This window comes from Opitutaceae bacterium, assembly GCA_041395105.1.
GTDB lineage: Bacteria > Verrucomicrobiota > Verrucomicrobiia > Opitutales > Opitutaceae > B12-G4.
On record JAWLBB010000005.1, the window covers coordinates 55578 to 113248 of the forward strand.

Annotated in this window: 49 protein-coding genes and 1 tRNA gene (2 of these 50 cut by a window edge); 21 read left to right on the forward strand and 29 right to left on the reverse strand. The window is 61.7% G+C overall.

Annotated elements, in window-relative coordinates; genetic code table 11:
* Positions 1-1323 carry the 5' portion of an ASKHA domain-containing protein gene (locus R3F07_15460; GenBank protein ID MEZ5277778.1) on the reverse strand. The gene continues 378 nt to the left of window position 1, outside the view, so only the first 1323 of its 1701 coding nucleotides appear in the window; it begins with the start codon at positions 1321-1323; its stop codon lies beyond the left edge, outside the window.
* Between the two features lie 266 nt (positions 1324-1589).
* Here R3F07_15460 and R3F07_15465 point away from each other — a divergent pair, with 266 nt between their 5' ends.
* The gene (locus tag R3F07_15465; GenBank protein ID MEZ5277779.1) at positions 1590-2369 is read left to right on the forward strand and encodes an SIS domain-containing protein; all 780 of its coding nucleotides are present in this window, start codon (positions 1590-1592) and stop codon (positions 2367-2369) included.
* A 7-nt stretch (positions 2370-2376) separates the two neighbouring features.
* Here R3F07_15465 and R3F07_15470 read toward each other — a convergent pair whose 3' ends face one another.
* From R3F07_15470 to R3F07_15485, 4 genes are read right to left on the reverse strand one after another with little or no spacing between them, the layout of a single operon-like run.
* The gene (locus R3F07_15470) at positions 2377-3096 is read right to left on the reverse strand and encodes a sulfotransferase (protein ID MEZ5277780.1); all 720 of its coding nucleotides are present in this window, start codon (positions 3094-3096) and stop codon (positions 2377-2379) included.
* Positions 3097-4494 (reverse strand): sulfatase, encoded by a 1398-nt coding sequence (locus R3F07_15475; GenBank protein ID MEZ5277781.1) that lies wholly within the window; start codon positions 4492-4494, stop codon positions 3097-3099.
* A gap of 14 nt (positions 4495-4508) precedes the next feature.
* Positions 4509-5582: a Gfo/Idh/MocA family oxidoreductase gene (locus tag R3F07_15480; protein ID MEZ5277782.1), complete on the reverse strand. Its 1074-nt coding sequence runs from the start codon at positions 5580-5582 to the stop codon at positions 4509-4511.
* A 27-nt stretch (positions 5583-5609) separates the two neighbouring features.
* Entirely contained in the window at positions 5610-6407 is a 798-nt protein-coding gene (locus R3F07_15485; protein ID MEZ5277783.1) for a sugar phosphate isomerase/epimerase, read from the reverse strand.
* A 184-nt stretch (positions 6408-6591) separates the two neighbouring features.
* Between R3F07_15485 and R3F07_15490 the strand changes: the two genes are divergently transcribed.
* A complete protein-coding gene (locus tag R3F07_15490; protein ID MEZ5277784.1) occupies positions 6592-7473 on the forward strand; it encodes a helix-turn-helix domain-containing protein in 882 nt (293 codons plus the stop codon).
* 6 nt (positions 7474-7479) lie between these two features.
* On the opposite strand, the gene R3F07_15495 is transcribed toward R3F07_15490, so the two are convergent.
* The 5 genes from R3F07_15495 to R3F07_15515 all read right to left on the reverse strand — a co-directional run bounded on the left by R3F07_15495 (position 7480) and on the right by R3F07_15515 (position 14686).
* The gene (locus tag R3F07_15495; protein ID MEZ5277785.1) at positions 7480-7878 is read right to left on the reverse strand and encodes a hypothetical protein; all 399 of its coding nucleotides are present in this window, start codon (positions 7876-7878) and stop codon (positions 7480-7482) included.
* 52 nt (positions 7879-7930) lie between these two features.
* Positions 7931-8182 (reverse strand): hypothetical protein, encoded by a 252-nt coding sequence (locus tag R3F07_15500; GenBank protein ID MEZ5277786.1) that lies wholly within the window; start codon positions 8180-8182, stop codon positions 7931-7933.
* Positions 8183-8266: 84 nt separating this feature from the next.
* Entirely contained in the window at positions 8267-9373 is a 1107-nt protein-coding gene (locus tag R3F07_15505) for a hypothetical protein (protein ID MEZ5277787.1), read from the reverse strand.
* A 141-nt stretch (positions 9374-9514) separates the two neighbouring features.
* Positions 9515-14059, reverse strand: a complete 4545-nt coding sequence (locus tag R3F07_15510) for an FG-GAP-like repeat-containing protein (protein ID MEZ5277788.1) — start codon at positions 14057-14059, stop codon at positions 9515-9517.
* A gap of 3 nt (positions 14060-14062) precedes the next feature.
* A complete protein-coding gene (locus R3F07_15515; GenBank protein ID MEZ5277789.1) occupies positions 14063-14686 on the reverse strand; it encodes an ECF-type sigma factor in 624 nt (207 codons plus the stop codon).
* Positions 14687-14958: 272 nt separating this feature from the next.
* On the opposite strand from R3F07_15515, the gene R3F07_15520 reads away from it, so the two are divergent.
* Entirely contained in the window at positions 14959-16272 is a 1314-nt protein-coding gene (locus tag R3F07_15520; protein ID MEZ5277790.1) for an outer membrane protein transport protein, read from the forward strand.
* A 63-nt stretch (positions 16273-16335) separates the two neighbouring features.
* Here the strand turns inward: R3F07_15520 and R3F07_15525 are convergent, their stop codons facing one another.
* The gene (locus tag R3F07_15525; GenBank protein ID MEZ5277791.1) at positions 16336-17112 is read right to left on the reverse strand and encodes a 3-ketoacyl-ACP reductase; all 777 of its coding nucleotides are present in this window, start codon (positions 17110-17112) and stop codon (positions 16336-16338) included.
* Between the two features lie 89 nt (positions 17113-17201).
* On the opposite strand from R3F07_15525, the gene R3F07_15530 reads away from it, so the two are divergent.
* The 3 genes from R3F07_15530 (at position 17202) to R3F07_15540 (ending at position 21946) form a co-directional block, all read left to right on the forward strand.
* Positions 17202-18827, forward strand: coding sequence for a fucose isomerase (locus R3F07_15530; protein MEZ5277792.1), 1626 nt, complete (start codon positions 17202-17204; stop codon positions 18825-18827).
* 183 nt (positions 18828-19010) lie between these two features.
* Positions 19011-20306, forward strand: coding sequence for a sulfatase (locus R3F07_15535; protein ID MEZ5277793.1), 1296 nt, complete (start codon positions 19011-19013; stop codon positions 20304-20306).
* Positions 20307-20338: 32 nt separating this feature from the next.
* On the forward strand, positions 20339-21946 hold the full coding sequence (locus tag R3F07_15540) for a hypothetical protein (GenBank protein ID MEZ5277794.1): 1608 nt from the start codon (positions 20339-20341) through the stop codon (positions 21944-21946).
* Between the two features lies 1 nt (position 21947).
* On the opposite strand, the gene R3F07_15545 is transcribed toward R3F07_15540, so the two are convergent.
* Positions 21948-22616, reverse strand: coding sequence for a GDSL-type esterase/lipase family protein (locus R3F07_15545; protein ID MEZ5277795.1), 669 nt, complete (start codon positions 22614-22616; stop codon positions 21948-21950).
* 145 nt (positions 22617-22761) lie between these two features.
* Here R3F07_15545 and R3F07_15550 point away from each other — a divergent pair, with 145 nt between their 5' ends.
* Entirely contained in the window at positions 22762-23514 is a 753-nt protein-coding gene (locus R3F07_15550) for a sugar phosphate isomerase/epimerase (GenBank protein ID MEZ5277796.1), read from the forward strand.
* A gap of 193 nt (positions 23515-23707) precedes the next feature.
* On the opposite strand, the gene R3F07_15555 is transcribed toward R3F07_15550, so the two are convergent.
* Positions 23708-23968 carry a hypothetical protein gene (locus R3F07_15555; protein ID MEZ5277797.1) on the reverse strand — a complete coding sequence of 87 codons (261 nt, stop codon included), beginning with the start codon at positions 23966-23968 and terminating at the stop codon, positions 23708-23710.
* 183 nt (positions 23969-24151) lie between these two features.
* On the opposite strand from R3F07_15555, the gene R3F07_15560 reads away from it, so the two are divergent.
* Positions 24152-25051: a TlpA disulfide reductase family protein gene (locus R3F07_15560; protein MEZ5277798.1), complete on the forward strand. Its 900-nt coding sequence runs from the start codon at positions 24152-24154 to the stop codon at positions 25049-25051.
* Positions 25052-25438: 387 nt separating this feature from the next.
* Here the strand turns inward: R3F07_15560 and R3F07_15565 are convergent, their stop codons facing one another.
* From R3F07_15565 to aroC, 5 genes are all read right to left on the reverse strand, one after another.
* On the reverse strand, positions 25439-26362 hold the full coding sequence (locus R3F07_15565) for a hypothetical protein (GenBank protein MEZ5277799.1): 924 nt from the start codon (positions 26360-26362) through the stop codon (positions 25439-25441).
* 54 nt (positions 26363-26416) lie between these two features.
* Positions 26417-29254 carry a leucine-rich repeat domain-containing protein gene (locus R3F07_15570; protein ID MEZ5277800.1) on the reverse strand — a complete coding sequence of 946 codons (2838 nt, stop codon included), beginning with the start codon at positions 29252-29254 and terminating at the stop codon, positions 26417-26419.
* 777 nt (positions 29255-30031) lie between these two features.
* Positions 30032-30118, reverse strand: a tRNA-Leu gene (locus R3F07_15575).
* A 71-nt stretch (positions 30119-30189) separates the two neighbouring features.
* Positions 30190-30933, reverse strand: a complete 744-nt coding sequence (locus R3F07_15580; GenBank protein ID MEZ5277801.1) for a hypothetical protein — start codon at positions 30931-30933, stop codon at positions 30190-30192.
* A gap of 52 nt (positions 30934-30985) precedes the next feature.
* Complete coding sequence (gene aroC, locus R3F07_15585) at positions 30986-32083, reverse strand: chorismate synthase (GenBank protein MEZ5277802.1); 1098 nt, start codon at positions 32081-32083, stop codon at positions 30986-30988.
* 108 nt (positions 32084-32191) lie between these two features.
* Between aroC and R3F07_15590 the strand changes: the two genes are divergently transcribed.
* Complete coding sequence (locus R3F07_15590; protein ID MEZ5277803.1) at positions 32192-32797, forward strand: NAD(P)H-dependent oxidoreductase; 606 nt, start codon at positions 32192-32194, stop codon at positions 32795-32797.
* 104 nt (positions 32798-32901) lie between these two features.
* Positions 32902-33420, forward strand: a complete 519-nt coding sequence (locus R3F07_15595) for a hypothetical protein (protein ID MEZ5277804.1) — start codon at positions 32902-32904, stop codon at positions 33418-33420.
* Positions 33421-33577: 157 nt separating this feature from the next.
* On the opposite strand, the gene R3F07_15600 is transcribed toward R3F07_15595, so the two are convergent.
* Complete coding sequence (locus R3F07_15600) at positions 33578-34879, reverse strand: IS1380 family transposase (protein ID MEZ5277805.1); 1302 nt, start codon at positions 34877-34879, stop codon at positions 33578-33580.
* Positions 34880-34989: 110 nt separating this feature from the next.
* Between R3F07_15600 and R3F07_15605 the strand changes: the two genes are divergently transcribed.
* Together R3F07_15605 and R3F07_15610 are read left to right on the forward strand one after the other, a co-directional pair.
* On the forward strand, positions 34990-36921 hold the full coding sequence (locus R3F07_15605; protein ID MEZ5277806.1) for an ATP-binding protein: 1932 nt from the start codon (positions 34990-34992) through the stop codon (positions 36919-36921).
* Entirely contained in the window at positions 36908-38053 is a 1146-nt protein-coding gene (locus R3F07_15610) for a hybrid sensor histidine kinase/response regulator (GenBank protein MEZ5277807.1), read from the forward strand. The genes R3F07_15605 and R3F07_15610 overlap by 14 nt, the downstream gene beginning before the upstream one ends.
* A 322-nt stretch (positions 38054-38375) precedes the next feature.
* On the opposite strand, the gene R3F07_15615 is transcribed toward R3F07_15610, so the two are convergent.
* Positions 38376-38567 carry a hypothetical protein gene (locus R3F07_15615; protein MEZ5277808.1) on the reverse strand — a complete coding sequence of 64 codons (192 nt, stop codon included), beginning with the start codon at positions 38565-38567 and terminating at the stop codon, positions 38376-38378.
* Between the two features lie 183 nt (positions 38568-38750).
* On the opposite strand from R3F07_15615, the gene R3F07_15620 reads away from it, so the two are divergent.
* The 7 genes from R3F07_15620 to R3F07_15650 all read left to right on the forward strand — a co-directional run bounded on the left by R3F07_15620 (position 38751) and on the right by R3F07_15650 (position 45002).
* Positions 38751-40118, forward strand: coding sequence for an MFS transporter (locus R3F07_15620; GenBank protein MEZ5277809.1), 1368 nt, complete (start codon positions 38751-38753; stop codon positions 40116-40118).
* Positions 40119-40197: 79 nt separating this feature from the next.
* Positions 40198-40503 carry an antibiotic biosynthesis monooxygenase gene (locus R3F07_15625; GenBank protein MEZ5277810.1) on the forward strand — a complete coding sequence of 102 codons (306 nt, stop codon included), beginning with the start codon at positions 40198-40200 and terminating at the stop codon, positions 40501-40503.
* Positions 40497-41663, forward strand: a complete 1167-nt coding sequence (locus R3F07_15630) for an iron-containing alcohol dehydrogenase (protein MEZ5277811.1) — start codon at positions 40497-40499, stop codon at positions 41661-41663. Before R3F07_15625 ends, R3F07_15630 begins: the two co-directional genes overlap by 7 nt.
* Before the next feature lie 83 nt (positions 41664-41746).
* Positions 41747-42724: a C-terminal binding protein gene (locus R3F07_15635; GenBank protein ID MEZ5277812.1), complete on the forward strand. Its 978-nt coding sequence runs from the start codon at positions 41747-41749 to the stop codon at positions 42722-42724.
* Positions 42725-42797: 73 nt separating this feature from the next.
* The gene (locus R3F07_15640; protein MEZ5277813.1) at positions 42798-43154 is read left to right on the forward strand and encodes a YkvA family protein; all 357 of its coding nucleotides are present in this window, start codon (positions 42798-42800) and stop codon (positions 43152-43154) included.
* A 406-nt stretch (positions 43155-43560) separates the two neighbouring features.
* Positions 43561-44094, forward strand: a complete 534-nt coding sequence (locus R3F07_15645) for a hypothetical protein (protein MEZ5277814.1) — start codon at positions 43561-43563, stop codon at positions 44092-44094.
* A 152-nt stretch (positions 44095-44246) separates the two neighbouring features.
* Positions 44247-45002: a methyltransferase domain-containing protein gene (locus R3F07_15650; GenBank protein ID MEZ5277815.1), complete on the forward strand. Its 756-nt coding sequence runs from the start codon at positions 44247-44249 to the stop codon at positions 45000-45002.
* A gap of 24 nt (positions 45003-45026) precedes the next feature.
* On the opposite strand, the gene R3F07_15655 is transcribed toward R3F07_15650, so the two are convergent.
* The 4 genes from R3F07_15655 to R3F07_15670 all read right to left on the reverse strand — a co-directional run bounded on the left by R3F07_15655 (position 45027) and on the right by R3F07_15670 (position 49318).
* Entirely contained in the window at positions 45027-46172 is a 1146-nt protein-coding gene (locus tag R3F07_15655; protein MEZ5277816.1) for a lactonase family protein, read from the reverse strand.
* 6 nt (positions 46173-46178) lie between these two features.
* Positions 46179-47291: an alanine--glyoxylate aminotransferase family protein gene (locus R3F07_15660; protein ID MEZ5277817.1), complete on the reverse strand. Its 1113-nt coding sequence runs from the start codon at positions 47289-47291 to the stop codon at positions 46179-46181.
* A 75-nt stretch (positions 47292-47366) separates the two neighbouring features.
* The gene (locus R3F07_15665; GenBank protein MEZ5277818.1) at positions 47367-48050 is read right to left on the reverse strand and encodes a class I SAM-dependent methyltransferase; all 684 of its coding nucleotides are present in this window, start codon (positions 48048-48050) and stop codon (positions 47367-47369) included.
* Between the two features lie 89 nt (positions 48051-48139).
* Complete coding sequence (locus R3F07_15670) at positions 48140-49318, reverse strand: MFS transporter (GenBank protein ID MEZ5277819.1); 1179 nt, start codon at positions 49316-49318, stop codon at positions 48140-48142.
* A 134-nt stretch (positions 49319-49452) separates the two neighbouring features.
* On the opposite strand from R3F07_15670, the gene R3F07_15675 reads away from it, so the two are divergent.
* Entirely contained in the window at positions 49453-49977 is a 525-nt protein-coding gene (locus R3F07_15675; GenBank protein MEZ5277820.1) for a hypothetical protein, read from the forward strand.
* 102 nt (positions 49978-50079) lie between these two features.
* Here R3F07_15675 and R3F07_15680 read toward each other — a convergent pair whose 3' ends face one another.
* The 5 genes from R3F07_15680 to R3F07_15700 form a co-directional block, all read right to left on the reverse strand.
* Positions 50080-52212, reverse strand: coding sequence for a TonB-dependent receptor (locus R3F07_15680; GenBank protein MEZ5277821.1), 2133 nt, complete (start codon positions 52210-52212; stop codon positions 50080-50082).
* Positions 52209-53135: an EamA family transporter gene (locus R3F07_15685; GenBank protein MEZ5277822.1), complete on the reverse strand. Its 927-nt coding sequence runs from the start codon at positions 53133-53135 to the stop codon at positions 52209-52211. The genes R3F07_15680 and R3F07_15685 overlap by 4 nt, the downstream gene beginning before the upstream one ends.
* 64 nt (positions 53136-53199) lie before the next feature.
* Positions 53200-54963 carry an NADH-dependent [FeFe] hydrogenase, group A6 gene (locus R3F07_15690; GenBank protein ID MEZ5277823.1) on the reverse strand — a complete coding sequence of 588 codons (1764 nt, stop codon included), beginning with the start codon at positions 54961-54963 and terminating at the stop codon, positions 53200-53202.
* A gap of 19 nt (positions 54964-54982) precedes the next feature.
* A complete protein-coding gene (locus tag R3F07_15695; GenBank protein ID MEZ5277824.1) occupies positions 54983-56944 on the reverse strand; it encodes an NADH-ubiquinone oxidoreductase-F iron-sulfur binding region domain-containing protein in 1962 nt (653 codons plus the stop codon).
* Entirely contained in the window at positions 56941-57453 is a 513-nt protein-coding gene (locus tag R3F07_15700) for an NAD(P)H-dependent oxidoreductase subunit E (GenBank protein ID MEZ5277825.1), read from the reverse strand. Before R3F07_15700 ends, R3F07_15695 begins: the two co-directional genes overlap by 4 nt.
* A 198-nt stretch (positions 57454-57651) precedes the next feature.
* On the opposite strand from R3F07_15700, the gene R3F07_15705 reads away from it, so the two are divergent.
* On the forward strand, positions 57652-57671 hold the 5' end (the start) of the coding sequence (locus tag R3F07_15705) for a sulfatase-like hydrolase/transferase (protein ID MEZ5277826.1). Its footprint extends 1480 nt past the window's final position; the window shows 20 of its 1500 coding nt (coding positions 1-20); it begins with the start codon at positions 57652-57654; its stop codon lies beyond the right edge, outside the window.

Consider the following 57671-nt stretch of genomic DNA (forward strand, 5'->3'; position numbering starts at 1 on the left):
GTTGGCATCCGACTCGTTCAGGGTGACCGGCGGGTCGGCATCACCATCGACCATGATCAGCTCCTCTTCCCACTCGAATCGCCCGAGACGGTTCATGCGGCCGATACGGATCAGTTCACTGAAGAGGTCCACCAGACCGGAACCACAAAGCCCCTCTGCCGGACCGCCTCCAATGACGGTAGTCCTGAAGGCACCCGCGCCCGCATCCCAGGTCACGCTCTCGATGGCGCCCGGGAGGCCGGGCATGCCGCAGGAAAGTTGACCGCCCTCGAAAGCGGGACCGGCGGGACAGGAAGCTGCCATGATCCGGTGTCGATTGCCCAGGATGAGCTCGGTATTCGTCCCGATGTCCATGATGGCGATGAGACGGTCTTCATTGGCGATGTCGGTGGCGAGCATGCAGGCGGCCGTGTCCGCGCCCACGTGTCCACTGATGATGGGCATCCCATAGACACGGGCCTTGGGATGAACCGGCAGGCCGAGGCGCCCGGCCGTCGACTCGACCACGGTGGAATTGCGCTGGCCCGCGGCCATCTCGTGTTCGGTGATGGACTGGTAGGGACTCTGGCCGATCGAATGGACGTTGAGTCGGAAAAAGAGGTCCCGCATGGTCGAATTGCCGGCGATCACGATCTCGTAGATCGACTGCGCATCAACCGGCAGTTCCTCAATGGCATGACCGAGGTAGCCGCAAAGGGTTCGCTGGAGCGAACGGGAGCCGTCCAGGGTGTCAAACTGGATGCGCGCCATCACGTCGGACCCGCCGAATCGCTGGGGATTCTCGAAGGACGAGGACGCGAGGAGTTGGCCGTTCTCCAGATTGAACAGGCGCAGGACAACCGTGGTCGTACCGATATCGATGGCCAGTCCATGCAGGGCACCTTGCCTTCGGTCAATCTCCACCCCGTCCAGGAGGACCCGTTCGCCGTCGCGGGTTATCGCCGGTTCGAGTCGAAAGTCCCGGTGGCCCACCGGCAGTTCATAGGCCTCCTGGGTGATGCGCAGGCTTCCGCGGCGCATGGTATGGCAATGGATCTCGCCCTCCTCCGCCTGGATGCGGCAGCGACAGGAAAGCCTGAACCCCTCCAGCAGGCGGGCCTCTTCAGGCGAACGCTGCGAGAGAAGGCTTTCACCCGAGGTGACCTCGACGATACATTCGCGGCACTTGCCCTGCTTGCGACAGGAGGTGGGCACCTTGACGCCAATCCGTTCCGCGCAGTCAAAGACCGTGGAGCCCGACTTGGCCTCGGTGACCTGGTGATTGATGTGAAGATGGACCGGCAAGGAAGCGATTGAGGCGTTCGAGTCATCAGCGACCGGCATGCAAGGTCGAAGCCGGGATGCCGGGGCCTGGGGAAGGGACCCGGGACATTCTACGCCTTCCCCCGGGAAGGCAAGCTCAGCCGACTGCGCCGGCCCCTCAGCGCTTCGGCACGCCGCCCGGAAACCCGGAATCGACAGACAGACGGGGCACTTCGGAGTCCTCCCGACACGCCTCCAACCCACCCGAATTGCCTCGCCCATCCGCCGCCCCGATCCTTTGATCGGGGAAGTCATTCCGAACTCGAGTCATTTCCGTTTCAGACACCATGAATGCCGCCATCGACTACTACGAGCGGGCCCTCGCCCTCCTGCAACGTCTTCGCGAGACCCAGATGGACTCGATCGACCGGGCCGCGGAAATCTGCGCTGAATCCATTGCCAACCAGGGCCTCGTCTTCATCTTCGGTTCCGGTCACTCGAGCATGCTGGCCGAGGAACTGACCCCGCGCCAGGGCTGCTTCGTCGGGTTCTTTTCGTGGAAGGAATCGGCCGTGACGAATCACAGCAACACCATCGGACGCGACGGACTTCGACCCACCCTCTTCCTCGAGAATGTCGAGGGTTACGCCGAGGAACTGCTCAAAGGCTTCAGGTTCGGACCCCACGACGCCCTCCTTCTTGTATCCACCAGCGGCCTACGTCCGCTCATCGTGGAAATGGCCCTGGGGGCCAAAGCCCGAGGGCTGCCCGTCATTGCGGTCAACTCGATCGAACATGCCTCGAGTTCACGGCCGGCTCACAAATCCGGCCGCAAGCTGATGGACATCGCCGACGTCGTCATCGACAACCTGACCCCTCCCGGCGATTGCGTGGTCGAGATCCCGGGTCTCGAATGGCGGACCGGTCCCACCTCCTCGGTAACCGGCACGATGATCGCCAACATGCTGCGATGTGCCACCGCGGAGAAACTGATCGCCCGGGGACACACCCCGGTCATGCTGCCAAGTCACCAGTTCATCGGGACGCCCACCGCCCATGCCGCCGAGGCGCAACTCGAACGCTACTACGAGGCCTACCGAAGGAGCCTCGCCCATCTTTACCAGTGAGATCGGCCTAGCGGTAACCGTTGGCTTCCAGTTCCGGCTTGAGGAAGGGGAAATCCGGCAGTGTCTCCTCCGATCGCTGCCAGCGGCCAACCGAATCCGGGCGCACCGGTATCTTCGCCATCGGGATACCCATGAATCCCTCCAGGCGGCGCAGGGTCTCGTCCTGTTTCAGGACAAAGTCCTCAAACCGGACGGATAGAAGCCGGCGCGGCGGCGGGGTCGCCCTGACGATCTCGACCTGGTACTTCCAGCTGGTGGCGCGCTGCAGGAGAATATCCTCCGTGCGGTCATAAGGAATCCCGAAACGGTCGAGATCATCAGTAACGTGCCCGCCGAGGATGCAATCGCGGGGATCCCGAATCCAGAAGATATAGCGGATGGCCGGAAAGAGCCGGACAATCCACGGATAAACCAGGGTCGTCTCCGGAATCTTCCAGCCTCGATACGGCTGGTCGCTGGCAAAGACCGACGTCAGGTAGCTTTCGATCAGCCGGGTAAAGGCGGGATCAATCGGCATGGTGTGCAGGCGGGAGAAATCCCACCGCAACCCGCCGAGATGGACAACGTGCCGGGCCATGACCCGGCACGCCTCATACATCGGCTCGGGAGGCAGCAGATCGCCCGAGACATTGAGCGGTTCCCCCATGAAGACGCCGCTCGCCGTCAGAGTATGCGAGGCCGCCCGGGTTCCGGAATGCCCCCGCCCGATGACCGTGACCAGGCCCATCTATTTCCGGCTCTGCGCCTGGAGACGTTTTGCGGTGGCCGCATCCCCGATGTGCAGGGTATCGTAGGCCTCCTGGCTGGATTCAAAGCGATCCTTGCTCATCGCCCCATGCCAGGCGCCCTGGGTCTCCATCGGATTGCGGATGCCCGTCTCCTTCTCCCTGCGGGCGATATGGGCCTCCATCCGCGCCCGCAGGCAGGCGACGACGTCGGGATGCTTTCCGGCCACGTTGCGGTTTTCGAGCGGATCCTCAACCAGGTTGTAGAGCTCGATCTCCGGCTTGAAATGGAAGTCAGGCTCGAGAGCCACGATGAGCTTCCATTCCGGTGTCCGCCACCCGTGTTTTCGCATCCAGGTGCATTCCGTGATGTAGATCTCGGACTCGAAGCTGGCGCGTTTGCCGTTGACCAGTTCCATCAGGCTCCGCCCATCGAACCGGACATCGGTCTTCAGTCCGGCCAGATCCAGCAGGGTCGGCACGAGGTCCTTGTGTTGGTTGAAGCCGCCCACCCGCTTTCCGGCCGGGAGCTTCTTCGGGTAACGCACGATCAGCGGCACCACCAGAGTCGGATCATACATTCCGTGATGGTCATACCAGCAATCGTGTTCGTAAAGGGTCTCACCGTGGTCTCCATTGATCACCACAATGGTATTGTCGAGGGAGCCGAGTCCCCGCAAACGCTCGATGATGACCGCTATGCACGCGTCCATGTAGGCGATGGCTCCGTCATACTGGGCATCAACATAGAGCCGGTCGGTGATTCCGGGAGGCAGCCAGGACATATGGAAATCGCGGAAGGGCTTGAAATTCCGCACCGGGTCCATCGACTTGTTGCCCTTCGCGCAGGGGTCGCCACCAAAGAACATTCGGTCATACGGCGCCGGCGGCAGGTAAGGCGCATGGGGGTCCATGTGACGCAGAAGAGCGAACCAAGGCTTCTTCCCGCCATCCAGTTTGTCCAGCTTGGGAAGAAAAACATCATTGAGCAGTTCGGCCTTGCGCAGGGGCCGCTCCGACCAGTCGCCCCAACTGGGAAATTCAACGTAATCGTCGAATCCCCGCGAGGCCGGATTCCCTTTGAATCCGACCGAAAGCGTGGCGTAGCCCTTCTTCTTGAGGATCTCCGGCAGCGTCCTGACCTTGGGGGTCAATCCGCCCTGGTGGCGAAGGGCCACCACTTCGGTCCCGAAACAGTCACGACCGGTCAGCATCGAGGCATACGCCGAGGTTGTCGGGATGTGGGCGCTGATGGTTTCCTCGAAGAGAGTCGCCTCCTGGGCGAATGCGTCGATGTGCGGAGTCGTCCGCTTCTCGTAGCCGTAGCAGCTCATATGGTCGCGCCTGAGAGAATCGACCGCGATCAGAAGGATATTGGGAGGTGTGGTTTTGCGTTTCATATGGGTGGAATGGTCTATGATTCTTCGATCAATACCCGCCTACCGGACTCAGCGGAGCGGTGGCAGGCCAAAGTCATTCTGAGAACATCGCGTCCCTCGCGGGCGGTGGCAATGGGCGGGCGTCGGCCCACGGCAAACTCCGCCAGGGGACCGGCCAGTCCGGCGATCCTCACGCCCTGCGACTCAGGTGGCTCGAATCCGGCAATCTGCCAGCGATTCTCCGCCTCCGTGAACCACTTCAGAGCGATCGCACCGGGTGGCTTGGGCGCCCCCGCACTGGGCTGGTCACCGAAATTCTGGATGATGACTCCGGTTTCTCCGATGACCTCCGTGGTGTTCTCACCCGCCACGCAGGTGAAGGACGAGACCACTTCAGCCATCAGACCATCATCGTAGCGGAATACCGCGATCCCGTGGTCATCCGGCACCCTGGGATTAAGCAGGGTGTCGATCTCGGCCATCACTGTCCGCGGGCTGCCAAACAGCCAGTAAAGGAAATCGATCGCGTGGGAGGCGTCATCCGCCCATATCCCGCGATTCAGCTCCGGCCGGACATGCCAGGACTCCTCGAATCCCTTCATCCGATGGGTCTTCAGGCCGTGTCGTCGACGCATCATCAGGACTCGCCCAACGACGCCCGCAGCGATCAGGCGCTTGATCTCAAGATTCTCCGGATCCACCCGCATCTGCCAGGCCAGGGTGAAGCGGACACCGTGGCGGTCGACCGCCGCCACGACCCGATCCGCCTCTTCCATGGTCAGGGCCAGGGGTTTCTGCAGGATGATCGTCTTGCCCGCCGCGGCCGCGGCTTCGACCAGATCGGCATGCATCGAGGTCTCCGCTGCAATGACCACCGCCGCGATCTCACCGCGGGCGAGCAGGGATTCAACCGAGGCTTCCGCCTCCAGGCCAAACCCGTCGCAGGACGCCTTCAGACGGTCCCGATCGTGATCCCAACCCGCAATCAGCCTGACCGGAGAGTCGACCGCACCTCTCCATTCGCGGCAATAGAGGCCCACGTGGCCATGGGCAAAACCCAGGATCCCGAGCCCCACCGGAACCGGAACCTCTGATCGCGCCACCGTCATTGAAGAATGGGCATCCTCCTTCCCGGCTCAACGGGCGCCGCACGCCTGCAGGGAGGCCTGCATATGACCACGCGTTTCCGCCGCGATGGCCACGCAGGAGGGGAGGTCATACTCCTTCGCCCCGATGACCTCGAGATCGACCGGACCGGCATAACCTTTGTCGTGCAGGACCTTCAGGTAGGCGACCAGATTGATGTCGCCACGGCCGTTGGCCTGCATCTCCGGCTTGCCCGGACCGTGCTGGCGCCCCTTGCAATCGCGGATATGGACATGTTTGATCCGGTGCACGACCGCCGCGATCGCCTCGACCGGATCTTCACCGGCCCGATGGATGTGGCTCGGGTCCATGTCCAGACCGAAGGCTGGAGACGAAACCGCTTCAAGGACCTTGAGCGAAGTCGGCGTATTGAAGACAGCCCGGCCGACGTGGGCCTTGACGCAGAGGGTGACACCGTAGTGCTCGGCCCGCCCGGCCAGTCTGCCCAGCGTGTCGATGACCGGCTGCAGGCTGTCCGGATCGTCATCCGATCCCCCGGGTCCGCAATTGATGATGGGGATCCCGATCTCCACCGCGGCCTGCATGGCCGCCTCCATCTTCTCGGCATCGGTCGATGGCTGCTCCATCGCGAGCAGCTCGAGATCAAAGTCCTTGGCCAGTTTCTTGATCACAGGCGCCACTTCGCGCCAACGATCGATGACCAGGTGCTCACTCATGCCGTCGATGGCCGAGAGCTCGATCCCGTCATACCCGCACGCAGCCGTCCAGCGGAAAGCGGTCTCCATATCGTATCCACCGAACAATACCGAATTGATTCCTAGTTTCATCTGAGCGTCTCCAGTGTTTCGCCGCCGTGCATTCGCCCGACCCAACCCGGACAAGCGATGGCCCCACCTGCCGGGGTGCCGTTAATCGGGGATTGAAGAGGGGTCCTGATGAGCGCGCATCATAGTCGAAATCGCGGATCGATTCCTTGATTAAATCGCCAAAAACAAGCATTATCTGGTCAATATGGTGGACAGAAAGATCCCCGTTCTCCCGTGCTCGACCTTCATTCCCGACCCGGATTTCCCCCTGGCCATCCGCCAGAACACCCGACACGGGTCGATCGACCTGCACGCGCACGAATTTATCGAACTGGTCATTATCCGATCCGGGCGGGCCAGGCACTTCTCGCCCGGCGACGAGTACCCGATCTCCAGCGGCGACGTCTTCGTGGTCCATCTGGACGAGGCCCACGGCTACCGGGCCGATCAGGACCTGGATCTGGTCAATATCCTCTACCGCCCCGGGGCCTTCCTTGACAACGATCCCGCATTGAGGGATTTGCAGGGATTCAGGGCTCTCTTCAGTCTCGATCCGGCTGACCGGTCCTCACATGGATTCGGGACACGGCTGCATCTCTCCGACGATGCCCGCGTCCAGGTCAACCAATTGATCGATTCCATGGGGCGGGAAACCACCACGTCTGCTCCGGGGTTCCGGGCGGTCGTCTGCGGGCTCCTGACCCAACTCGCGGTCACCCTTTCGCGCCTTTACTCGGACACGACCTGGCACACCGAGGCGGCCCTGCTGGAGATCGAACCGACCCTCCAACACCTGAGGCGCTCATTTGATCGAGACCTGAAGCTTGACGATCTGGCCAGCCAGGCCGGTATGTCCGTCAGCACCCTGCTTCGCCGATTTCGCACGGCGACCGGTTCTTCTCCGGTCGAGTTCCTCCTCCGGCTTCGCCTTGAGCGCGCCCGGGAGATTCTTTCGACCACGGATCGCCGCATCACCGACATCGCCTTTGATTGCGGTTTCCGGGACAGCAACTACTTCACCCGGCAGTTCAAACGCCACACCGGCTTGAGTCCCAGGGCCTATCGTCGGTCTCTCCGCTACCTGTGACGGAGATCAGCTGCCGCTCAGGACAAAGTCGGCGATATAGTGCATGAGCAACTGGCGCCCCTTGTCATCGGCTATGCCGGTGATGAGCGGAAAAGCGCTGGTCTTCTTTTCGTCATCAACGCGGATTTCACAGAAAGCCTGCGCTGCCTCGTTGATCTCCGCGATCTTGATCGACAGGGTCATCCGGTGCCCATGGGACGACTGATTGACCAGGAACATCGAATAGCCGTAGTGCGACCGCTCGTCACAGGAGAGATAGGTGAATTCGATGTCCGCGCCTTTCAATTCGGACTTTAACCAACGTGAGGCTTGGCTGACGACCTCGCAATTGAGGCCGGGATGGTCGCGCTTCTTGTTGATGACAAGCTTGAGATCGTTGGCTGGTTCTGGGTCTCCACTATACATGATTTGCGGCGGTCGGCAGGGCTGCAGGGCAAGACGCCTGCCAGGTCCCGTTTCAGTGACCGACCTCTTTACCGCCCACCTCAATCGAATCAAGCCGAATCGACCCGGGCCCATTTACGCAGAAAAACGGAGCCAAATTGAATGGCACCAAGGCAAGTGCTGCGCCATGCTCTTCAGGGATGTCGCCACACCACTGTGCCGGCGTTCTGGCGACCGGTCGGCACCGCCACACCATCCGGCGGCGGCACCAGGTCATTGCCGACAGCACCTTTGACTGCGGTTTCCGGGACAGCAGCTTCTTCATGCCCCCTTTTCAACGAGCCCCCGCCACCTCGAATAAAAAGCGGCGCCCCGGAGGACGCCGCCCGAGATTGCCTGCCAGGCAACCCTATGGACCGTTCTTTCCGGGAACGCCGACACCGACCTGGGTGATCCTGGATCCGGCGCCCGGCGGGAATCCGAAGGCAGCCGCTCCCATGCTGGCCACAAACAGGCTCTTGCGGTCCAGTTTGCCCCGGCCAAAGGCCAGGCTGGTCGGGAAGTCGAAGAGAGGCGACGGGGCCAGATACGGCTCCACGACAGGTTCGATATCACCGGTCCCCGGATTGATACGGATGACCGGCGACAGAGGGAATCCGGCCATCCCGGTCACCGGGATGGCCGCGTAGAGCATCCCCTTCGAATCGATGACCAGTCCGTCCGGCGCCAGGAGCAGTCCCGGGGGGCCGGCGGGCGGGTAGGCACCCGCCACAACGGAGATCTCACCGGCCGATCCGTCCGGAAGGATCTGGATCTCGACGATGGTCGATTTCTCGGTATTCGCGACGTAGATCTGGTGCGGCAGGCCGAAGACAATCCCGTTGGCACCTCCCAGGGGAACCGGGTTGGGATCAAAATCGAAATCCGGCGCCAGCAGGTCGCTCTGCGCCCAGATCTCAAATGAACCGCCCGGTTCAAGTCTCCAGACAAGCCCGGTGGCGAAGACGGGGTCGGGCCAATAATCAGAGACATAGAGGTTGCCCTGATGATCGAAGGTCAGGGCGTTGGGCACACTGATCTGAGCTGAGCCCGGAAGATGCTCGACCCCTCCATCGCGGCCGACCTTCCAGACCCCGTGCCTGCCGTCGCCCCGGGCGTCAAAGGCGACATAGATGTTTCGGAAGACGTCGGTGACGACGCCGACAACCCCGTTCGCACCCGGTTCCGACGGCCCCAGGTCGGCCAGCACGGTCTCCTCACCGTCCGGGGCAATCCGGACGATCTCGTTCATGACCGCGACCCTTGGCGGACCAATCAGGGCCCGACGACTGATGATGGTATTTCCTTTCATATCCACGGCAATGCCCTCGGCACTCCCGTAAGCCGGCGGGGTTTCAACGGTGTAGATCACCTCAGCCTGACCCGGCTCCAGCTTGTTTTTCCCCTGGATCGGATTCGGCAGGGCGAGGATGACAAGGCCGATGGCGGCCCATCCTCCAATAATGACTCTCTTCATGGTTTTCCTTTGATTCATGGTCAGTTGCTCGGGGAACTCTGTTGGTTCCCCTCAGCACAAACGTTTTCCGGGTTCGAAACCGGCCAAGGAATTTTCAGGGGCACCCGGACGGCCCAAAGCGCCTGTCAGCCAAAAGGTGAGTCACCCTTCGACCGGGCGACCCGGCTGCATTCGGATTCGCCCGCCGGGCGGGCCAACCTCGTGTTCCCCGGACCCAGCCACAGCCCTTTCTTCCCTTCCCGGTTCACGTTCCGGTGCGGACTCCTCGATGGTGATGAGTTGATCCACCGTCACGCCGTTGAGTTCCTGCACCATGCCGGAGGGCCACTCAACGCGGAGCGTTTCAATGACCGAAGCATCGCCGAGCCCGAAATGGGCGCGCAGTTCGCCGGGGGTGTCGCCGTTCCCGCCAATCTGCCGCAGCTGGCTGATCTCCCTGCCGCCGATCACGGCCCGGACCCTCACCTTCGCCCCGAAGGCGGTCCGGTTCGAGACAGTGCCCACAAGACGGATCATGATCCAGTGGTTCGTGCCACCTTCGTTGCGGAAGAGTTGAAAAGAGTGCCCTGAATCATCGATCGGCTCATTGGTGACCGACAGGTCGAGGTCTCCGTCATTGTCGAAATCGACCCAGGCACAGCGCAACGACCCGAGCTTGTCGTCCACCGGGGGCGTAGGGACGACCAGCCTGAAACGGTCGCCACCCTCATTGTGATACAGAAGGTTGGACCCGTTTCCGTTGGCAATGAAGAAGTCAATCCACCCGTCATTGTCGAAATCACCCCAGGCCGATCCGTTGGCCGCGACCGAGGCCGCCGACGGGATCGCCCTGACCGCGTCGTAAAATCCAGAGGCACCTTCGTTGCGGAAGAGATGACAACCGGCTGCCGTCTTCCAAGTGCAGCAGAGCAGGTCCAGGTCCCCGTCATTGTCGAAGTCCGCGCTCGAGAGGCTCAGATCGTCGGCCAGCGAGGGAACACCACCCTCCTCCGATGAAACCCAACTGAAAGTGCCATTTCCCTCGTTCCGGAACTGGACCTCATCCTGTCCGCCGATGAACAGATCGACGTCTCCGTCGCCGTCGAAGTCACTCCAGGCGAGTCCATCCGAGAAGCCCACCGTCTGATTGGCCTCGTTGGCCACCGGGGTCATGGTCCCATCGCCGTTGTTGCGGTAAATCCGGTTCGGCTCCATGTTGCTGGTCACGTAGAGATCCACGAAGCCGTCATTATCATAATCGCCCCAGGCGGCATTGTCGGAACTGGTCGGCGTTTCAACCCAGACGCCACTGTACTCCCGAGCCAATCCCCCTCGACCGTCATTGCGGTAGAATCCATCAATCTGATCGTCGTCTGTGGCGATGAAGAGATCCAGGTCTCCGTCATTGTCCTGATCCGCCCAAACCGGCTGGTTGGGCGATTTCAGACCCGTCGCCGCAATTCCCTCTTCATCCCTGCGAAACGCCCCGCCGCCCAGGTTGCGGTAGAGGTGAACGATCGCCCTGCCCTGCTCCGCCAGGACCAGATCCACCAAGCCATCACCATCGTAGTCACCCCACCCCTGGCCGATGAAACGGGCCTGCCCGTCGAGGGCAGGTCCTGACATCAGCCGGGTGAACGAGACCGCGGTCAAGGGCCGGACGTCATCCAAATGCATCGGTATGGCCGCAAGTTCGCCCTGTTGCTCCATTTTGCGGATACGGGCCAACTGGGTGTCCCGGACACGGTCAAGCTCCGCGAAGGCCGCCCGGATCTCCGGATCGTCAAGATAGGGTTCCCATTCGTCCCTTCGAAGAAGTCCGTCCCAGTACCACCCGGTCTGCCCGGACGCAAAGAGCGTCCGCAGGTCCGTAAGCACGCCGGCCCGGTCTCCCCTCAAGGCGTGGATCCGTGCCCACAGGGCCCGGTTCTCGTTCCGGTCGGGCAGCCATGTGCTCTCGACCGTTGCCTCAATCCCGTCCAAAAGATTGCCCGCCGCCTCTTTCCGACCCGCCGCCTGGAGGGTCCGGACCACGCCGAGAGCCAGGCCCGCCCGGGTGATATCGAGCAGGTGATCGCATCGAACCAGTCGCCGCATCCATCCGGAAAGCTCCCCGTCCTCAAAGTCATCGACCGGGACCCAGCCCTCACCGGGCACCCCCAGGTTCTCCCCGTCCGGATAGACCCAGATGTCATCCACATACACGGGAAGCCGGCGGCGGAGATCCGCCGGGGCCTGACCGGTGTTCTGAACGAGAACGAGAAGATCAAGGGCTTCCCGGGTTTCCTTCCTGTAGTGCGCCTCCCTGAAGATGGCGGTCTGGTCCGGGAACCGCCGGCCGCCGCGGATATGGACGTCGAAAGTGTTGCTGTCAGGGTCGACGACATACCAGAGCTCATGGAAGACCGCCGTCTCCGTGGGAGCCGCTACAAGTTCGACAAAAGCCGTCCCGTCGCGCAGTTCCAGGCCACCGTCGGGCGCGTAACGCGACTGAATGGAGAGATCCCCATAGGTCGGCGCCGCATAGTCCGAAGAGCCGGCCGACGACGCCAGGCCCCACACGAAGTCCATGACGGCCGTCCTCGGATCAAAAGCCGGCCGTCCGATCCTGAGGTAGAGAGTGCGGCGGCCGGAGGCGGTTATCCGGGCGGCCGGCGGCAGCCGGATGGCAGCCGATCGATGGCGGGGATGCCACCGCGTAATCACATGACCGGGATTCCATTCCCAGATCTCACCCCGGAGAAAGCCGGGATCGAACTCGAGCACGCCGTCGCCGCCCGGTTCGAAGGGGTCCGCAGCCACCCGGAAGGTCGCCCGTCCCGGATCGTCCCCCGGCGGATCCGATTCGGCGGCGAAGTGGGTCCGGCAGAACCCCAGGGCCTGTTCCGTCCGGCCCTTCGCGAGAAGGGCATCCAGCAGGGGGAGCAGAGACACCGAATCCTCCGCCTGTTCGGCCCCGAGACCCGAGCCGTAGTAGGGCAAGGCCAGCAAGAGCGGATCACCGTTGGCCCCCACGGCGTGCGGGAGCCGGCCGGTCGGATTCTCCCGGAAAAAGGCCAGGGCCTCATCGACCTCGCCCCGGAGAAGATGCACCTTGACCTGCAGGCTGTTGGCCAGATCCGATTCCGGGGCCACCCGAAGGGCCCGTTCCGTCCACCAGACAGCCGCCTCGAGGTCGCCGAGGACGCGGTAAAGGTCGCCGATCCGGTTGGGCAGATTGGGATTCCAGTTCTCGAGAGCGTAGGCCCGGCGGTACCAGAGCATGGCGTCGTCATGGCGTTGCAGCCTGTAGTCGAAATGGATACCCAGGGCCCTCGCGGCATCGGCGTGATCGGGATTCTGCCGCCACACCTCTCGGAGGATCCGGACGGTCTCATCCTCGCCATCTCCTTCCCTTTCCCCGGCCGGCGGACCCCCGACCGCAACGGCCACCGGGCCGTCGGCCGGCTGGGCCGGGAGCGGCCCAAGCCCGCGCGGCCACAGGAGAAGGGCGGTCAGGATCACCACGGCCGACACGGCCGCCATCAGGACCGTTCTGAGGCGGAATCGCCGCTTCCAGGGTGCCCGCCCCCGGTGTCGTTTCGCAGGCGATCCGTCCCGGGCACTCCGCAAATCGTCGAGCAGATCCGTGACGTTCTGATAGCGATGATCGGGATTCTTGGCCAGGCAACGCGCAAGAACCTCGTCGCAGGAACGGGGCAACCCGGGAATCAGATCAACAGGTGAAACCGGATCCTCATCGAGAATCGCACGGACAGCCGACTGGGCGTTCCCGCCGAAGGGCCGCTTGCCGGTCAGCATTTCATACAGGACAACCCCGAACGACCAGATATCCGTGCGCCCGTCGATGACCCCGCCCATGGCTTGTTCCGGCGACATATAGGCGAGGGTTCCCGCCATTTGCCCGATCTGAGTGTAGCCGGACTCGTTGGAAAGCTTGGCCAGGCCGAAATCGAGAAGAACAACCGTGCCCTGACCGGTGATCATGATATTCCCGGGTTTAATGTCCCGGTGGGTGACGCCCTGTTCGTGCGCCTTCTGCAAACCAGAGACCAACTGAACCGCAATATCGAGGGCTTCATCGACCGGCAACGGCCCCCCTTTGATTTTTTCCGTCAACGTCTGGCCCGGGTAATACCCCATGGCGATAAACATCTGGTGATCGACCGTCTCGGCGATTTCGTGGACGGTCGCGATATTCGGGTGATTCAGGCCGGAAGCCGCCTTGGCTTCGTGAATGAACCGCTCCTTGGCATCAGGATCCGCGCTGAGCGACGGAGGCAGGAATTTCAGGGCGACCATCCGGTCGAGGGTCCGGTCCCGGGCCCGGTAGACCATGCCCATTCCCCCTCGTCCGATCGATTCGAGGATTTCAAAGCGGGAGATGGTTCGGCCAATCAGCGGATCCTCTTCGGGCACTTCCTGCAGGTTGCCGTCCAGCCACTCCGCCGCCTTGTGAGGATTCCGACTCAGGCTTTCCAGGGCAGGTCGGATCATGCCATCCATCAGGTCGTCAAACGGAGAATCGCCCGATTCGGTCTCTGCCAGCAGGGCGGAGATCCGCCCGTGCAGGTCCCGATCGCCGCCACAGGCACGCTCAAGGAAAAGGCCGCGTTCATCTTCAGAAAGGTCTGCGGCCTGCTCGAAGATCTCCCGGATCATCCTGAGGCGCTCTGAGGACAGCGGTTCCTGACCCGGTTCCCTCATGGTTCAGGCAGCCTGCCCCTTTCGGATCTCCAGGTTGAGCCAGGCCCGCGCCCAGGCCAGACGCCGCCGGACCATTCGCTCAGACATCCCCAAAGCCCCGGCAACCTCGCCCTGCGTCAACCCGGCAAAGTAATGGAGTTTGACCAGCTCGACCGTTTCGGGGTCGCTCACCGCCAACGCCTCCAGGGCTTCGTCCAACAGCAGCAGCGCATGATCGCGAGAGGGAATCGTCGCCGGGTCCGCCGCTTCCCAGTTCCAGGCATCCAGGTCAACCCGCTGGAGCCCTCCCCCGTGGCGGATCCGTTTCCTCCTGCGGGCCCGGTCAACCAGTATGTGACGCATGGTCTGCGCCACTGCGGCGCACAAATGAGCGCGGTTCTCAAATTCCGGCTGCCCACCTCCCCCCAGCTTCAGCCACGCTTCATGGACCAGGGCGGTGGCCTGAAGAGTCTGCAAACCACCCTGACCCGCCATTCGAGCCGCGGCCAGCCTGCGAAGCTCCCCATACAGGGTCGTCGTCAGATCGACTCTGCTCCTGTCCGGATGCGGATCACTCCCATCCCTGTCTGTCCTGCTCCTGCACACGGGCTTCCAATACAGCTCCGCCACGATGAGCGATTCTGGCATTCTATACCCACAAACCGCTCAGGTCCAGTACCTATCCCTGACAACCACGATCAGGCGCTTTCGGCTTTGTCACGCAGTTCGTAAGAAGGCCGAAGGCGAAGGCGGCAGTCGGGGATTGGGAAACAAATGCCAGGGCGGGGTATTCTGACCCGAAAAATGAGGACTATTCCCCAGGACTGAGTTGGGCGATTTCTGCTACAGTTTCGTCCGGGTCACCCGTTTCCCAATACAAACGATAATCACTCGAGCAAAGACAACGGACCACCCACCCTATGAACAGCCCCGTCACCTTCAAATCACTGACCCGAAGCCTGGCCATCGTTTCCCTCTCGATGTGCGCGACCACCCTCGTTCGTGGCGGCGCCTTTACCTTGACTGAACAGAACGCCTCGGGAATCGGAACCGCTTTCAGTTCCAGTGCGGAAGCCCGCGACGCCTCCACCATCTTCTACAATCCCGCGGGGCTGACCCGGCTCGAACGCGCCGAGCTGACCGGAGCAGCGACCGTCATCGTCCTCTCCGGAGGCTACACCGACGAGGGATCCACCACCGCCGGTGTCATCCCCATTTCCGGAGGCAACGGAGGCAACCCGGGAGGAGCCACTCCGTTCCCGACGCTCTACTACGCCCAGCCCGTCTCCGACAAGATCGTGGCCGGTCTCGGCATGCATGTTCCCTTCGGCCTTTCCACCGACTACGAGTCGGGATGGGTCGGCCGCTACCACGGGCTGAAGACCGAGTTGATGACGCTCAACCTGAATCCTTCCATTGGACTGAAGCTGACCGATCAGCTCTCGGTCGGTCTCGGGTTCAGCTACCAGTATGTCGCCGCCACTTTCAGCAACGCGATTGACTTCGGATTGGCCGGCTATGCCATGAGCATCCCTGGATTCGCCCCCGGTTCGGCCGACGGAGAAGTCTCCATCGAAGGCAACAACTGGGGAACGGGATACAATTTCGGACTGCTCTGGGAGCCGATGGCCGGGGCGCGCTTCGGCCTTGCCTACCGGTCCCAGATCGGCAACTCCGTGACCGGAGACGCCACCTTCACCGACGTGCCGGCTCCGTTTCAGCCGCTCTTCCCGGATCAGGCGTTTTCGGCTTCACTCGATCTTCCCGCTTCCCTCTCCGGCAATTTCTTTCTCCAGATCGACAGCCGCTGGGCCGTCATGGCGGACGTTACCTGGATCAACTGGAGTGTGATGCAGGAAATCGTGATCCAATTCGAGAATCCGCTGACCCCGACCTCCACCCTTCCCCAATACTGGGATGATTCCTTCATCTATTCGGGAGGGGTTCACTACCGGGCGGGAAATGTGACCTACAAGCTGGGTGTCGCCCTCGACGAAACCCCGATCAACGACCCCGATTTCCGCTCTCCCCGGATCCCGGATTCCAACCGCACCTGGATCTCCCTCGGGGTCTCCATCCGTTCGAGCGAAACCCTCAGTTTCGACGCTGGTTACGCCCATCTCTTCATGGACGAATCGACTACCAATTTCACCGACGACCAGACCCACAACCTCAAGGGCACCTTCCGCCTCCGCGCTGAAGTGTTCAGCGCCCAGGCCACCTGGAACTTCTGAAGCCGGTTGAAAACGGCGCTGCCGGTTACTTCAGATCGATCGGATCGGCTGCATCGGTTCGGCTCAAAGCCGGTGCAGATGGAAACCACCATCGACATTGATAACCTCGCCGGTTGAAAACGGCAGGTAATCTTCGGCCACCGCCCGAACGGCCCGGCCGATGTCTTCGGGTTTGCCCCAACGCCGGATCGGCGTGATCCCGTCTTCAAGGATCAGCTTGTCATACTTCGCCGTCACCCCGGATGTCATATCCGTCGCGATGATACCCGGGCGGATCTCGTAGACATTGATTCCGTCATTGGACAGACGGTCGGCAAAGAGCTTCGTCATCATGGCCAGGCCCGCCTTGACCATGCAGTAATCGCCGCGGTTGATCGATGAGGTGTAGACCGAAATCGAAGTGATGTTGACGATGCGACCGCGAAAACCACCCGCATCCGGTACCTGTTCCAGCATCCGCTTCGCCACCGACTGACTGAGGAAAAAGGGGCCCTTCAGATTGATCCCGAAGAGCCGGTCGAAACTCTCCTCGCCGCACTCGAGCAGGTCGGCCCGCACGTTTGGGGCAACCCCGGCATTGTTGACCAGCAGATCGATCCGGCCAAAGGCCTCCATCGTCGTGATCACCAGCTTCTCACGATCGGCAGCCGACGAAACATCCGCCTGTACGATGACCCCGTCGCCCCCGGCATCCTTGACCAGGGCGAGGGCTTCCTCGGCGGCCTTCTGGTTGCCCGCGTAATTGATGGCCACCTGATAACCGGCTCGAGCCAGCTCAACCGCGATACCCCGGCCAATTCCGCGGGAAGCTCCCGTCACCAATGCAGTTTTCCGTTTCATCGGCGCCCGTTATGTTCTTATCCGCGACCAAGACAACCCGGATATCGACTTTGAGCTCAAATCCGTTTGTCTGGATTCCGGAGCACATCATGAAGAAAACCTCGAAAACCATCCTCCTCGTCGCCAATGGCGATCTGCGCCAGTCCGCCAACGAAGCCACCTGGGCCGCCCAGGCCGCCATGGAGGCCAAACTCACCGAAACCCTTAAATCCCTCGGCTATCGCCTGGTCCGGGCCCATCCCTACAAGAAAGACCTGAAACACGGTTTCATCGGCAGTCAGAAGGAGGGCATGGAGGTTTTCTCGAAAATCGATCCGAAGACCCCCCTGATCGTGGCCGAAGCCGTCTGGCAGTACAGCCATCACCTCCTGCCGGGCCTGGTTTCCCATCAGGCGCCCATCCTGACCATCGCCAACTGGTCTGGCCAATGGCCCGGTCTGGTCGGCATGCTCAACTTGAACGGCTCGCTGACCAAGGCCGGGGTCCCCTACTCCACCCTCTGGAGCGAGAACTTCGACGACCGCTTCTTTCTCCGCGGCCTCGAAAGATGGCTGACCACCGGACAGGTGAAGCATCCGGCTTCCCACGTCAAATCCCTCAGCCGGGCGAAGGTTCCCGCCCGTGCCCGGGCCGTGGCCCGGCGGATTGCGACCGACCTGAAGACCCGCAAATCAATCATGGGAGTCTTCGACGAGGGTTGCATGGGCATGTTCAACGCCATCATACCGGATGACCTGCTCTTCACGACCGGCGTCTACAAGGAACGTCTCAGCCAGTCCGCGCTCTTTTACGCCATGTCCGAGGTCTCCGATCGTGAAGCCAATGCGGTCTATCGCTGGCTGGTCAAAGCCGGACTCAAGTTTCACTTTGGCAGGGATTTTGAGAAGGACCTGAACAAGGACATGGTCCTCCAGCAGTGCAAGATGTACGTGGCCGCCCTGCGAATCGCCGACGAATTCGGCTGCGAGACCATCGGCATCCAATACCAGCAGGGCCTGAAGGACCTGACGCCCGCATCGGACCTGGTCGAGGGCCTGCTCAACAATTCCGACCGACCGCCGGTGAAAAACCGCGCCGGCAAGATCATCAACGAGGGCCGCCCCCTCCCGCATTTCAACGAGGTCGACGAGTGCTCCGGACTCGACGCTCTCATGACCAATCGCGTCCACCGCGCTCTCGGACAGCCGGTCGAGACGACCCTGCACGACCTGCGCTGGGGCGACTCCGACCGGTCGGGCACCACCAACGATTACGTCTGGGTCTTTCTCATCTCGGGTTCCGCTCCGGCCGCCCATCATGTCGACGGCTACAAAGGAAGCGACTCATGGCGCCAGCCCGCCATGTACTTCCGGTTGGGCGGCGGAACCCTGCGGGGTGTGGCCAAGCCCGGGGAAATTGTCTGGTCCCGCGTCTACGTGGCGGAAGGCAGACTCAAAATGGATCTCGGCCGCGGCAAAGCGATCGAACTGCCCCCCGAGGAGACCGAGCGTCGCTGGCAGGCCACCACCCCGGAATGGCCGATCATGCACGGGGTCACCTACGGCGTCAGCCGCGACCAGATGATGGGACGGCACAAGGCCAACCATATCCAGGTGGTCTACGCCAACTCCGCCCGTGAGGCCGACCTCGCCCTCTACGCCAAGGCCGCCCTGGCCCGCGAACTCGGCCTCGAGGTCTCCCTCTGCGGCACCCGAAAGGACGGCAAGGCTTTCTAAACCAGCCCCGCAGGATAGGGAATACTCGCGCAGAGACGCAGAGGGCTCAATAAATCGACGCATCTGGGATGCGGTATTCGGATTCTCCGGTTTCAGGGCTCCCCTTTTCGTCATGAACCCATTCCCGGAGACTCTCCGACTCTGCGCCTCTGCGCGAGAATCCTGCACCAAGTCCGCCGCTCCATGAACATTGTCTACCTTCACGCCCACGATGCCGGCCGCTATATCCAGCCCTACGGCCACGCCATCCCCACCCCCAACCTGATGCGCCTGGCCCGGCAGAGCACTCTCTTCCGCCATGCCTATTGCGCCGCCCCGACCTGCTCGCCCAGCCGCGCGGCTCTTCTCACCGGGGTATCCGCCCATGAGTCGGGCATGCTCGGCCTGGCCCATCGCGGCTTCAGCCTGACGCACCCGGAACGCCACCTGGGCTCTTTCCTGAGGGAGAATGGCTACCAGACCGTCCTCAGCGGGGTGCAACATGAGTTCGCCTGGGACGAAAGCCTCCCGCCCTACGACCGCCAGCTCAAACTGCCCGAAACCGAAGGCCATGCCGCCCGGGACCGGGCGGCAGCCGAAGCGGCCGCCGCCTTTCTCCGGGAAGAACATGAATCGCCGTTCTTCCTGTCCTGCGGCTTCATCTTTCCCCACCGGGCCTTCACGGAAATCGATCCCGACATCGACCCGGCCTACGTCCAGCCTCCGGCCGGCCTTCCCGATCAGGCGGAAATCCGCCGCGACATGGCCGCCTACCACACCGCCGTGCGGCACATGGATCGGGCCGCCGGCAAAGTCATCCGTACCCTGAAGGAAACAGGTCTCGATCAGAGCACCCTTCTCATTTTCACCGTCGATCACGGCATCGCCTTCCCCGGGATGAAGTGTCAGCTCTGCGACAACGGTATAGGGATATCGCTCATCATCCATTATCCCGGCAACCCCACCGCCGGCCGGGCCACCGATGCCCTCGTCTCCCAGCTGGATCTGTATCCAACAATCTGCGACCTGGCCGGATTGGCTCCTCCCTCCTGGCTGAGCGGACACAGTCTTCGCCCGATCCTTGAGGGAAGGGCCGGCTCGGTCCGCGACGAAGTCTTTGCCGAAGTCACCTTCCATGCCGGCTACGAACCCCAGCGCGCCATCCGCACCCGGACTCACAAACTGATCCGGATCTTCGACGACGACCTCACCCCGGTCATGGTCAATATCGACGATTCCCCGTCCAAGACCCTGCTTCACCAACATGGTTTCCCGAACCGGGTCCCCGTTCAGCTCTACGATCTGCTACTCGATCCCGAAGAGCGGAACAACCTCGCCGGCAACCCCGCCCATGCGGCAATCGAGTCGGACCTGACCGCCCGACTCCAGGCCTGGATGGAGGCAACCCGTGACCCTCTGCTCGAGGGGGCGGTCCCGCCGCCGGCAGGTGCCCGGATCAATCTGCGCTCCCAATACAGCCCGAACGAGCCGCTCGCCTGAAAGCGACGCTGCGGCACCGGACGAATCGCTCGATGACCAACCCAACCCAGACGCGCCGCCGAATCCTCTACTATTACGATGGCTGGGGCCCCTTTCTGCGAGGAGGCAAACCCGAGAATCTCTGCGAGAGCATCGATATTCTCGCCGATTCCCAGATCACCACCGTCCTGCTCAGCCCGAATATCGGTCAGAGTGTCAGCTACCCGAGCGAGGTCTCGCAGCTCAGTCACTGGCGCCCTCTCAGCCCCGAGACCGAAGCCGCCCTCAGGAAGGGCATGGGCCCCTTCTTCACCACGGTCACCCACAATGTGGCCGACCTCTGGCGAACGCACAAGGTCGACAGCTTTCGCCTGATGACCGACCACGCCCGCAAGCGCGGACTCGAAGTCTTCACCAGCATTCGGATGAACGACACCCACATGTTGGGACTCGACGACGGCAACGGACCCTACACCGATCCTTTCTACCGCGAGCACCCCGAGTGGCGGATTCCTCCCATGGGCGGAGCCGGGCGGCACAGCGGCGGTGCACTCAACTACGCCATTCCCGAAGTGCGCCGCCATCGACTGGAATTGATGGAGGAGCTCCTCCGGCGTTACGACTTCACCGGCCTCGAACTGGATTTCGTCCGTGGTCCTCCATTCTTTCTTTCCGACCGCCCGGAACTCGAGCAGGACCTCTACGCCCGCTTTCCACGCTTCCCGCGCGACTTGAGCGAAAAGGGGATCCCGATCATGAACGGGTTCGTCCGCGAGGTCCGCGAGATGGCCAACCGGATCGGCCGCGAAAAGGGGATCCCGATCGCCGTCTGTGCCCGCGTGCCCTCCACTCTTTCCGGGTGTCGTCGGGTCGGCCTCGATCCCGCCGCCTGGCACCGGGACGGCTGCCTCGACTTTCTCACCGTGGCCCGGTTTCTCCAGATCTGGTTCGACTATCCCCTGGCCGATTTTAGGAATGCCCTGCCCGGTCTGCCCGTTCACGCCTGCATCGAGCACATCGTCAACGCGAAGAACGAGCAGAACCACAATTTCTCCCGTGACGCCTCTCCCGAGGCCCTCCGCGGGGCGGTCGCCTCCGCCTACGCTCAGGGGGCCTCCGGGATCACCCTCTACAACCTCTTTGTCACGCTGGGCAAGAGCCCGACCCCTGACGGAAGGGATTTCCGTCACCCCGAACCGGTCGAGGTTTTCCACGAGATCGGCGCGACCGAAACACTTGAGGGCACCGACAAGCTCTACCTCGTCGACGCCACCTTCCCGTTTTTCGATCTTCGATTCTGGGATTCCCACGCGCCCCTGCCTGCCGGCGTCACCCCTGATTCGCCATTGATCACATCCCTGATTGTGGGTGAAGCCCAACCCGGGTCGCGCCATATCGTCTTGAGAGTCGTGCTCGCATCCTCGGCCCGGGACATCGAGGTCGCCGTTCAACTCAACGGCGTCACCCAGGGCCGGGGCCGGATCGCCACCACCCCGCACCTCTTCGTCGAACCCTACGACGAATGCCCACCATCTCCCGACCACTGCATCGATTTCGAAGTGGACGGTTCCGCCCTCGCCTACGGCCGCAATGAGGTCGCTCTCATGGCCTCAAGGCCCGCCACCGTCGTCGGCATCGAACTCGCCGTCCGGACAGCCTGACTCAATCGAGTGCGCCGCGTAACCAGGGCGTCAATACTTCCGCCCACCGCGCATAACCCCGGGCCGACAGGTGCAGCCCGTCGTCGCTGAAGTCCTCCCGGGCCAGACTCACGCCCGGACCGAGCATGGCATGAAAGACGTCGACAAACTCGACCCTCTCCCTGGCCACCGCCATCCGGGTCAGCAACTGGTTGGTCTCGCGCATCTGGGGCAGCAGAGCCCATCGGGCGAAACTCGGCTTGACCGACAGGATGAGCACCCGCGTCTCCGGCAAGGCTTCCGCCATCCTGTCCAGAAACATCGCGAAACGGGCCGCCACTTCAGCCGGGGTGGCTTTCCCCGCCAGGTCATTGTCCCCTTCATAAACCACGATGACGGCAGGTCGGGAGGGCAGAACGATCCGATCGGTCACTTCCAGCAGATCCGCCATGGTCGACCCGCCAAAGCCGCGGTTGAGGATCGGCCCCAGGTCCGGAAACGCCATCTCGAGATCCCGCCACATCCGGATCGAGGAGCTGCCGACAAAAAGGACTCCCCCCGGTTCCGGAGGATTCACCCGGTCCGCCTCCTCAAATCCGCGAATGGTATCCTCGAATCGGGATGGTTCGGCCACCAATGCGCCCAGACTGATCGTGATCAAGGCGCCCGCCAGCGGTATTTTTCTCCACATGGCGCCTCCCTGGTCCCTTCGATCGTCTTTGGCGACACTATCCATCTCCCCTACATGCTCTTCGGATCCGATTCTCCTATGAGACGTGCGCCGCGGTTGACGGGCACGGGGTGTTTCGGAATCCTCCGCCTCAACCTCATCCACCATGACCACCAGACTCAAAATTGGACTCCAGGCCATCGTCCTGGGCAAGAAGTACAATGTGGACGAAGACCGCGTTCTCGACGCGGTCGCCGCCGCCGGCTACGACGCTCTGGAGTGCGTGGCCAATGACCCCGTATCCTTCCGCCGGAAACTCACCTCCCGGCGACTCGTCTATGCCGGCGCCCACACCACCCCGTCCAAGCTCACGGATGTCGGCGAGCTGGTCGCCGCCCTCCACACCATGGGTGCCGAGGATGTCTGCAACAGCGGGCTTCTCGACTGGAACAAGCGCTCGCCGCAGGACTACCGGGAAACGATCGAGATCCTCAACCAGGCCGGTCGCAAGCTGCGGGCCGAAGGAATCCGGCTTCACTACCACAACCACGATTTCGAATTTGAGAAGTCGGACGCCATCGGTGGGAAAACCGGCATGGATCTACTCCTCGAAGGACTCGATCCGAAGGCCGTCGACCTCTGTGTCGATGTCGGCTGGGTCGACAAAGCCGGTCTGGATCCGGTCGACTTCCTTCTGGAAAACGCAGACCGCGTCGGTTACCTCCACTTCAAGGACTACGATGACAACGGGTGGGCCGAAATCGGGACCGGCAAGGTCGATTTCGCCGCCGTCATCAGGATTCTGCCGCGACTGCCGGGGGCGCGCTGGATCATCCTGGAACAGGATGTAGCCCGGATCGATCCGCTAGACAGCCTCCGCATCAGCCGGAACAACCTGCGCGAGAAATTCGGACTCTGATCCTGGTATTGCCGTTCAAAGGCAGATCCAGAGGTAGGGACGGACTGCCGGGCCGTCCGACAAAGCACATGCTCTCCATCCTGCCGGTAGGCGGCAGTCGGTTTTCAGACGAAGCTGCAGGAGAGGCATTACGCCTCGATACAACGGTTGATCGAGGCGTAAAGCCTCTCCTACAAAAGAAAGAACCGCCGGCTCAGACCAGTTCGCCCTCAAGAACCGCCTCGCGAACCAGCTTGACCGGTCCGCTCTTGAAATAACTCGGTTCTTCCGACTGCGGGGCCCAGGGAGCCACCGGGAAGCCGGAAGGCAGGGTCTTTCCGTCGGCCAGTGCCTTGCCTACGGAAACCGCCCATTCCGCGGTCTCTCGCATGCTTGCGGGCAGTTCCTCTTTCCGCCTGAACTCGTCAAAATTCCAGATGATCCGGCAGAGTTCGATTATCAGTTGTTCGGTCATGGCAGTTTCGATTGCTGGGGTAGACCACCTCCTTAATCGACAGAAACGACCCGCTCCATTAGTCGAATTCCCTCCATCGTCAGGACGAATCTCGTTCGACACCCGCAAATCACCATTCCTGGTTGCGGGTTCCAAAATCTGGCACGATGATCCCTTCGACTGCGCAAATCCACATTCCACGCCATGCAACCGACCACCAACCCATCCATCTCATCGTCCAGACCCAACACCTTGTGGCTGCGCGTCATTGCCGCCCTCGTTGTATTCCTGATGCCCGTCTTGTCGCTTTCGACGTCCGGCCGGGATGAAGTTGAACCGGCACCCGAAGAGGTTTCCGAAGTCTCACTGAAACTCAATGACCTGGTGGCCCGGATCATCGAAAAGCTCCGGGCGGGGCAACGAACAGAGCTGGAACTCGCCGATGAGCTGGCAGAGTTTGACGCCCTGCTGGACGAATATGGGGATCAGAAAACGGACGATGTCGCCCAGGTCCTGGTGATGAAAGGGACGCTCTATTCGGAGGTTATGGACAATCCTGAGAAGGCCATCGAGGCCTTCACGCAATTGCGCGACGAATTCCCCGAGACCCAGGCAGGGACCACGGCATCGGCTCAGATCGCGGGTTTGGAGGCACAGCAGCAATACAGTGTGGGAAAGGTCTTCCCCGGATTCAGCGTCCAGGGACTGGACGGGGAGCCGCTTGCCCTGGACGATTTCAGGGGAAAGGTGGTGCTGCTGGATTTCTGGGCCACCTGGTGCCAGCCCTGCTTGATCGAGCTGCCCAACGTCATCCAGGCGTATCAGGACTTTCATGCCGACGGTTTTGAAATCATCGGCATCAGTCTCGATTCAAGCAGGGAAAGGCTTGAGGGATTCATTGAGAGCAACCAAATGGTGTGGCCCCAGTACTTCGACGGAAAAGGCTGGATGAACGCGCTTGCCCAGAAGTATGCGGTACAGAGTATTCCGGCCACCTACCTGCTCGACGGGGAAGGTGTGATCATCGCAAAAAACCTTCGCGGCCCGGCCCTGGTAAAGACCGTGGCCGACGCTCTGGAATCGAATCGTGCCGCACCGTTCTGAGATTCCTGTAAAAGGGTCAGCAAGCCCTTACTTCTTGATGCTGTAGGTTGTCAGTGAGGCTTCCTGCGGGTGATGGAAGGCGAAGAGTAAGGGCTGACCCGAATGGCACTAAGTTAAGGGGTATTCAGGAGGGATCACGAGATGTAGCCGCGGCAGTCTCTTGCCGCGTATCCACGTTGACACGCCCCAAGAGACTGGGCTCGGCAGGCTCACCACAGGTGGGGCGACTACACCAGACAAATACACCAACAAGAAATGCCAGTTCTGAGCCAAAGAATCTGCTTATCCTAGTGCCATTCAGGGCTGATCCTTTTCGTTCATGCAGCGCATCCAGTTGTCTGACTGGTTGGGGTAGCTCCTGGCAAGGTGCAGGCTTTCGAGATTATCTCAGGGCAGGAAATAGACTTCGATCAACACCTCACCTCCAGGATCACCCTCTTCAGCTTCGGCTACTACCGTATAGGCTCCAGGGGGAAGTCGCTCGACCTGCGCCGCGTCTTTTGATCCCTCCAGCAGGGGAAACGCCCCTACAAGCTCGAAGATCTTCTCGAACGCCGAAACCGGCGTGATGATGACCTCCCTGCCATCTTCTCTTATATATGTTCCCCACCAATCACTGTAGTGATCCTCGGAGAGGAACTCCGCTTGCTGGAACGGTTGCCCATCACGAAACAATCTAAAATCCGGATCAGCGCAAAGATCTTCGACCTCAAACTGTGCAAGCGAAGGTCCGACGACGCGGATCAGCACCTCACGGTCAGTGCCAGCGTACCAACCAGGTCTCCAAGACCCCGATGAAGAACTCCCTGAAGGTGGCACAACAAATCCACCGATCAAGGGACGGTTCGGGCGAACCTCTCCGCGCAGCGAGATATTCATCGCCGGAGCGGATTCGACAGATAACATTTTGGTTAAGGAGAAGTAGTAAGTGAAACTTCCCTCAGTTTGCCCGCCTCCTGTGGGTGAACTGAAATTGAGAACTCTCGTTGAACCAGTACCGGAGTGATAGGTGATTGTCGCGGTATTCGCGCTTGTTTTTGCATACGTATACATCTTGATCGCGCCTCCAGACCCTCCCAGGACGTAGGCCGGGTGACCCAGAAAGTAATAGGTTCTACTGAACAGCTGGGAATAGCTTCCGTCTGCGTAGAATAGGCAGGTATCTTGGTGAGCGGTCCTATCAGTGCCGATAAGTGCGGAAGTGGTCCGCAAGACCATTCCGTCTATGCTCTCCGGGGCGAAATCGGCATCTGTCCGTGTTGCCACGATCAGTGCAGATACTGCGATTCCAAAACAAATTCTGGTTTTCACTTGAGTCCTCGCTTTCTTCCAATCGGCTTCATCATATTGGGTACTCGGAACGGATCACGGCGCGGCATACACCTCCACCAGCGCTATTCCTTCGCCACCGTTTGCATCGGAAACATGGGCGGTGTAGACACCGGGTTGGACCTCGATCAGTAGGGCCGCATCGGCGCTGCCGTCGCTCAGCGGAAAGGCACCCATCTGCTGTGCGATTGTAGCGATCGCTTGTGGAGGGCTGTAGGAACCCCAGTCATCATTGGAGGCGATGGTCACGCCATCGCTGTCCTTCAGGATCACGACCGGGTTGGGCAGGACCTTGTTCGGTTTCAACCCGAACGAAACCGCCAGTTCCGGCCCGACTCCCCGGATCAACAAGCGGCGGGGATTATCCGTAACCACAATTCCCGGCACCATAAGCGCGGCGCCGGTCCCGACGCGGCCACGGGTGGATAGGTTCATCAGCCGGTCTCGCCTGGACGTACTCCCTTCGTAGACCTCGACCAGGCCGATACCCGATCCATCCTTGCCCGACAGATGAACACTGTAGGCACCCGGCTCAAGCACGGCGATCAGGGCGGCATCTTTCGAGCCTTCTTGCAATGGGAAGGCACCCAAGGCTTCAGCCAGTTGGGCCACGGATTCAGGATCGGCCTGGTCCGACCAGTCATCGTTGCTCGCGATCACTTCTGCGCCGGAGTAGACCGAGATCATCGGGTCCTCGACGACTGCGGAGGCGTCAAGCATAACGCCCATGCCCGGACCGATACCCCGTATCAGAACGGTATGCGGGACATCTCCACCGATAACCAGTCCGCCAATCAGGATGTCATCGCCACCCAACACCTGGCCGCGTGTTGAAAGATTCGAGAGCGGGCCGTAGGTCCTTGATGGGTGTCCCTCCTGCCAAGTCGGCGACGTGAAGCCTACAGCACTTTCAAAATAGACGAACGCCGCAGGAGACCCCAAAAAGGATTCATATTCATGATCACCCGGAAAACTAGGCTCAACACCATCCGGAAAGCCAGGCGCATCACCCAGGAAATAGATTGTGTTCAGGGCCGAGCACTCCGCGAATGCCCATGCCCTGATAGACCTGACATTGGCGGGAATCGCTATGCTGGTCAGACTGTTACAGCCAAAGAACATGCTCTGTACAATGCTAGTCACACTGTCAGGGATGGTCACACTGGTCAGGCTGCTGCACCCGCTAAACGCAGAACTCCCGATGCTCGTCACACTGTCAGGGATGGTCACGCCGGTCAGGTTGGTGCAGGAGCCGAACGCAGACCTCCCGATGCTCGTCACGCCGTCAGGGATCTCATAGAATCCGGCTCTGCCTTCGGGATATCTGAGAAGAGAGGTCTGGGATTTGTCCAACAAGACTCCTTCCTTGCTACTGTAGAAGGCGTTGCCTTCCCTCACCTGGAACGCGAGCAGACTGCTGCAGTTATCGAACGCAGAATTCCCGATGCTCGTCACGCTATTGCCGATGATCACGCTGGTCAGGCTGCTGCAGGAGCCGAACGGAGAGCTCCCGATGCTCGTCACGCTGTCTGGGATGGTCACGCTGGTCAGGCTGCTGCAGGAGTAGAACGAATAATCCCCGATGCTCGTCACGCTGTCTGGGATGGTCACGCTGGTCAGGCTGGTGCAGGAGCTGAACGCAGACCTCCCGATGCTCGTCACGCTGTCAGGGATTTCATAAAACCCGGCTCTGCCTTCGGGATACCTGAGAAGAGTCGTCTGGGGTTTGTCGAACAAGACTCCTTCCTTGCTACTGCAGAAGGCGTTGTCTTCCCCCACTTGGAAGGCGACAAGGTTGGTGCAGGAGTGGAACGCCCCAAGCGCGATGCTTTCGACTTTGGTGCCGATGGTCACGCTGGTCAGGCTGGTGCATGCGCCGAACGCAAGTTTGGCTATGCTGGTGACGCTATTGCCGAGGGTTACGCTGGTCAGGCTGCTGCACCCGTAGAACGCGTAACTACCGATGCCCGTCACACTGTCAGGGATGGTTACGCTGGTCAGGCTACTGCACCCGTAGAACGTGAAATTATCGATGCCCGTCACACTGTCAGGGATGGTCACGCTGGTCAGGATGCTGCACTCGTAGAACGCATACTGTCCGATGCTGGTGACGCTATTGCCGATGGTCACGCTGGTCAGGTTGGTGCACCTGTAGAACGCACGATCTTCAATGCTAGTCACACCCTCAGGGATTTCATAGACTCCGGTTCTGCCTTCCGGGCACCTGAGAAGAGTGGTCTGGGGTCTGTCGAACAGGACTCCTTCCAGGCTCCTGTAGAATAGGTTGCTTTCACTAACCTGGAACGCGAGCAGACTGTTGCAGGAATCGAATGCAAGATCCCCGATAGTCGAGACCTTGGCACCAATGGTCGCGCTGGTTAGGCTGTTGCAGGAGTAAAACGCACGATCCTCGATGCTGATCACACTGTCAGGGATGGTCACGCTGGTCAGGCTGCTGCAATTGTAGAACGCACTATCCCCGATGATCAAGACGATCGCGCCGATGGTAACGCCGGTCAGGCTGCTGCAATTACTGAAAGCATCATTCCCAATTATGGTCACACTGTCAGGGATGGTCAGGCTAGTCAGGCTGGTGCAGTAACGGAACGCAGCTGCGTTGATGCTAGTCACGCTGTCAGGAATGGCCACTCTGGTCAGGCTGGTGCAGGAGGAGAACGCACGATCCCCGATGCTCGTGACAGGTTTTCCGACGATCTCGCTCGGGATGACCACCTCTCCAATCGCGGTCTCCGGATAGTCCGTGATCTCAATGAAAGTATCGTATTCCACATAGGTGAAGAGGCCGAACTGGTCCGCATGGACGAAAACGGGGAAGCAAAGGCACAATAGCAACGCCGCGAGCCAAACCGCCATCCTGCACCTGGGTTTCCCTGTAAATCTCATCCTGAACCTCGCTTTCCTTTCGTCGAAACACATTTCGCCTCATCAGGTAAGTGCGCGAACCGGACCCGAAACCCGCAAATGGTTCGACTGAGCACCGTGTGATGCCCGGACATCCCATCAGCCTGATGACTCGCCTGCATGATCCATTCGCATCGAAACGGCCTGCTCCAGCGGCGGTTTTTCAACGCCCCGAAAGAGGGATTGAGTATGTCGGGATCAGCTGAGGTTTTCCAGCGAGTGGGAAATACCAGGGCAACTAATCAGGCAGGTTATGACTTTCGCCACCTCGGCTAATGCTCAGGTCCGAGCCAGCACCCGATCCTCTAATTCGGAAGTCTCAACTCCCCCGATACTCTTCTCCCGTGGTGCCGAAGAGGGGATTGGCTGATCTTCGATCAGGTCCTTCGGACTTCCCGATGCGCTGCGCGATCGGGACCCCATCTCCGCTCGCGGGCTCGCTCCGTCGAACCCCGGGGTTCTCGTCCCCGTTGGTTGCAAGGGAGGCAAAAGAGCGAGCTTCTCTGAACGCGCTTCGTCCCTGAAAAACATTCCCCGTGGTGCCGAAGAGGGGATTGGCTGATCTCCGATCAGGTCCTTCGGACTTCCCGATTCGCTGCGCGATCGGGACCCCATCTCCGCTCGCGGGCTCGCTCCGTCGAACCCCGGGCTTCTCGTCCCCTCTGTTCGAAAGTGAGGCGAAGAAGCCATCTGCTTTCCAAGCGACCTGACCCCAAATTTTATCTCCCGTGGTGCCGAAGAGGGGACTCGAACCCCTACACCCTCGCGGGCGCTAGAACCTGAATCTAGTGCGTCTACCAATTCCGCCACCTCGGCCCAGGGAAAACGCGGATCTTGGGTAGAAACAATTAGGCAGGGCAAGCAAAATTCCCGCGGGAAGAATCGGGCTAATTCCCCTCGCCTCCGTGATAGTTGCGGATATCGGGCAATTCCCGGACCCGCCGACCCGAAACCAGCCGCTCGAAATAGGGATCCACCAACGGCGTCACCGCCTCTTCGTCCGTTGCCCCGTCGTCGTCACGGTAGAGGTGTTCCTCTTCGTCAAAGATCAACGAGATCCGCCGGGGCTCCGGGAAAAGGACGAGCGCGGGGTTGCGCACTCGACCCTTTTTCACCAATTCCACATGACAGGGCAGGCTGTCCTTCTGGAGTCGTGCCTGGTAATCGGAGACCCACTTGCTCGACAGGCCCTCCCGCCGATTGAGAAGAACAACGTCCGAAAAATGGATGCATCCGTCATACCACCGAAGCAGCGGCGGCTGGCGGTCCAGGAGCGCACAATGCACGACCGTGATGATCCGCCCCAACTCGAAGGGCATCGTGGGCAGCCAGAGACTGAAGGCCTCGATCTGATCGATCGGATCGGCCATCCCGTCGGACATCAGGAAAAGATGGGTGGCTCCATTGGGAACCGTCGCCCTCATCCGCGTTCCATCCAGAATCCATCCCACAACCGGAAAAGTCGCTTTCAGGCCGGTCATCACCTCCTGCGATGCGGCCACCTGCGACTCAGGCACCAGCAGGCAAGGCCGATCCGTGCCCTCCAGTCCGAAAAGAGCCAGGTCCGCAATGACTTCGCGCCGTCCCGCACCTTCCGCCCCGAGTATGAAATAGATGAGTGGCTCCGCCATGCGATGACCGTAACGGATAAGGCCGGAAAAACAAGACCGGCCAGGCGGGTGATCAGGCTGGCAGCGAGAAACTGCCGGTCTGGGCCTGATGACGCATCCAGTGGTCCACCAGAACGAGCGCAGTCATCGCCTCGACGATCGGCACCGCCCGGGGCAGAACACAGGGGTCGTGCCGACCGCGCCCCATCAACTCGGCCTCCCGTCCCTGCAGATCCACCGTCTTCTGCTTCATCAGGACCGTGGCCGTCGGCTTGAACGCCACGCGAAAAACGATCTCCTCCCCATTGCTGATCCCCCCCTGGACCCCGCCGGACCGGTTGCTCGCCGTCCGAACCCGGCCCTCCCGGTTCTCAAACAGATCGTTGTGGGCCGAGCCCTTCATCCGGGTTCCCTCGAAACCGCTGCCGATTTCGAAGCCTTTCGTCGCCGGCAGGGACAGCATGGCCTTGGCCAGGTCCGCTTCGAGGCGATCGAAAACCGGCTCCCCCAGTCCGACCGGCACACCGCGCACCCGGCATTCGATCACGCCCCCGACAGAATCCCCCTCCGAGCGCACCTCCCGGATGCGGGCTTCCATCTTCCCGGCGGTTTCTCCATGAGGACAACGCACGGCGTGGGCCTCGACCGCCTCGAGAGTCGGAAAGGCGGTATCCGCCGGCATTTCAATGTTCTCGATCCGGGTGACGAAGGCGCGAATCTCCACGCCACCTCCCAGGGTCAGAAGCTTGCGGGCGATGGTTCCGGCCGCCACCCGACCAATGGTTTCCCGGGCTGAAGAACGCCCCCCTCCCTCGGGATTGCGGATGCCGAATTTCGACTGGTAGGTGAAATCCGCGTGTGACGGGCGGAACTTCCCTTTCATTTCCGCATAGGCTTCGGGGCGCGCATCGGTGTTGCGCACCATCAACGAAATCGGCGCTCCCGTCGTCCGACCCTCGTAGAGACCGGAGAGGATGATCACCTCATCCGCCTCCTTCCGGGGAGTCGTGATATCACTCTGCCCCGGACGCCGGCGATCGAGGTCGGCCTGGATTTCCGCGGCAGTCAGCGGAAGTCGGGGTGGACACCCATCGATGACCACACCGACGCCGCCTCCGTGGCTTTCACCCCAGGTCGTGATCGAAAAGAGCTTTCCAAAGCTGTTCGGCATTCCCCGCCATCTCTACACGCCCCCGGTCCCTCCCTGCAAGGGTCAAGTCGTCACACAACCCGTTCCGATCGGTTGCATCGACGGCGGAAAGGCACTTACTGAGGGCCCATGAACGTATTCATCGTCAGCGGAAGTCACCGCAAGGAAGCCGAATCACTGAAAGTGGGTCAGTATCTGAAAGACCGGTTGCCCGAAATCGACCCGACGGTCTCGGCAACGCTCTTCAGTCTGAGCAACAACCCCCTGCCCCTGTGGGAGGAGGAATCCGGCGGGGCGCCCGAAGCCGTCTGGGGACCGGTCAAAGCCGACCTTGTGGCCAGCGACGCCCTCATCCTGATTACGCCCGAATGGAACGGCATGGCCACCAGCGGCATCAAGAACTTCCTTCATCTCTGCCGGCACGACTCGGTCGGTCACAAACCGGCCCTGATCGTCTCGGTCTCCGCCGGGATCAACGGAGCATATCCAGTCGCCGAGCTGCGCATGACCGGGGGCAAGAACAACCGGATCTGCTTCATCCCCGAGCACCTCATCGTCCGGAACGTCGGTTCCGTCCTCAATACGCCCGAACCGGAGGTGGACAACCGTCATGATGCCTCCCTGCGCAAGCGGGTCGACTACGCTCTCCGGGTGCTTATCCAGTACGGCCACGCCCTGAAGGCGGTTCGCGAGAGTGGAGCCATTGATCATCAGACGTTTTCCAACGGGATGTAGGCGGTCGCGCCCACCGGGGTGACCGAGCGCCCCTGGAGGAATTTCCCGTTCAGCGCCGGGGTGGAATGCCGATCAAGAAGGCAGCACATCCTCCAGCGCTAACGATGGATTCAGCCACCCTTTCCCGTCCCGTCATCAAGGTCAGTGACCTTATGCGCGATCCCCTGGCCCTGTTCTCGGCCGGGGTCGTCGTTCTGATCGTCTGCGTCCAGTTCTGGGCACTTCAGCAACCGGCCCTGATCGAAGACAAGGGAATCGATCTGGCGATTCTCTGGCCGATCATCCCCTGGGTCGCCGCCATTGTCGCCCTGCGTCGCCCCAGCGATCGCAATCTCGACCGGCGACTGATCCCGGTCTGGCGCATGCTCGGCGTCACCATGATCGTCGTCGGGGTGAGTTCCGTGGTCTACCTTGTCCTCGACAAGACGGCACCCGAGAACGTCCTGCTCACCCTTCTGCCCGACGCCATTCATCTCCTCGCCTACCCGTGCTTCCTTGCTGCCATCGTCCTCATTCCGGCAGAAAAGATCGCCCGGTCCCACTGGCTGGGCGTCGGTCTCGATCTCGTCATCATGATGACCTCGGCCCTGATCGCCGGGTGGTTCTTCCCGGATGTTTCGTGAAGGAGTCGTTGGTTCTTTAATTTTGGTTCCGGGTTTGATCCATTCGCTGTTCTTGGCCTGAGATCGGTGTTTTTGGCGAATAGTCGATTGATCAGGCGACACTCCCCCTTACCCCCCATTGGTCAAAAAGGGCGCCGGGGCAGCGCCAGGAGGCAGGCTACGGTGGCGAGAGGCTGGTAGCAGCTTGGGTGAAGAGATCTTTGAGCGGATGATGGGAAGAGAGATGGATTCGAGTCATCGATTTCTTGCGGATGATGACGGCGCCAATCTTGATAAGCTTCAGGCGGATAGATGCGACGGTGGCTCGGGCCAGGACGCTTCCTTTGAGGACAAGACGTCTGAGGGACTCCAACAGCGTATACGCCAAGCCCGACAAGAGGATTCGCCATTGATTGGCCCACCATCGGTGGGCACTGACACGATCGGCGAAGAGCATCATCTGCTCCTTGATCCGGTTTTCCATCTCGCCTCGGATACAGTAGCGCTGATCGTAGAGTCGCTTGGGCTCGCCAACGATGTTGGTCACGATGAATCGCGGATTGGCCCCCTTGCTGGTGTGCTCGGCCTTGACGATGATCGAGCGGATCCAGCGCCAGGAACCTGCGGCGTAATCAAAGCGATCGAAGAGCCGCTGCTTTTTGCCGGTTAACTCATGAAGAGTGCGGGCGCGCTGCATCAGGTCCTGGGCATGATCGAGCAGGCGGCTGTTTCGGGCGATACCCACGATGTATTTGACCTCGTTGCGATCACACCAGCTAAGCAGCAGGTCGCGGCAAAAGCCGCTGTCAGCGCGGAAAACAAACCGGGTGCGCGGCCAGACCTGCCGCAATCGAGTGACCAGAAGCTTCAGGATCGCAGCGGCATGTTTGGCACCATCGTTGTTGCTTGGACGAAGATAGGCCACAAGCAGCTGGTCACCGCAAAACACATACAGCGGAAGAAAACAATGGCAGTCATAGTATCCATGGAAGTATCGACCCTCCTGGCTTCCATGAACCGGGGCGTCGGTCGCATCAAAATCCAGGATGACAACCGGCGGAGGGCTCTTGTGCGAAGCGATGAACTGCTCGATCAACACCTCGTTGATCGTCCGGGCGCTCTGACGTGTCTGGGCGTTTTCAAAGCGTGACAGGGTAGGCGCACTCGCCAGCTCGCAATCTTTGCCCACGGCGATCTGGTGGATGCTGTCGTGACGCAACTGGGCCGAATCGTTCAGATCCTCCCATCCGGCGCACAGCCCATAGACTCTCTGACGCAGCATTGATTCTGACTCGTGGCGCACCTTGCCCACCTGTCGTTCGTCATCGAGGCGTTCGGCTACCTGTTCGATCAATCCCAGCTTCCGGTCGACCTGCTTAACCAGCAAAAGCCCTCCATCTGAGCTGATCTCGCCACCGGCAAAATCCACTTCGATCTTGCGGCCATTTACTCTTGAAAACCCGATGCCCTTGAGGCACATTTTCTTCATCGCGTGTTTGGTTGATTATTTTGCTACCCACTGATTATCAGTGGGTAATCAGACACGCGATACTTTTTTACGAAATATCCAGGTTCTTTGTCTTCGAGCCGATGGCGACTCACGGGGCGGATGCCTCACTCGGCCGACTCTTCGCCGTATCCAACCTCATCCTCGATCTTCTCCTCCTCTGTGTCGTCGTACTGAGCTTCCTCAACGACCACAAGCCGGCCATGCGGTCGATGCTGAAGGTGATGACCCTGGCTCTCCTTCTGTTGACCATTGCGGACTTTCTCGCCGCCTTCGTCAGCCTGGGGACCCACTACGAATTCCGCGGATTCAAGAGCCCCGCCTGGGGAGTGGCCGCCGGATTCCTCATCATGACCGCGCTTCACCAGAAGCATCTCCGTTTCCACGGAGTCGCAATTCCCATCCCCCAGCTCGATCGCGGCAAGATCCGCCTTCTCTTTCCTCTGATCTCAACCGTCATGGTCGGCGTCTTCCTCGGGATGACGCTCTTTGATCGGGAACGGTTCATGGATTACATCCCGTTCGCCCTCGTCTCGGCCTTCTTCCTGATGTCGCTCATCGTTCTGCGGCAGACCGTGACCGCGCGGGAGAATCTCCGGATGGCCGAAGCCATGCGCAGCGCCAAAGACACGGCCGTTTCGGCCAGCGGCGCCAAGATGCAATTCCTTGCCAACGTCAGCCACGACCTGCGCACCCCTCTCAACGGCGTCCTCGGCTGCGCCCAGATCCTTCGGCGGGACAAGACACTCGGCACCAAGCAGAAGGAACTCGTCCGGACCATGCAGAGCTGTGCCGAACACCTTCGACAACTGATCAACGACCTTCTCGACCTCTCCAAGCTCGAAGCCAACAAGCTGCAACTCATCCTCCAGCCCTTCGACATCCGGATCATGCTCGACGGCCTGATCAAGACGTTCTGGCTCGAGGCTCAGAACAAGGGTATCTCCCTCGAACTCGAGGTCCGCGATCCCTTTCCCGAATGGGTGGAGGGCGACCAGAAACGCATCCATCAGATTCTCGGCAACCTCCTGCACAACGCGATCAAGTTCACCGAAAAGGGCGGCGTGAAACTGCGGGTTGAATCCGACGGCAACTCAACGCACTTCACCGTCGCCGATACCGGATGCGGGATCATGCCGGACCGCGTCGCCGGCCTCTTCCGCCCGTTTACGGAACTCGATGAAAAATCGCTGAAACTCGAAGGGACCGGGCTTGGGCTTTCCATCAGCCACAAGCTGACCGAAATGATGAATGGTTCCATCACGGTCGAAAGCATCGTCGGTCAGGGAACCAGCTTCCGGGTCGATCTCCCGCTGCCCACCACCGATCCCGTCGTCGAGATCCAGAAGACGGTCGTCGACTACCACGGACGCCGCCGCCGCATCCTCGCGGTCGATGACAAGGAAGCGAACCTCATCGTCATCCGGACCATGCTCGAGCCGATCGGCTTCATCGTGGATACGGCAGCAAGCGGCACCAAGGCCCTCGATCTGGCTCAGTTCGCCAAGCCAGACCTGGTCTTTCTCGATTTGATGATGCCGGGCATGGATGGATTTGAGACCGCCAGCCATCTTCTCGCCGCCCACCCGGACCTCTGCATCGTCGCGGCCACCGCCCATACTGGCGAAGCCATGACCGAGCGGGCCCTCGCCGCCGGCTGCCGTGATGTCGTCAACAAACCGATCGAACTGAACACCCTTCTGGATTCGATCAAGAAGCATACCGAGATCGAATGGGTCTTCGGTGTGATCAAGCCGAACCCCGAGACCGAGCAGAAGAAACTGACCATCGATCAGATCGATACACCCGCCCAGGCCGATCTCGATGACTTCCTCGACCTCGCCCGGCGCGGCTACGTCAAGAGCCTGGAGGAACGGGCCGAACGTCTCGTCCAGGAGAAACCCGATTTCACGCCGTTTGCCCGACGGGTGGAATCGATGGCCAGAGATTTCAAGCTGACCGAACTGGCGGCTTGGCTCGAGAGTCTTAAGGAGGGCAATCATGAGCGCAACTGATCAATTGTCCGGAACCGTCCTCGTGGTCGACGATACCCCGGGTAACCTGCGGGTTCTCGTCGAGTCCCTGAGTAACCGGGGACTGAAGGTCCTCGTGGCGACCGATGGCAAAAGCGCCATCGATCGCGCCACCTACGGCCAGCCCGACCTCATCCTGCTCGACGTCATCATGCCCGGAATTGATGGCTTCGAGACCTGCCGTATCTTCAAGGAGAAATCCGAGACCCGGGATATTCCGGTCATCTTCATGACCGCGCTCTCCGACACCAGTCAGAAGGTCAAGGCATTCGAGGTCGGTGCCGTCGATTACGTGACCAAACCCTTCGAGGAAGAGGAATTGATCGCCCGGGTCTACGCCCACCTGACCATCCGCCAACTCCAGGCCGACCTCCGCCGCCGCAACCACCAGCTCGAGGAACTCAATCAACTCAAGAACGAGTTCCTTGGGATGGCCGCTCACGATATCCGCAATCCGCTCACCACCATCCTCGCCGCCTCCGAACTGCTCGAGATGACCGCAGCCAAGGCGACTCCAGAAAAGCTGACGAAGATGGCGCAGCAGATCCAATCGGCCGGCAAACGGGTCCAGACCCTCCTGACCAACCTTCTCGACGTCAACGCAATCGACTCGGGCGCGCGCCACATCGATATCCAGCCCATCGAGGTTGCGTCCGTCCTCGAACAGACCGCGACCCGACACGAAACGTCCGCCCGGGACAAGGACATCCGCCTCATTCAGGATCTCGAATCCAATGGCGATTGCATTCTCGCGGACGATACCGCGATCGGGCAGGTCCTCGACAATCTGGTCTCCAACGCCATCAAATATTCCGAGCCGCACAAATCAGTCTGGATCACCAGCCAGCGCGCCGAAAACCGGATCAGCCTCTCGGTCCGTGATGAAGGGCCAGGCCTTTCCGAGGAAGACCTGGGCAGGATGTTCAAGAAATTCGCCCGCCTGACCCCGCGGCCAACAGCCGGTGAAACCTCAACCGGTCTGGGTCTCTGGATCGTCAGGGAGCTTGTCAAGTCCATGCAGGGAGCCATTCGCTGCGAGAGCGTCCTGGGCCAGGGAACCTCCTTCATCGTCGATTTTCCCGCCGTGGCGGCCGAAGCCGCGGCCGGAGGCTGATCGAAAAGGCAGAAGCTCTCCAGGGCGTGCTAGACACTTACGAATCGAGCGATTCGCCTCAGGCGGCGGCTGGCCTGCCATGGATCCTCCCTGGAGGTAGGGCGAGGGCCTCCGGACCCGCCACCCCTACCATGGATGCTCCGTAGAATCAGGGCGAGGCTGGCCGGGGACATCCAGCCCTGCTATGGATCCTCCCTGGAGGTAGGGCGAGGGCCTCCGGACCCGCCGTCCCAGCCGGAAACTCTGGGGAACTCTCTCGAATACCTGTTACCCTTCAAAACGTTGCGTAACACTCAAAGATGAAGTGTGTTTCCAACAGCCTCTAGGGCGTGTTTCCCGCAATCGTTCCCTGAACCGGTGAGTCGACAGACTCGACCCCGCCCGACTGAGCCGGCCTGCTCCGGGAAGGCCAGAGGGTGAGACAAAGCAGGCAGATCGAAATACCGGTGATCATGGACCAATACCAGAGTCCGGATCGGTCACCCTCACCTGCGTTTCCTGCCGCTGCATCCATGGATCTGTTGAATCGGGGTCGTCAAGGGGCAATCCCCTCCGCCTCTCTTTCATCGGTGCAGGTCTCGCAATCTTGACCCCCGCTTCGACCCGGGCCGGCGGATCACCCCTTATCGATTCTTGCAGACGCAAGGCTGCCCGTCACCATACCCGGGCAATGGCCAATCCAAGGAGCCCAGCCGGGATGCCCGTCCCGTCCCATGACCCCTACGCCGCCCTGCGATTCTCGTCCTACCTCCGCTTCCTTGCCGGGAATTTCCTTCATATCTTCGGGCGACAGATGCTCGCCGTCGCCGTGGCCTGGCAGGTCTATGAATGGACCGGTTCGGCCACCGCCCTCGGTCTCATGGGATTCCTCCATGCCATCCCGCTCCTCCTGCTCACCCTGCCCGCAGGACAACTGGCGGATCGCGTGAACCGGAAGTGGATTCTCTGCGTCTCGCTCCTGATTTCCGGCGGCCTGACCGGACTGCTCGCCACCCTCACCTTCTGGCCCCACCTGGTTCCGGACGGCCCCCTGGCCCGGGGCGCCAATGACGTCATCCGTCAGCTGGCCCTGTTCTTCGAACGACAGGTCGATCCCGATCAGCTGCACTTTGATCACCCGGCCCTGCCGGTCGTCTACCTGATCGTTTTCCTGACGGCGACCGTCCGCATTATCAGCGGACCGGCCCGCACCGCCCTGCTGCCCCAGATCCTTCCCCTCACCGCTTTCAGCAACGCGGTGACCTGGAACGCCAGCGTCTTCGGCGTGGCCAACGTGGCCGGCCCGGCCCTCGGCGGATTCATCATCGCCTATGCGGGCTTTGCCCCCGTCTACCTCTTCGATGCCTGTTCGGCCTTCGCCTTCTTCTTCCTCCTTCTACCCATCCGTTACCGCGCGGAAACAGTCGAGAGACCCGGCCTTGCGACCGAACACCTTTTCGCCGGCCTCCGCTTCGTCTGGACCGACAAACGTATCCTTTCCGCGATTACACTCGATCTTTTCGCCGTCCTCTTCGGTGGAGCCGTCGCCCTCCTGCCCATCTACGCCGACCGGATCCTCGGGGTGGGTGCGATCGGGCTGGGCTGGCTGCGGGCGGCGCCCGCCATCGGATCCATGACCATGGCGCTGTTCCTGGCGCACCGCCCACCGATGAAGCGTCCCGGCATCACGCTCATCCGGGCCGTCGCCGGCTTCGGCCTGGCCATTATCGGATTCGGCCTCTCCACCTGGTTTCCTCTCTCCCTGATCTTTCTCCTGCTGTCCGGCGCCCTCGACAACGTCAGCGTCGTCGTCCGGCATTCCCTTGTCCAATTGCTCACGCCCGACTCGATGCGCGGCCGGGTGTCGGCCATCAACCAGATCTTCATCGGGTCCTCCAACGAACTGGGCGGGCTCCGCGCCGGATTGATGGCCGCCTGGCTAGGCGCCGTTCCCGCCACCATCATCGGCGGCATCATCACCATCGCCGTGACCGCAGGCGTGGCCCGCCTCTGGCCCGGTATCCGGTCGGTCCCCCCGCTCAACACCATCCAACCCGAAAGGGAGGCCACGACTCCGGAGGACTGAACCGACGGCGGCTCCGCGACCGGACCGATTTCGAGCAAAGATCCTTCCCACCCACTTTCCCAACTGCTAACAGTCTTTCATGATCGTCGTCCACGTTCACGTTCAGGTGAAGCCGGAGTGCGTTGAAGCCTTCCGGACCGCCACCATCGAAAATGCCCGCAACAGCATTCAGGAGCCCGGCATCGCCCGCTTCGATGTCGTTCAACTGACCGAAGACCCCACCCGTTTCCTTCTCGTTGAAGCCTATCGTGATGCGGGCGCCCAGGACCGCCACCGGCAAACCGGGCACTACCAGACCTGGCGGACCACCGTCGAATCGATGATGGCCACACCGCGTTCCGCCACCCGATACACCAGCGTCTTCCCCGAGGAATCCGGATGGTAACCGGCCCCGCTTTCGAGTTCGCCACCGCAGGGCGTATTCTCTTCGGTCCGGGTCGACTCCGCGAGGTCGGCCCCCTGGCGGCCGCCTTCGGGACCCGCGCTCTCCTCGTCACCGGTGCCAACCCGCGCCGCGCCCGAGATCTGATGGACGGTCTCGAGGCAGTCGAAGTCTACCATCAGGAATTCTCCGTGGCCGGGGAGCCAACCACCGAAACCGTCCAGTCCGGGGTCGCCCTCGCCCGGTCCTTTGGTGCTGAAATGGTCATCGCGATCGGAGGCGGCAGCCCGATTGACGCCGGCAAGGCCATCGCCGCCGTCGCCACCAACCCGGGCGACCTCTTTGACCACCTCGAAGTCATCGGACGGGCCCAACCTCTCCATCAGGCTCCCCTGCCCTTGCTCGCCATCCCGACCACCGCCGGAACCGGCGCCGAAGTCACCCGCAACGCCGTCCTCACCTCGGCCGAACACCGGGTCAAGGTCAGTCTGCGCAGCCCCCTCATGCTGCCCCGGATCGCCTTGGTCGATCCCGATCTGACCCATGACCTGCCGCCCGGCCTGACCGCAACGACCGGGATGGATGCGCTGACCCAGCTGCTCGAACCCTTCGTTTCCAACAGGGCCAATCCCATGACCGACAGCTTCTGCCGTGAAGGCCTGGTCCGCGCGGGCAGGTCCCTGCGAAGGGCGGTCCGTGATGGCAAAGACGCCGGCGCCCGGAGCGACATGGCCCTCGCTTCCCTCCTCGGAGGCCTTGCCCTGGCCAATGCCGGGCTCGGCGTCGTTCACGGTTTCGCAGGTCCCATCGGCGGCCGCTTCGACGCACCCCACGGAGCGATCTGCGCCGCCCTTCTGCCCGCCTCGGTCGATGCCAACCTGAAGGCCCTGCGGGCCCGGGCGCCCGATTCCCCGGGCATCGACCGCTACGAGCAAGCCGCCCGTCTCATCACCGGCCGCAAACGGGCCAAGGCTGAAGATCTTGTCGAATGGCTCAAGACCCTCACCCAGGCCATCGGCATCCGGGGACTGGGAGCCTATGGAGTCACCCGCGACCACTTCCACGAGCTCATCGCCCAGGCCTCCCGGGCCAGCAGCATGAAAGGCAATCCGCTCCAGTTGAAGGAAACCGAACTCTCGACCCTCCTCGGCCGCTCCCTTTGACTGGTCCGCCGGATCAACGATCACTCAACTGACCTGCAGGTGAGGCCTGATGCCTCAAGACAAAACCCAACCAGCCCATTCCCATGTCTTCCACCAAGCCCCTCATCGCCATCATTGACTGGAAATCCTCGCCCCTGAGCGAACCCGAAGCCCTCGTTGAGAAGCGGGTCGTCGGGGATGCCGCCCGGGTCGAGACCTACCTTGCCGACATGGACGGCATTCTTCCCGACCCCGTCTATCAGGCCGATGCCATCCTCATCTGGCACAATATTCCCTTCCGTGAGGCCACCCTCAAGAAACTGACCCGCTGCCGCGCGATCGTCCGCAACGGAGTCGGCTTCGACAGCGTGGAAATCGAGGCCGCCCGGAAGCTGGGGATTCCTGTCTGCAACGTCCCGGACTACGGCACCGAAGAAGTGGCGGATCACGCCATCGCCCTGACCATGGCCCTCTGCCGTCAGCTTTTTCCCCTGGACGCCGAAGCCAAGAGACTCGGGTGGAAGATCCGGGTCCAGGCCAAGCTTCGGCGACTCCGCACCCTGACCTTCGGCATCGTCGGACTCGGACGCATCGGAACCGCCGCCGCCCTGCGCGCCAAGGCCCTCGGGTTCCGCGTCGTCTTCTTCGATCCCTACCTGCCCAACGGGGTCCAGAAAGCCGTCGGGATTGAGCGGGCCGCCACCCTCGACGACCTTCTCCGACAAACCGACGTCCTCTCCATCCACTGTCCTCTGAACAAGGAAACCCACCACCTCATCGGCCGGGATCAACTCAATGCCCTCAAACCCGGGGCATTCGTCGTCAATACCGCCCGGGGCGGCATCATCGACAAGGCGGCCATCCTTCAGGCCCTCCGGGAAGACCGGATCGCCGGGGCCGGGCTCGACGTCATCGATGATGAACCTCTCAAGACCGCCGAGGAAGCCGACACGCCCAACCTCATCGCTACCTGCCACGCCGCCTTCTGCAGCCAGGAGTCGGTCGAGGAAATGCGTTCCACCTCCGCCCGGATCGGTCTCGCCGCCGTGCAGGGCCGTCCCCTCGAGAATGTCGTCAACTGACCCCAGGCCGCCTCGCGCACGCTCGTTCAAAGAGCGGGACGCCCCGCCCGGACCGGTCGTTGACCTCGACCCGGTGGTCGAAGCGACCGACTATTCCCAGGCCTACTCGGAAAGCCGGTTCAAGTCCAAGATGGCCCGCTACGCCCTGACCGCCGGCCAGGCCCTGGCCGAGAAGGCCCTCACCCTCTTCTACGTGCTCCGCGATCCCGACACCCCGGCCCGGGCCAAGGTCATCATCATCGGCGCCCTCGGCTATTTCATCGTCCCGCTCGATGCCATCCCCGACCTCATCCCCGGGGCCGGCTTCAGCGACGACCTCGGCGCTCTCGCCGTCGCCCTCACCCTCATCGCCGCCCACGTCAAACCCGAGCACACCGAACGGGCCCACCGGGCCGCGGTCCGCATCTTCCACCCGCGGAAGAAGGGGTGAGAAGATTCCCCGGAAAGAATACGTAGTTGGCTAGAATGGTGCTTAGTTAACCCAAGGGTGCTTGTCGTTGTTTTGTCTCGGACAATCGTTGCGGCTGGCCGGGGACGTCCAGCCCTACCACGGATGCTCTGATTTCAGTTGGCAGGGCGAGGGCCTCCGGACCCGCCGTCGAAGAGCAGTCAACACCCCGTTGGCTGATCCGACTCTTTCGCCAACCAAGCGCCACTCTAGTTTCCTACGTATTCTTTTCCCTATCAAAACCATACGTAGCAGACTACGTTTGGTTTCAAAACAGACGGAACGGACAGGCAGCCGACGCCTATCTTCGGGATTGCCTCGCGGCCCACTCCCGCCATCATCGCCGTCGTTTCACTCGCTCCAACCCCGCCCTGAAAGACCGATCGTGATGAAAAAATACCTGCTGGCACCCTTCCTTGGCGCCCTTGCCATGTTCATCTGGGGATTCGTCTATTACGGAATCTCCGGGATCCCCTACCAGGCCCTCCAACCCGCCCGGGACGTCGGACCGGCCCTCGACAAGCTGTTTCCCACCTCCGGCACCTACATCATTCCCGACCCGCGGACCGAAGAACCCGCCCTGTCCCGGCAACTCGAGGCCGGACCCTTCGCCACCGTCCACATCACCAAGGGCGCCATGCCGGCCATGGATCCGGTGGTCATGGTGAGCGGTTTCGTCCTCGAATTCGTCTCCTGCCTGCTCCTCGTCATCCTCCTCGGCCTCACCCGGATCGGTGGCTACCCGGACCGGGTCATCTTCGTCATCGTTGCCGGGGTTCTCATGGCTTTCTTCGCCCATGGCGGCCAGGCCGTCTGGTGGCACCAGGATTGGAACTGGCAACTTCGCACCATCATTCACGACGTGGTCGCCTTCGGGTTGGCCGGGGCGGTCATCGCCGGATTCATCAAGTCCGGCAAATAGGTCGGGCCGCCGCACCCACCGGCAGCCCCGGTCGGACGGGGCTCCAAGTGTAATGTAATTCTGGATACGTCCGGTTTCGATTCGGTTCTTGCCTGGGCCGCCTTTCGATGATCCGCTTGCGGGATGAAAGCCCGAACCGACCGATCAACCGGATGATGGACCGCGACTACTGGGAGAACGTCGCCGATTCCTACGACACCGAGATTTTCAGCGTCCTCGAACACGACTCCGACCAGTTGATCGGCCGGCGGATCGAGCGATTCGGCGACCCGGAGGCCGCCGCGGCCGACCTCGGTTGCGGAGTCGGCCATTTCATCCCGCTGCTGGCGGAGAATTTCGGACGGGTTCTGGCCTGTGATCTCTCGGCCCAATGCCTTGATCAGGCCCGGGAGCGCTACGCCGACCTTGCATCCGTCGACTATGCGCGGGTGGACCTGGCGGGGCGGCCGAATGCCAGACCCGATTTCGATTTCGCACTCTGTATCAACGTTCTGATCACAGAGGATCTTGCCGCGAGGTCCCGCGCCCTGCGCAACCTGTCCGGCTACCTCCGGGAGGGCGGCCATCTGATTCTCGTCGTCCCCTCCCTCGAATCCGCCCTCCTGACCAGCGCCCGGATCATCCAGTGGAATCTTCGCGACGGCCACGCACCCGCGGAGGCGGCTTGCCTGGGCCTTCCACGCCACGGTTCGGTCCGCCAGCTTCACCGCGGCAATCTGCCGATCGATGGAGTTCCGACCAAACACTACCTTCGCGAGGAGCTCGAATTCCTGCTTCCCGATCACGGATTCGAAATCGAGGAAATGGAAAAAATCCCCTATTCGTGGTCGACCGAATTCGACGACCCGCCCGCCTGGATGCAGCAACCGCATCCGTGGGACTGGATGGTGGTGGCCCGGCGGGAGTAGCCGGTTCCCGGGATCAGCCCCGGTCTATTCCGCGTCCCCGAACCTCACGCAAACCGGCCGGGGAACACTCACCTTCATGTCGGTCCGCATGAGGTGTCCTTCGTCGCCAATGCGGAAGACAACAATCGAGTTGGAATTCTGATTGGCCGCAAAGAGGAAGCCCCCGGTCGGATCGATGGCGAAGTTCCGGGGATTCATCCCGCCGCTGGGGACATGACCCATCGAACGCAATAAGCCGGTGCCCTGGTCGACGGCAAAGAGGGCGATGGAATCATGGCCCCGGTTCGAAGCGTAGAGGAACTTCCCGTTCGGATGCACCAGCACCTCGGCACCGGAACGCTCGCCCTCCCAACCGCCAGGGAGCATGTCGATGGTCTGAATCGGTTCCATCCCGCCGGTCGACGCCTGATAGGAAAACACCGTCAGGTTTCCGGCCATCTCATTGAGGACGTAAACACGAGCCCCATCCCGGCTGAAAGCCAGGTGGCGCGGACCGGAGCCCGGTTCAACCTGCGAGAATGGTGGAAAATTCGGGATGAGGCGGCCGTCCTCGGGGTCAAACCAATAGATCATGACCTTGTCCAGACCCAGGTCGGCGACCAGGGCCCGCCGTCCATCCGGAGTCAGGTTGATGGAATGGGCGTGGGGGCTGCTCTGCCGGACGGGATCCGCGCTGCGACCCGTGTGTTTGAGGTTCGCCCCGCTTTCCCCCAGCCGACCGTCCGCCTCAATCTCGAGGGTGGCCACGCTCCCGTCGCCGTAGTTGGCCACCAGCACCCAGCGGCCACCTGGATCCACCACGAGATGACACGGGCCAAACCCTCCCGAAGACCGCTGATTGAGCCGGGCCAATCCGCCGGTCATTCCATCGATGGCGAAGGCGACGACCTGATTCGCATCGGGCTCTCCCGTTTCGCCGACCGCATAGAGGTAACGCCCGTTCGGGTGAACCGCCACAAACGCGGGATTGGCACACCTCCCGACCTGACCGGTCAGTTCGAGGGTCTCCGCCGAGGGATCAAAGCGCAGAACATGGACGCCGCCCTCCGGGTCGTCCCCGGTGTAGGTACCGACGAAAACAAAAAACGCACCTGCGGCCGCATGACCCATAAGCACCGAGATTAGGGAGAGCAAAACGAAAAAGACGAGTCTCGAACCAGGAATGGTCAAACCAAATCAGAGTTGACGCTTGAGCGCGGTCACGAGCCGGTCAACCACCTCGGGTCGGGCGTTCCCGCCCATCAGGCCGATTCGCCAAATCTTCCCGGCAAGCGGCCCCAGGCCACCTCCAACCTCAATGTCATCCTCCTTGAGCAGGCGACCGCGCACGGCCGCCTCATCCAGCCCATCCGGCAATCGCAGAGTGGTCAGCGGATGCAATCGGCAGGAGGCCTCAACCAAGGGCTCGAACCCGAGCGGCTTCATCTGGCCGATCAGGTACTCCGCCGCCGCCCGATGCCGCTGCCATCGGGCCTCAAGCCCTTCCTCGAGAATCAACCGAAGCGCCTCATTCAGGGCGTAGACCATGTTGACCGGAGCCGTATGGTGGTAGGCTCGGGCGCCGCCGCGGCCGGTGCCGACATAAGCCAGCAATTCCTTCAGGTTGAGGTAGAAACTGGGGACAGGCGACCGCCGGTTCTCAAACGACTTCACCGCACGGTCCGAAACGGTCACCGGCGACAGCCCCGGAGGACAACCCAGACACTTCTGGGTGCCGGAAAACGCGAGATCCACTCCCCATAAGTCAATCTCCACCGGCATGCCGGAAAGCGAAGTCACGCAATCGATGGAAAAGAGAGCTCCCCGCTGATGCGCGAAGTCCGCCATCCCGGCCATGTCCTGATAGACCCCGGTCGAAGTCTCGCCACTGACGACATGAACCAGCTTGGGACGGACTTCGTCGATGGCGGCAAAGAGAACATCGCGGTCGACCGGCTTGCCCCATTCGAAAGGCACGCGGCGGGTCTCCACCCCCATGTTCTCGGTCAGGTTGGCCATCCGCATGCCAAAGACACCGTGCACCGCCACCACCGCCCGGTCGCCCGGCTCAAGAAAATTGACCGCGATGAACTCCATTCCGGCACTACCGGTCCCGGAGACCGCAAAAGTCACCGGATTCGTGGTCCGCATGATCCGGCGCAGCTGGTCCTTGGTCTCATCCATGATCGCGATGAAATCGGGATCAAGATGTCCGAGCGTCGGCTGGGCCAGCGCCTTGAGCACGCTGGGCGCCGGATTGCAGGGACCGGGGCCGAGAAGAAGCTTCTCGCGAATCGGAATGTGGCTCATGAGTCAATGAGATGACCGCATCTCAACGGGTCAAACGTGAAAGACAGCGATCTGCCGCCTCGTCCGTTCCGAGGGTCACCCCTTCTTCAGGACCATCAGGATCTCATGGCTGTCCGCTTCGGCCGGATGACAGTCCATCACCGTCCAATCCAGTCCGAGCCGTCTGATGGTTTCCCTGACAAATGCCTCAAATGTGACACTGTTCCAGACATGGGCATGCTCCCGCCGACGACGGCAATGGGCGATATCGTCGGCAATCCTCCGATCAGGGTCCTCAAAGACATGTTTGCCGACATGCCGAAGAAAGTCCATGTAGTGCTCATCCGAGACCGTTTCCACTCCCTCCTCATATTCCGCCCAGAGGTGATCAAAGGAGGTCAGCGCCCTCTCCCGGTCGTAGGTATACCTCATGTCCGGCGCGGCGATGACCGCAAGTCCTCCCGGTCGACAGATGAAGTGAATGTCCTCCAGCATGGCCACCGGATTGGCCACATGTTCGATCACATGATTGGCGATGACAAAATCCACGCTCGCCGAGCCCACTTTTCTCAGGTCCCTCCGGTCAAGATCACCAACATGGTCGACCTGAACCAGGCGGCTATGGTCCAGTTCCGGGAACGCAGCGATCGCACTCTCTCTGTCCATCGCATCGAAATACCTGACCGTGGCTCCGGCCGGAACCGGGGTCGCTTCATGCAGAGCCCCTATCTCCAGCCCCGACCCGACCAGCCGGGCACACGCTGCCTTCCGGTATTTCATAACTGGGGCCCACTATTCGCGGAGAGGGACAGGGCGCAAGACCTCAGGACGATCGGTCACGAATCCCGGGGCCCGCCGGATTCCACCGTTCAGGCCACCGCCGGAACCCCCGTCTCCGACACCGCAGCCTTCTCCGGTCTGACCCACTGGCTCACGATCAACGAGACGAAGGCCAGGGCCGCCCCGGCATAGAATATCACCTCGTATCCGAAATAGTACCAGACAAACCCGCCGACCAGAGGAGCGGTCACCGCAGCCGCGTGGTTCATGGTGACCCCCATCGAGAGGGTCGGCTTGAGATCCTCGCTTGGGGCAATCTTGTAGAGGTAGGTCGTCAGGGCGATGCCTCCAAAAAAGATGACATTGTCGAGGCAATAGAGCACATAGAGGGTCGGACGGTGGGTGACGGTCGCGTAGCCCGTAAAAACCAGGATCAGTCCGAGGTAACTCCAGCTGAGCATCCGCCTCTCCCCAAACCGATCAACCCAACGTCCGACCGTCGGCCCGGTCAGGGTGACCAGGATCTGGTTGATCAGAACCAGGACCATCGTCGTGGTGATCGGCATGCCGTGCACCTTGACCAGGGCAAAGATGGCGAAGGTGATGAACATCTGCTTGCGGCACCCCTGCAGGAACTGGAGCAGGTAGTAGACGGTATAACGGCGTCGGAAAACAAAGGACTTTTCGCCGGTCACCCGGCGGCGTGAGGCGAAGAAGATGGTCAACCCACCCACCATGGTGACCCCTCCGGCCATGATGAAGAGTCCGTTGTAGCCGATGAAGCGGTAGAACCCCAGACAAAGCCCGATGGCCAGGAGCCACCCTACGCTGGCCACCGCCCGCAGTTGCCCCAGCCACCTCCCCTTGGTCTGCCCGGGGGAGAATTGCAGGGCCATCGACTGCTCGAGCGGTATCCACGCGTGGAAGCCGATACTCCAGATGACCGAAAAGATCGCCAGGGAATAGACATTGTCCACGACCGCATACGCCATCAATCCTCCGCCCATCAGGATGAGGGACAACCCGGCGAAGAGCGGAGCGGCCAAACCCGCAAGGACTGCGATGATCAGCGCATTGAGGAAGCCGGGGACTTCCCGCAGCGCCTCGATGACTCCAAGCTGGTCGGCTTCGATCTGCAGGCGATCGACAATGAAGTTGTTGAAGAGGGTCAACTGGACCCCGAAAAACAGGCCGACCGAAAAGACGGCGACCGCCAATAGGGTAAAGTCCCTGTTCCACTGACGGATTGCCTCTATGGGTCGAGCCACTCCTCCATGCTCATCGGGCAGATCCACCCAGGCAAGCAGCGAGTGGCCTACTCAATCTGGGGAAACCTCAATTCCACCTCTCAATCCCGGCGAACCTGAACCGATTTTCAGACCAGGGGAGAATCCAAGAGACCGTGCGCCGCATCCATTACGCCATCCTGATCGGTCAGCTGCTGTCATTCGCACTGATCATCACCTTCATCTTCGCGGATGCCACTTTCGGGTTCGTCAACACCCTCGTCGGCGACGAACCCTCCGCCTTCTTCAACAGCCATACCGCCTCCGCCTGCCTCGTGGGCATCGTCGGTGCGGCCAGCATCTGGGTGAGTTATTTCTATATACGGAAATCCCAGACCATGCGCGACTGGATCGTTCTCTGCGCCTGGACCCAACGGGTGAAGTCCGGCAACCAATGGATCACGATATCCGAGTTCCTCTCCGACCACCTCGGCTACAATGTGTCTCACGGCATGTCCGAGGAGGTGGTCGAGGAATTGCGGACCGAGATCGATTCCAACTGGCGAAAACTGAAAACAGTCACCGACCAGGCGGAATCGGCCGAGACTGCGGCGGCCCCACCTGCCCCCAGGCCACCACCGGGCATGCCCCTGAAGCAACGTCCAAACCGGCGCCCGCCGGTTTTTCCCTCATCCACCTGAGGGACGGTCCGGCGGATTTCGCGATTCCGGGGACAGCCGCTTCCCTGCCCGTCCCGGCGGCAGCGGCATTTCCAATCCGCCGGAAGCCTCACCGGCACGGATTCAGAAGACCTTCCGGACCGAGAGGATGAACTGCCTCCCCATACCCGGAATGGAATCCCCCGGGTTCAAGGTGCCACTCGACGGACCGAGCGCCCCGTCCGCCACGGGAGCCTGCAGGTATTCATGGTAACGTCGATCGAAGAGATTCTCAATTGAGAGCTCGACCTGCCAACCCCGACCCGCCTCGACAACCGATCTCAGATTCCAGAGGTCGAAATCCTCCGTATCCCGGTAGAGGGGCATCGCTTCAGGATCCGGATTCGTCCGGGCGCCGACGATCCGGGTCTCCATTCTCAGAAGGACCCGAGGGAGCCTGTTCTGGCTCTTCCAGGTAAATCCCGCGCGGATATCCCAGGGAGGGATTTCCGGCAAACCGACTGAAGTCGCGCGATCCCGCCCGCGAACAAAGGCAAATGATCCGTCGAGCCCCATCCCCCAGCGCGCCAGCCAGCCCGGTGTCCATTCCGAGATCAACTCAAGCCCGGTCAGGGCCACATCCCGGTTTCTGAACCCGTAGACGAGGGGACCTGAAGCGATTGCCTCGCGCTGAATAAACCCGTCCACCCTGGCCAGGAACCCCCCGGCATCCAATCGCCAGCCGTCTCCTTCCATCCGCACCCCCAGATCCGCCTCCCATCGGGTCTCAGCGCCCAGGGAGGGATTGCCCACCTCCATCCCTCCACCCAGCGCATTGAGAAAGGCCCGGTAACGATCGCCCTCCCCCGGGGCCGCCCGCACCATGCCGATACCGGCGTGGCCTGTCAGTTCGGACGAACCGGCGGATACCGGCACCTCCAGGGTGATCGAGGCGGCCCCGGCCCAATCGTCCCGGGCCGTGATCTCGGCCTCAGGCCCGTTGAATCCTCCATAGTTCTCGCGGATGGTCGCCCCTCGGGCTCCCGGCAGTGCTTCCACCGGATCGTCTGCCGCAAGAGCATCGCTCCAAGCCCGGTCCAACCGCACTCCGCCCACCAATCGCCAGCCCTCCGGCTCATTCCACCGGACTTCGGCAAACGCCCCCAGATCGGTCGTCTCAAGTTCCGGCCAAATGCGATCGCGATACTCCGCCCCCGAAACCAGCGAGCGCACTCGGGTCGAGTCGCGCACCTGGCGGCTCAGGTCCAACCCCATCTCGAACTGTCCCGATCCGCCCATCGCCACGGTGCCCGAGAAGCGCCCCCCCAGGCTCTTCGCCTCGGACCGCGCCGTCACCAGCCGGATCGGAGAACCCGCCATAATCGGCCGATCCTCGCTCGTCAGGTACGGACGTGTGACGGCATAACCCAACCGCCCCGCCCAGGTGACCCCCGCCGCCTCCCAGGACGTTTCCAGGGTCAGCACAAACATCGAAGTGTCCTTCATGTCGAGCGGCAACGAGGCGTTCCGGGTCAGGAATTGGTGACTGCCCATGACACTGAGAGCGGTGGAACCTCCGACCGGACCGTTCCAGACAACCGTTCCGGCCAGCCCGCTCATTCGGAAGTCCGCGTCCACCCAATCGTCACCGCCGGTCCGGTAATCCCCGAACCAGGCCCCACTGGCCGCTCCGGAAACCCGACACCCCTCCGCCACCCTGGCTTCTCCGGAGGCCGCCAGGTTACCCCCTTCCCAACCGGACCGGGCCGATGCCGCCAGACGTCCCGGGGTGCCGGATTCCCCCGACCCCGGACCTTCGAGATCAATCCGTCCGCTCGTGGTTACCGTGCCCCCGGTGACCGAGGGGAAAGCCCGAGTCACCGAAACGTCCGCCACCGACCCCGGGAAGAAAAAGCCGATCGGCGCAAGATGGGTTGGCGAACCTCCCGGAAGTCGGAGGCCGTTGAAGAAGGTGGCCACCCGCTCGCCCCCCAGACCGCGGACCACCGGTTCGAGGGTGGCGGCCCCCCGGCGGCTCATTTCCAACCCGGGCAGGATAATGAGGGCGCGCGGCATGGTGACCGCTTCCAGCCCGGATCCATCCTTGCCGGAGAGGGACGCGGACCCGAAGGACCACCCGTCCAGAGGCACCCCTTCGACCGCGTCGTCCACTTCGTATCCTGGCAATGAATACACACCGTAGACCGTCTCCTCATCGACCGCCGCGGAGAAGGCGGGGGCCAGGATCAGCAAAAGGATCGGGATCCAGCGCTTCATCGTCCGAGGAGGATGAGGCCGGCCGTGCCCAGGATGCTCAGGCCCGCCCCCAGGAAATAGTTCGCGCGCAGTCTCCGGACCTCGAGCCGGCGCGCCATCGGCACGGAGACCAGCGTGGCCGTCGCGACCACGGCTTGGACAATACCCGGGTTGCCGACTTCGCGAATGGCCCAGAGCAGACATCCGACGCCAAAGACCGGTCCCGCCAGTGCATTGGCCACCACCCAGGATCCCGCCCGAGCCGACCACGACCCCGGGGCGGCGCCGGTGGGCCCCTCGTCCGGAAGTCCGCGTCGTCCCACTCGAACGGCCCAGGCCAGGACGGCGGCAACCAACGCCACCGTCACTCCCCCAAGCAGCCGCTGATAAGCCGCGGACAACGGCTCCAAGGTGTCTCCCGCCGCCTCAATCCTGAGAAACGCACTCTTGCTCAGGGTCCAGCTGATTCCCTGGCCAACCGACGCCACGACGGCAAAAGCGGCTCCCGCGATCAGGGTGCGTCGGGGAAGGTCCGGCAATCGAAAGGGCGCCAGGCCGACCAGAACGCCCCCGATCGAAACCAACCCGAAGACCATCTGCAAGGGAGTGAGCGACGCCCCGAGATACCACCAGGAGAGACCGGCGGTCGAAACGGCCGCAGCGCATTCCACCACCAGCAGGCTGAGGGTCGAGCCGATTCGCGGAAATGCCTGGAACATGCAGAGCCCCCCCAACCCGAATCCAATCGCCCCGGCCAGAAAAAACCGTCCAAACTGGCCACCTCCCCACCCGTTGCCCCAGACATGCGCCCAGATCGCGAGAAGGACCACCGCGACCAGCAGGCGCCCGAGATTGGCCCGGACTCCTCCAAGCATTACCGCCGCCTGAGTCGCAAAGACCGCAGTCAGCGCAAAGAGTAACGTCGACAACAGAGTGGGTAGCATGGCTTCGGGGTCGCCTGCGGCAGGCGATTATCGAACTACGGGTCCATGAGAATCAGGTCGCGGTCTACTTGAGGTAGACCTGCTTACGGTCATAGGTGGTATGCAGAAGGTGGTGGGCGCGCTCACTGAGCGGTTCGCCCAGAAACTCCGTGTAGATTCGCTTGATCTCGGGATTGTCATGCGAACAGCGCCTCTTCTGGTCGCGGTCGTCCTCATAGAGGCCCGCCATCCGCTGCCGTCGGATCTCATCACTCACCCCATAGGGTTGACCACCGCCTCCGATGCACCCGCCCGGGCAGGCCATCACTTCAATGAAGTGGTAGGGCAGTTCCTCTCCGGCAGCACGGGCCTCACGCACACGGTTGAGCACCTTGCCCACGTTGGCCATGCCGTGAGCGACCGCGACACGGATCTTGTGACCGGCAATCTCCAGCTCGGCTTCCTTCACCCCTTTCAGACCCCGGACCGGTTGGATATTGATCGCTTCATCCGGCATATTCTCACCGGTGATCATGTAGTAGCCGGTTCGCAGCGCCGCCTCCATCACGCCGCCGGTGGCCCCGAAAATGGTTCCGGCACCGCTGTAGCTGCCCAGAATCGAATCCGGCTCGCCGCCGGGCAGAGTCGTGAACTCGATCCCGGCCTGCTTGATCATCCGGGCGAGTTCGCGGGTGGTCAAGGCGACGTCGACATCCTTGTAGCCGGAGGCAAACATCTCGGAAGTCCGCTCCAGCTCGTACTTCTTGGCCGTGCACGGCATGATCGAGACTTGGTAATGCGCGGCGGGATCAATCCCGATCTGCTCGCTGTAGTAGGTCTTGGCCATGACACCGAGCATCTGCTGCGGACTCTTCGCGGTGGAAAAATTGTCCACGAAGTCATGGTGGAATTTCTCCATGTAGTCGGTCCAGGCCGGACAGCAGCTCGTGATCAGGGGCAGCGGTCCCCTGCCCTTGGCAAACCGCTGAACGAACTCACTGGCCTCTTCCATGATGGTAAGGTCGGCCGAGAAGTTGGTGTCAAAGACCGCCTTGAATCCCAGCCGCCGGAGCGCCGAGTAGATCTTCCTGGTCAGGTTGGTCCCGGGAGGATAGCCGAATTCCTCTCCCAGCGCCACCCGGACACTCGGGGCGATCTGCACGGTGCAGACCTTGCCGGGATCGCGGAGCGCCGCCCAGACCGTCGACGTCTCATCGTTCTCGACGATCGCACCGGTCGGACAGTGGGCCGCACATTGCCCGCACTTGATGCAGGGGGAATCCGCCAGCAGGATGTCGCCGGCCGGAGCCATCCGGGTGTTGATCCCGCGCTGCAGAAAGGACAAGGCCCAGACGTCCTGCACCTCCTGGCAGACCTGCACACAACGACCGCACTTGATGCACTTGGTAAAGTCGATGACGATCGATCCGTTCGACCTGTCGACCGGGGCCTCCCGGACGATTCGTTTGAATCCCTCTTCGCGGATGCCAAACTCACCCGCCAGGGTCTGCAACTCGCAATCTCCGTTGCGGCCGCAGGTCTGGCATTCGTTGGGGTGATTGGAAAGTATCAGCTCCAGGACCGTCCGGCGGATCTCGTGCAGCTCGCCGTCGTGGGTCGTGATGTCCATGCCCTCCTCAATCGGCGTGGTGCAGGCGCGGGGCATCTTCCTGCTCCCCGCGACCTTGACCACGCAGAGGCCGCAGGCTCCGATCGGGTGCAGGTCCTCATGCCGACAGAGAGTCGGCACCTTGGTCTGCACGCCGCGGGCCGCTTCGAAAATGGTCGTCCCGGCCGGCACGCTGACTGCGATTCCGTTGATCGTGGCCCGGATCATTCGTTGTATCATGATTGTCCTTTCACAAACCTCATCCCGCCTTCCTGCCGACTTCCGCCAGTTTCTTCTTCATCTCCCGTGCGTAGGCCGATCCTCCCTCGATGAAAGCGAGGTATTCATCTTCAAAATACCGCAGGGTCGAGAGGACCGGATTCGGTGCGGTCTGTCCCAATCCGCAGAGCGAGGCGGTCTGCATGGCACGGCAGATCCGGCGAAGGGCATCCAGGTCTTCCAACTTGCCCCGTCCGCGAAAGATCGTCTCGAGCAGCTGAAGCATCTGGAACCCGCCGACCCGGCACGGCGCACATTTTCCGCAGGACTCGTCGACGCAGAATTTCAGGTAGAACCGCGCCACGTCCACCATGCTGTCGTACTTGTCCATGACCAGCATGCCGCCCGAGCCCATGATCGAGCCCAGCTCACTCAGGCTCTCGTAGCTGACTTCGGTATCCAGAAGCTTCTCGGGTATGACTCCGCCCGAAGGTCCGCCGGTCTGGACCGCCTTGATGTCCTCGTCATCGAGGAGCCCGCCACAGATGTCGTAGATGATGGTGCGGAGGGTGACCCCCATCGGGATCTCCACCAATTGGGAATGCTTTACCTTGCCGGTGACCGCGAAGACCTTCGTGCCTCGGGATTTCCCGGTGCCGTAGGCCGCATACCACGGCCCGCCGTGTTCGACAATCGCTCCGACTGCCGCGAGGGTTTCGACATTGTTGATCGCCGTCGGCATGCCCCAGAGACCCTGGACCGAAGGATAAGGCGGCCGCGGAACGGGACTCCCGCGCAACCCCTCGATCGAGGCGATCAGCGCCGTCTCCTCGCCGCAGACGAAGGCACCCGCTCCCAGACGTACATCGGCCTCAAAACTGAATCCCGAGCCGAGTATGTTCTCCCCCAAAAGCCCCGCCGATCTCGCCTCCTCGATCGCCCGCCGCACCCGCGCCACTGCGAGAGGGTATTCGGCCCGGATGTAGAAGTAGCCCTTGGAGGCACCGACGCAGTAACCGGCCAGGATGAGGCCTTCAAGCACGCCGTGGGGATCGCCCTCCAACACGCTTCGATCCATGAAGGCGCCGGGATCTCCCTCGTCTCCATTGCAGATGACGAAGCGGCGTTCCGCCTCGACCTCTCGGGTCAGTTGCCATTTGCGCCACGTCGGGAAACCGGCACCGCCCCGGCCCCTCAGGCCGCTCTCTTCCATGATCTTGATGACGTCCTCGGGCGACTTTCCACCCAGAACCGTTTCCAGGGCGGCATAGGCGCCGTGGGCCAGACTGTCATCCAGACTCTCCGGATCCAACTCGCCGCAACGACGCAGGACAATCCGGACCTGGGGATCGGGATCCCGCACCAGCAACTCGTCCACCACCCTGCCGGCCAGCAGGCTTTCCGAGATGATTCGGCGGATGTCCGGCGAAAGCACATTGGCATAGGTCACCCCGGAGGGAAGAAGCTGGACGCAGAGCCCTCGATCATAGATTCCCATGTCGAGCGCCCGGTGAATCGGAACCCCGGAACTGAGGTTGGAAAGGTGCATTTCCTGCTCGAATGACGCCTGGAAGAACTTGGTCCGGTCTCCGTCTTCCATGCTGGTGTCCTTGATCAGAATCGCCGTCGTCGGCCCCCCGTCGAGCGTGAGGCCCCGCTGGCGGGTGGCGATAAGGTGATCGTCGATCAGGCAACCGCCCACCAGGTGGCCGGTGATGATCCTTCGGGCCACCGTCTCGTCGACCGCGCCATAGGTGATCTCCGGCCCGTCCCTGGAGGTCACCACCACCACCGGGTCCGCAAAGACGATCCCTTTCGAGCCCGTCCGCTTGACCGGCAATTCGAGACCCGCCTTGGCCACTTCCTCCTTCAAGATCGAAAAAACCTCGCCCGCGCCCGCAGCGATCCCTCCGGTGTCCAGGCCCACCCTGATCTCATCGGGAGCCGGCTTTTTCCGGGAACGATAGTCAGCCAATGCCTTGCCGTTCTCAAAACGATTCATGGGTTCTCCTCCTTCTTCCGCGCCGCCTCCACAATCGCGGCCACATCCGCACTGCGGACACGACCATGGGTCTTGCCGTCAACCGTCATGGCCGGCGACATGCCGCAGCAACCGATGCAACGGACGGTTTCCAGATGAAATTCGCGATTCTCCGTCGTCTCGCCTTCCCGGATACCCAGACAGGTTTCCATCTCCGCCAGCACATTGGCCGACCCTTTCAGGTAACAGGCCGTGCCGATGCAGACGGCCACATTGTGCTTCCCCGGCGGGACCAGCTTGAAATAGTGATAGAAGGTGATGACCTCGTAGATCCGGGCGAGATTGACGCCCAGTTCCCGGGCCAGTGCCATCGAGATCTCCCGTGGAACATACCCGTGCTCGTCCTGGATCGCGTGGAGGATCATGATGAGGTTTCCCTCCTGGTCCCTCCACTTGTCGACATACCTCGACACCTCCACTTTGGCGGCCTCGGGATCGGTTATCGGATAATGCAACGATGCCGTTGTCATAGAATGCGCTTCTCCTCGAATATGAACCGGGTCCGGCGTGAGGGCTGCTGAAGCCCAGTCTGCTCAATACTCAAAACTAATACTGTGTCGACATGAATAAAGCATAACTTATCAGAATCCGCTGTAATATCCGGACTGAATCCGTTCGATCTTTCGAGTATCCTCATCAAGAGTCCGACGACCGCTTCATTGATCGCCATGTCCGCCCGCCCCAATAT

Excerpts from the sequence above, each read along its gene's own strand:
- R3F07_15665 (MEZ5277818.1), bottom strand. The coding sequence starts at position 48,050 with ATGAAATACCGGAAGGCAGCGTGTGCCCGGCTGGTCGGGTCGGGGCTG.
- R3F07_15505 (MEZ5277787.1), bottom strand. The coding sequence starts at position 9,373 with ATGAAGAGAGTCATTATTGGAGGATGGGCCGCCATCGGCCTTGTCATC.
- R3F07_15645 (MEZ5277814.1), top strand. The coding sequence starts at position 43,561 with ATGAAAAAATACCTGCTGGCACCCTTCCTTGGCGCCCTTGCCATGTTC.
- R3F07_15600 (MEZ5277805.1), bottom strand. The coding sequence starts at position 34,879 with ATGTGCCTCAAGGGCATCGGGTTTTCAAGAGTAAATGGCCGCAAGATC.
- R3F07_15695 (MEZ5277824.1), bottom strand. The coding sequence starts at position 56,944 with ATGAATCGTTTTGAGAACGGCAAGGCATTGGCTGACTATCGTTCCCGG.
- aroC (MEZ5277802.1), bottom strand. The coding sequence starts at position 32,083 with ATGCCGAACAGCTTTGGAAAGCTCTTTTCGATCACGACCTGGGGTGAA.
- R3F07_15630 (MEZ5277811.1), top strand. The coding sequence starts at position 40,497 with ATGGTAACCGGCCCCGCTTTCGAGTTCGCCACCGCAGGGCGTATTCTC.
- R3F07_15680 (MEZ5277821.1), bottom strand. The coding sequence starts at position 52,212 with ATGAAGCGCTGGATCCCGATCCTTTTGCTGATCCTGGCCCCCGCCTTC.
- R3F07_15510 (MEZ5277788.1), bottom strand. The coding sequence starts at position 14,059 with ATGAGGGAACCGGGTCAGGAACCGCTGTCCTCAGAGCGCCTCAGGATG.
- R3F07_15525 (MEZ5277791.1), bottom strand. The coding sequence starts at position 17,112 with ATGAAACGGAAAACTGCATTGGTGACGGGAGCTTCCCGCGGAATTGGC.
- R3F07_15485 (MEZ5277783.1), bottom strand. The coding sequence starts at position 6,407 with ATGAAACTAGGAATCAATTCGGTATTGTTCGGTGGATACGATATGGAG.
- R3F07_15560 (MEZ5277798.1), top strand. The coding sequence starts at position 24,152 with ATGCAACCGACCACCAACCCATCCATCTCATCGTCCAGACCCAACACC.
- R3F07_15590 (MEZ5277803.1), top strand. The coding sequence starts at position 32,192 with ATGAACGTATTCATCGTCAGCGGAAGTCACCGCAAGGAAGCCGAATCA.
- R3F07_15520 (MEZ5277790.1), top strand. The coding sequence starts at position 14,959 with ATGAACAGCCCCGTCACCTTCAAATCACTGACCCGAAGCCTGGCCATC.
- R3F07_15470 (MEZ5277780.1), bottom strand. The coding sequence starts at position 3,096 with ATGGGCCTGGTCACGGTCATCGGGCGGGGGCATTCCGGAACCCGGGCG.
- R3F07_15515 (MEZ5277789.1), bottom strand. The coding sequence starts at position 14,686 with ATGCCAGAATCGCTCATCGTGGCGGAGCTGTATTGGAAGCCCGTGTGC.
- R3F07_15540 (MEZ5277794.1), top strand. The coding sequence starts at position 20,339 with ATGACCAACCCAACCCAGACGCGCCGCCGAATCCTCTACTATTACGAT.
- R3F07_15555 (MEZ5277797.1), bottom strand. The coding sequence starts at position 23,968 with ATGACCGAACAACTGATAATCGAACTCTGCCGGATCATCTGGAATTTT.
- R3F07_15550 (MEZ5277796.1), top strand. The coding sequence starts at position 22,762 with ATGACCACCAGACTCAAAATTGGACTCCAGGCCATCGTCCTGGGCAAG.
- R3F07_15595 (MEZ5277804.1), top strand. The coding sequence starts at position 32,902 with ATGGATTCAGCCACCCTTTCCCGTCCCGTCATCAAGGTCAGTGACCTT.
- R3F07_15610 (MEZ5277807.1), top strand. The coding sequence starts at position 36,908 with ATGAGCGCAACTGATCAATTGTCCGGAACCGTCCTCGTGGTCGACGAT.
- R3F07_15700 (MEZ5277825.1), bottom strand. The coding sequence starts at position 57,453 with ATGACAACGGCATCGTTGCATTATCCGATAACCGATCCCGAGGCCGCC.
- R3F07_15495 (MEZ5277785.1), bottom strand. The coding sequence starts at position 7,878 with ATGTATAGTGGAGACCCAGAACCAGCCAACGATCTCAAGCTTGTCATC.
- R3F07_15535 (MEZ5277793.1), top strand. The coding sequence starts at position 19,011 with ATGAACATTGTCTACCTTCACGCCCACGATGCCGGCCGCTATATCCAG.
- R3F07_15615 (MEZ5277808.1), bottom strand. The coding sequence starts at position 38,567 with ATGGATGCAGCGGCAGGAAACGCAGGTGAGGGTGACCGATCCGGACTC.
- R3F07_15620 (MEZ5277809.1), top strand. The coding sequence starts at position 38,751 with ATGCCCGTCCCGTCCCATGACCCCTACGCCGCCCTGCGATTCTCGTCC.
- R3F07_15685 (MEZ5277822.1), bottom strand. The coding sequence starts at position 53,135 with ATGCTACCCACTCTGTTGTCGACGTTACTCTTTGCGCTGACTGCGGTC.
- R3F07_15500 (MEZ5277786.1), bottom strand. The coding sequence starts at position 8,182 with ATGAAGAAGCTGCTGTCCCGGAAACCGCAGTCAAAGGTGCTGTCGGCA.
- R3F07_15475 (MEZ5277781.1), bottom strand. The coding sequence starts at position 4,494 with ATGAAACGCAAAACCACACCTCCCAATATCCTTCTGATCGCGGTCGAT.
- R3F07_15530 (MEZ5277792.1), top strand. The coding sequence starts at position 17,202 with ATGAAGAAAACCTCGAAAACCATCCTCCTCGTCGCCAATGGCGATCTG.
- R3F07_15650 (MEZ5277815.1), top strand. The coding sequence starts at position 44,247 with ATGATGGACCGCGACTACTGGGAGAACGTCGCCGATTCCTACGACACC.
- R3F07_15660 (MEZ5277817.1), bottom strand. The coding sequence starts at position 47,291 with ATGAGCCACATTCCGATTCGCGAGAAGCTTCTTCTCGGCCCCGGTCCC.
- R3F07_15605 (MEZ5277806.1), top strand. The coding sequence starts at position 34,990 with ATGGCGACTCACGGGGCGGATGCCTCACTCGGCCGACTCTTCGCCGTA.
- R3F07_15545 (MEZ5277795.1), bottom strand. The coding sequence starts at position 22,616 with ATGTGGAGAAAAATACCGCTGGCGGGCGCCTTGATCACGATCAGTCTG.
- R3F07_15625 (MEZ5277810.1), top strand. The coding sequence starts at position 40,198 with ATGATCGTCGTCCACGTTCACGTTCAGGTGAAGCCGGAGTGCGTTGAA.
- R3F07_15480 (MEZ5277782.1), bottom strand. The coding sequence starts at position 5,582 with ATGACGGTGGCGCGATCAGAGGTTCCGGTTCCGGTGGGGCTCGGGATC.
- R3F07_15580 (MEZ5277801.1), bottom strand. The coding sequence starts at position 30,933 with ATGGCGGAGCCACTCATCTATTTCATACTCGGGGCGGAAGGTGCGGGA.
- R3F07_15570 (MEZ5277800.1), bottom strand. The coding sequence starts at position 29,254 with ATGGCGGTTTGGCTCGCGGCGTTGCTATTGTGCCTTTGCTTCCCCGTT.
- R3F07_15465 (MEZ5277779.1), top strand. The coding sequence starts at position 1,590 with ATGAATGCCGCCATCGACTACTACGAGCGGGCCCTCGCCCTCCTGCAA.
- R3F07_15490 (MEZ5277784.1), top strand. The coding sequence starts at position 6,592 with ATGGTGGACAGAAAGATCCCCGTTCTCCCGTGCTCGACCTTCATTCCC.
- R3F07_15635 (MEZ5277812.1), top strand. The coding sequence starts at position 41,747 with ATGTCTTCCACCAAGCCCCTCATCGCCATCATTGACTGGAAATCCTCG.
- R3F07_15690 (MEZ5277823.1), bottom strand. The coding sequence starts at position 54,963 with ATGATACAACGAATGATCCGGGCCACGATCAACGGAATCGCAGTCAGC.